This is a genomic window from Cyanobium sp. PCC 7001 (assembly GCF_000155635.1).
In the GTDB taxonomy this organism is placed as follows: domain Bacteria; phylum Cyanobacteriota; class Cyanobacteriia; order PCC-6307; family Cyanobiaceae; genus NIES-981.
In genome coordinates this window covers 1,984,865-2,040,205 of record NZ_DS990556.1, presented here as the reverse complement: position 1 = coordinate 2,040,205, position 55,341 = coordinate 1,984,865, and the positions used below count along the sequence as shown (strand labels likewise).

The window sequence follows — 55,341 nt, the reverse complement described above, 5'->3', positions numbered from 1 at the left end:
GCGCGTCGGTGGGCGCGGCGATGGTCACGGCAACGGCGGTGGCTGATGGGAGGCTAGATGGATTGTCATCCATGCGCCGGAATCCACCGTGGTGCCGCAGCCAGCCCCGCTCCTGCAGGAGCCGCAACACCTCGACCCCCCGGACGAGCCGCTCACCATCGGCGGCCGTCGCTTCCACAGCCGCCTGATGACCGGCACGGGCAAGTACCCAAGCCTGGCCAGCATGCAGGCCAGCCTCCGCGCCAGCGCCTGCGAGATCGTCACCGTGGCCGTGCGGCGCGTGCAGAGCCTGGCGGCGGGGCATGAGGGTCTGATGGAGGCCATCGACTGGCAGCGGGTCTGGATGCTGCCCAACACCGCCGGCTGCGCCACGGCGGAGGAGGCGGTGCGGGTGGCCCGGCTCGGACGCGAACTGGCCAAGCTGGCCGGGCAGGAGGACAACACCTTCGTGAAGCTGGAGGTGATCCCCGACACGCGACACCTGCTGCCGGATCCCATCGGCACGCTGGAGGCTGCGGAGCAGCTGGTGAATGAGGGCTTCACCGTGCTGCCCTACATCAACGCCGACCCGCTGCTGGCCCGTCGGCTCGAGGAGGCCGGCTGCGCCACCGTGATGCCGCTCGGCTCGCCCATCGGTTCGGGCCAGGGGATCCGCAATGCCGCCAACATCGCCCTGATCATCGAGAACGCCACCGTTCCCGTGGTGGTGGACGCGGGCATCGGCGTGCCCAGCGAAGCGGCCCAGGCCATGGAGATGGGCGCCGATGCGCTGCTGATCAACAGCGCCATCGCCCTGGCGGGGAACCCCGCGGCCATGGCGGGTGCCATGGCACAGGCCTGTCAGGCGGGCCGCACCGCGTTCCTGGCCGGCCGGCTGCCGCGTCGCGCCCAGGCCAGCCCCAGTTCCCCGCTCCAGGGACGGGTGGGCGGCTGAACGCCTCCTGAAGGACCTCGGCCGGCACGTGAACTTCCGTTGACGTTCCCCCCGCCTGTCGAAGACTGCGCCGATTTCACTCCATAGGGTGTGGCCCTTGTGCTTTCCCTTTTCATGCAGGTCACCGAAGAAGACGGCGGCAAGCTCAATGCCTTCGCCCGGGAGCCCCGCATGGTGGTGATGGAGGAGGGGGAGCGCAGCACCAGCCAGACCAAACTGCTGCTGATCGGCGGGGCCGTGCTGGTGCTGGCCCTGGTGGGCCTGGCTGCCGGAATCAGCGGCTGAGACGGCCGGAACGCCTGTAGTAGCTTGCCTGGATGAGCAGCCGCTCATCCTGCGGGGTCTGGGGTTTTCGGCATGAGGGTTTCGCCATGAGGGTTTCGGCATGAAGGTGTTCGTTCTCGGCGGCGATGGCTTCTGCGGCTGGCCCTGTGCGGTCAACCTCGCCGACGCCGGCCACGACGTGGTGATCGTCGACAACCTCAGCCGGCGCAAGATCGACGTGGACCTGGAGGTGGAGTCACTCACCCCGATCGCCACCATCAGCGAGCGCCTGCGGGCCTGGGAGCAGGTGGGCGGCAAGCCCATGCGCTTCGTCCACCTCGACATCGCCAAGGAGTACACCCGCCTGCTCGACCTGCTGCGGGATGAGCGCCCGACGGCGGTGGTGCACTTCGCCGAGCAGCGGGCGGCGCCCTACTCGATGAAGAGCAGTGCCACCAAGCGCTACACGGTGGACAACAACGTCAACGGCACCCACAACCTGCTGGCCGCGATCGTGGAAAGCGGGCTGGACGTGCACATCGTGCACCTCGGCACCATGGGGGTGTACGGCTACGGCTCCCACCGCGGCGCCACGATCCCCGAGGGCTATCTCACCGTGGAGGTGCCCCAGCCCGATGGCAGCCGCTTCACCGAGAAGATCCTGCACCCGGCGGATCCCGGCAGCGTCTACCACATGACGAAGACGCTCGATCAACTGCTTTTCTACTACTACAACAAGAACGACGGCATCCGCGTCACCGATCTGCACCAGGGGATCGTCTGGGGCACCAACACCGCCCTCACCGAGAAGGATCCCCGTCTCACCAACCGCTTCGACTACGACGGTGACTACGGCACGGTGCTGAACCGCTTCCTGATGCAGGCGGCGATCGGCTATCCCCTCACCGTGCACGGCACCGGCGGCCAGACCCGCGCCTTCATCCACATCCGCGATTCGGTGCGCTGCGTGCAGCTGGCCCTCGAGCACCCGCCCCAGTCGGGCGAGAAGGTGAAGATCTTCAACCAGATGACCGAGAGCCACCAGGTGGGCCAACTGGCTGAGAAGGTGGCGGCCCTCACCGGCGCCTCGATCAACCACCTCCCCAACCCCCGCAAGGAGGCGATCGAGAACGATCTGATCGTGGACAACCGCTGCTTCATCGAACTGGGCCTCAAGCCCACCACCCTCGACGAGGGGCTGATGGCGGAAGTGGTGGATGTGGCCCGCCGCTGGGCCGACCGCTGCGACCGCAGCCGCATTCCCTGTGTGTCGGCCTGGACCAGCCGGCAGGCCGCAGCCATCCAGACCGCCTGAGCCGGCCCCTTCCTTGAAGATCGCCTTCTTCACCGAGACCTTCCTGCCCAAGGTCGACGGCATCGTCACCCGCCTCACCAAGACGGTGCAGCACCTGGTGGCCCTCGGGGATGAGGTGCTGATCTTCTGTCCCGAGGGGGCACCCGAGGCCTACATGGGCGCCCGGGTGGTGGGCGTGCCGGCGATGCCGCTGCCCCTTTACCCCGAACTGAAGCTGGCGCTGCCGCGCCCCGCCGTGGCGGAGGCCCTGGAGGAGTTCCAGCCCGATCTGGTCCATGTGGTGAACCCCGCCGTGCTGGGCCTGGGGGGGATCTGGCTGGCCCGCACGCGCAGCTACCCGCTGGTGGCCAGCTACCACACCCACCTGCCGAAGTATCTCGAGCACTACGGCATGGGCATGCTCGAACCCCTGCTGTGGGAACTGCTCAAGGCGGCCCACAACCAGGCCCGCCTCAACCTCTGCACCTCCACGGCCATGGTGCAGGAGCTGAGCGAGAAGGGGATCCAGCACACCGACCTGTGGCAGCGGGGCGTGGACACCGAGCTGTTCCGCCCGGCCCTGCGCAACGCCGGCATGCGCCAGCGGCTGCTGGGGGGCCACAGCGACACCGGCAAGCTGCTGCTCTACATCGGCCGTCTCTCGGCCGAAAAACAGATCGAGCGCATCCTCCCCGTGCTCGATGCCCTGCCGGATGCCCGCCTGGCCCTGGTGGGTGACGGTCCCCACCGCCAGACCCTGGAAAAGGTCTTCACCGGCACCCCCACCACCTTCGTGGGGTATCTGGCGGGAGAGGAGCTGGCCAGCGCCTACGCCAGCGGCGATGCCTTCGTGTTCCCCAGCAGCACCGAAACCCTCGGCCTGGTGCTGCTGGAAGCGATGGCCGCCGGCTGTCCGGTGGTGGGGGCCAACCGCGGCGGCATCCCCGACATCGTCACCGACGGCATCAACGGCTGTCTCTACGACCCGGACGGCATCGATGGAGGATCCGCCAGCCTGACGGCGGCGGTGCAGCGCCTGCTGGGCGACGACGCCGAGCGCCAGCAGCTGCGCCAGGCGGCCCGCCAGGAAGCGGAGCGCTGGGGATGGGCCTCGGCCACCCGGCAGCTGCGCGGGTTCTACAGCCGGCTGCTGGACCAGCCCCAGCTGCAACTGGCGGCCTGAGCGGCAGCGGCGAAACACATCCGCCAGGCGTCAGCCCGCAGCGGCGGCCGCCGTGGTGCCCCGGAACCAGGTGGTCATCAGCGCCTTCACCATCGGAGCCGCCACCGTGCCTCCGTAGCCCCCGGAGTTCTCGCCGAAGGCCACGATCACCAGGGTGGGATCGTCGGCAGGGGCATAGCCACCGAACCAGGCATGGTCCGGGCGGGGCGGATCCTCGCCGGTGCCGGTCTTGCCGGACACCGGCGGCAGCTTGGGATCGTTGAGCAGGCGGGCCGTGCCCTCGGTCACCACCATGCGCAGACCCTTCTGCAGCACCGCCAGGGTGGAGGGCTTGAGGTTGATGCGGCTGCGGGGAACAGGCCGCTCCACCAGGTGCGGCGTGACCAGCCAGCCACCGTTCGCCACCGCCGCGTACAGGCGCGCCATCTGCAGCGGCGTCACCAGCAGGGCCCCCTGGCCGATGGAGGAGGTGATCGTGTCCACCGGTGTCCAGGGCTCGCCGAGCACCTCCTTCTTCCAGGCCTGATCCCCCAGCAGACCGGGGGTCTCCTCCTCGGTGAGCTCGATGCCGGTGACGCTGCCGTAGCCGAGGCGCCGGGCCGTCTTGAACAGGGCATCCGGGCCGATCTTCAGGCCCACCCGGTAATAGAAGGTGTTGCTGCTGACTGCCAGCGCGAAGGGGAAGCCCACCATGCCGTGGGCACCGTGGTCGCCGTAACAGAGGCCGGCGTAGCAGAAGGAGTTGGTGGTCAGCACCTTGTCATCGGGGCTGTAGATGCCCGATTCGAGGGCGGCGGCGGAGGTGACGATCTTGAAGGTGCTGGCCGGGGGGAAGCCCTGGAAGGCCCGGTTCAGCAGCGGAGCGTTGGGTCCGTTGAGCGCCGCCCACTCCTTGCTGGAGGGCGCAGGTGAGAAGACATTGGGATCGAACGTGGGTCGGCTGGCCAGGGCCCGGATGGCCCCGGTCTGGGGATCCATCGCCACGATCGCCCCCTTGCGCACCCCATCGAGGGCTTTCTCGGCCGCCTGTTGCAGGGGAAGATCGAGGGTGAGCCGCAGGTCCTTGCCCGCCTTGGCCGGCTTGTCCCCCAGCACCCGCTGCACCTGTCCGGCGGCGTTCACCTCCACCTGCTGGCCGCCCCACTCGCCGCGCAGGTGGGTCTCGTACACCTTCTCCAGACCGCTGCGGCCCACCCGGTCGCGGATGCGGTACCCCTTGTCGCGCAGCCGGGCGTACTCCTCCTCGGTGATGCCGCTGGTGTAGCCGAGCACATGGGCACCGAGGCGGCCGTGGGGGTAGCTGCGCAGCACGTCCACATCCACCTCGGCGCCCCGCAGGCCGCTGGCCTGCTCGCGGAAGCGCAGCACCTGCTCGGGCCGCAGGCCCTCCGCCAGCTGGATCCGGAATCCCTCGGCGTTGTTGCCGCTGGTGCGCCTCTCATCGAGGGCGCTGGCAGGGAGCCCCAGCAGGCCCGCCAGGCGGTCCCGCAAGTCCGGCCAGGCGGCATCGGACACCTCCCGGGGCTGGATGTAGAGGTTGTAGGTGAGCCGGCTGGTGGCCAGCACCTGGCCGTTGCGATCGAGCAGACGCCCCCGGATCGGGTTGCGCGGCATCAGCCGGATGCGGTTGTCATCCGCCCGCTCGCGGTTCTCGGCGCCATGCACCAGCTGCAGCCAGGCCAGCCGGGCCACCATCGCGCCACTGAACAGCAGCACCACCACCAGCAGCAGCGCAGGCTGCTGGCCCATGCCGCTGTGGCGTCCGGCCTGGCCGTAGGCCATCCCTAGTCCGCCTCCCTGCCTGCGGCCAGCCGCTGCTCCAACAAGGTGAGGCGATCGGCCACGGCCGCCAGGCGCCGCTGCAGCTCGGCCGGATCGGCGTCGTGGGCCGGAGCTGCCGCCGGCTCGGGATTCACATCCCGCACCTCCACCTTCATCACCGGATTGCCGAGGCCGGGGCTGACCCGATCGAGCTGCTCCCGCACCTGGGTGGCCGCCGTCTCACCCTCCTCGCGCAGCTGGGCCAGGGGATCGGGAGTTGAGCCGTCGAAGGCGGCGATCAGTTCCTGCGGCCCCCCTTTGCGCACCCGCTCCACGGCGGCAAGGCCCAGCGGCAACACATCCTGCATCAGGGTGAGCCGCAGGCTGTCGAGCGGATCGGCGGCCATGGTTCGAGGCTTGGGCCTCTCCAGTCTGCCGCGCCCCGGGCTGGGGGCGGGCTCAGGGGCTGGGGCTGCCCGACATCGGCAGGCCGGGATCAACGATCACCTGCCGGCAGCTCTGCTGGCTGCCCCACCACCAGCCGCCGCCCACGGCCAGCACCACCAGCATCGCCACGGGCACCAGGGCCTGGCGGGTCACCTCCAGTCCCAGCCACTCGCGCCAGGCCCGCAGGCTGCGGTCCCGCTCGAAGCGGTTCCGCTCCCGGGCCTCCTCCTGCTGCCGGCGACGCAGGGCCTTCATCACCCAGCGCTCGAAGGCCTTCTTCTTGGTGACGGCCATCTTGCGCTCCACCTCCAGCAGGTGGCCGGCCGTGAGGTCGGGATTGAAGGTGCTGATCAGCTCCAGGCTCTTGAGGAACATCTCCACCGCCCCGTCCTTGGCCAGGCGCTCCTGGGGATCGAGCTGCTCCCAGTCGAGTTCGGGGTAGAAGCGGCGGCGGTTCGCGGCGATCTGCTCCTCCGGCAGCTGGCCGGGTTCCCGCAGCCAGCGGTCGGTGTTGGCATCGAAACGCCGCCAGTAGAGGAAGGGATTGAGGTAGACGGTCTTGCCGCCCAGCTGGATGCTGTCCTGCTGCAGACGGCGCTGCAGGTCGGGATCGCTGGATGTCGCAGGAGCGGCCGTCACGGCGGAGCTGGATGGGGCCCCGAGGGTAACGGAGGCCCATGGCGCCGGCTACCGGGGTCTCACTCCCACTCGATCGTGCCCGGGGGCTTGCTGGTGATGTCCAGCACCACCCGGTTCACCCCCTTCACCTCGTTGACGATGCGGTTGGAGATCGTTTCCAGCAGGTCATAGGGCAGGCGCGACCAGTCGGCGGTCATGCCGTCTTCGGAGGACACGCAGCGCAGCACCACCGGGAAGGCATAGGTGCGCTTGTCGCCCATCACCCCCACACTGCGCACCGGCAGCAGCACCGCGAAGGCCTGCCAGATGCTGTTGTAGAGCCCGGCATCACGGATTTCCTCGCGCACGATCAGATCGGCATCGCGCAGGATGTTGAGCTTCTCGTTGGTCACCTCGCCGAGGATGCGGATGGCCAGCCCGGGCCCCGGGAACGGATGGCGACCCACGATCTCCTCGGGCAGGCCAAGCGAACGCCCCACCTTGCGCACTTCGTCCTTGAACAGCTTGCGCAGCGGCTCCACCAGCTTGAACTGCAGATCCTTGGGCAGCCCGCCCACGTTGTGGTGGCTCTTGATCTTCACCGCCACGCGCTCACCGGTCTTGGGATCCACGTTGGTGCCCGCGCTCTCGATCACATCGGGATACAGCGTTCCCTGGGCGAGGTAATCGAACGGCCCGAGGCGCTTGCTCTCCTCCTCGAACACCCGGATGAACTCGGTGCCGATCAGCTTGCGCTTCTCCTCCGGATCGGTGACGCCCTCCAGTCGGGCGAGGAAGCGCTCGCGGGCATTGATGTATTCCACATTGATGTGGAACCGCTTGTCGAAGAACTCCACCAGGAACTCGGGCTCCCCTTTGCGCATGAAGCCCTGGTCGATGAACATGCAGGTGAGCTGGTCACCGATCGCCTTGTGCAGCAGGAAGGCGAGGGTGGAGGAATCCACGCCGCCGGAGAGGGCCAGCAGCACCCGCTTCTCGCCCACCTGACGTCGCACGTCGCTCACCGCCTCCTCGATGAAGGCGGCCGTGGTCCAGTCGGCTTCGCAACCACAGATGTGGTAAACGAAATTGCGGATCAGGGCCATGCCGCAGGTGGAGTGCACCACCTCTGGATGGAACTGCACGCCGTAGAGCTGGCGACCGTGGTGCGCCACCGCCGCTTCGGGGGTGTTGTCGGTGTGGGCCAGCCGCACGAAGCCATCCGGCAGCTGTTCCACCGAATCGCCATGGCTCATCCACATCGTGGAGCCGGGTTCCACGTTGGTGAGCAGGTCGACCGGGTCATCCACGTGCAGGGGGGCCTTGCCGTACTCGGCCCTGCCGGCTGCCACCACTGAGCCGCCGAGCTGCTGCACCATCAGCTGCATGCCGTAGCAGACCCCCAGCACGGGAATGCCGAGATCCCAGAGCCCGGGATCGCACACGGGAGCCCCGGGCTCGTACACCGAGCCGGGCCCGCCGCTGAGGATGATGCCCTTGGGGCCGATCGCCCGCAGCTCCTCGGCGCTGGTGGTGTAGCTCATCACCAGGGAGAACACCTCGGTTTCGCGCACCCGCCGGGCGATCAGCTCCGAATACTGGGAGCCGAAATCGAGGATCACGATGGCCGGCGGGCGGCTGGACTGGGACGCCGCATCGACGGGACGGGTGGCTTCCAGCACCGCATCCGCAGGCGGGGTCGGGGGAGCGGCGGTCATCGGCAGCACGGGGCCCGGGTCATTCGAGCCAGCCTAGGGGCCTCCCTGAGAGCCATCAGGCCGGCGGCATCAGCGCGAGGGCGCCGCCAGACGGTGCAGCAGCGCTCCACCCTTTGGGCCCTGGGCGCAGATCCGGCGGCTGCGGTCGAACAGCACGGCTCCCACCGCCATGCCCTCCTGGCCATAGCGGGCCAGGTAGGCACCGCTGCGCTCCTCGATCGCTGCGGCGATGCGGCAACGCAGCCGCCCGGCCAGGGCGGCATCGCGCCGCTGCAGGCCGGCGAGGGCCGCCTCCACCGTGGCCGCCTGATGGAGCGCCTCGAGGGCGGGGCCGCTCAGCCCTTCCAGTGCCGCCAGGGCGGTGAGCACTTCGGCCCGCCCGTCGGCCAGGTGGTGATGGGTGTGAAAGATGCCGCCGGCCAGTTTCAGCAGCTTGCCCTGGTAGCCGAAGAGAAGCAGGTCGGCCACGCCGCCCTCGGCGGCTGCCACCAGCAGCGGCCCGAGCCAGTTGCCGGCCTTCACCAGCCGGTCTGGGCTCACCCCCAGCCGCGGCGCCAGATCCAGGCCGTTCTCCCCGATCACCAGCACCAGGGCGCCATCGAAGTCCGGGGATCGCACACGATCGCGCAGGGTGTCGAGGGCCGCCTGCAGCTGGTCGGGAGCGGCACTCCTCTGCACCACAGCCTGGGTGCCGATCAGGGCCAGGCCATCCACCACCCCGAAGGCCGCATTGCTGGTGCGCTCCGCCAGGCGGCGACCCGCCGGAATCAGCAGATGGAGCTCCAAACGCCGATCGGCCGGCAGCAGGGGTTCGAGTGTGCGCTGCAGCAGTTCCCTGGCATAGGTGGACAGGCACGGGGCGCCGGAGGCCACCACACCCACCCCCTCGCCGGCCACCAGCTCCAGCCGCTCCCCGGGATCCTGCCGCCAGCGGGCCTGCACCCACACGGGCTGATCGCGGGTGAGGTCGAGCACCTCTGGACCGGGATCCGCGCGGGCGGCCGCCAGCACCCAGCCACCGGCCAAGGGGGCCACGGCCTCCACCGGCACCGGCGTGGGCGAGGCTCCCGGCTCCAGCTCCAGCGGCTGGTGGGCTGCGAACGGCTCGCCAAGCAGAGCCTGCACCGCGGCCCGTGCCGCCGCCGCCAGCCACACCGGCAGGATGAAACCGGATGGGGGCGGAGGCGAGGAACCGTCGACCATCAGTGGAGCCGGTTGGCCAGGAGACCGTTTTTTACATTGGTCGATCGCGCCGCTCTGCCGCCGCGCCCTCCCTCGACACCGCAGCACCCATGCAGGACAAGCTCACCCTGATGATTCCCGGCCCCACCCCGGTGCCGGAGAGCGTGCTGCTGGCCATGAGCCGCCATCCGATCGGCCATCGCAGCGCCGATTTCCAGACGATCGTCAAGCGCACCACCGAGCAGCTGCAGTGGCTGCACCAGACCAGCGGCAACGTGCTGGTGCTGGCGGGCAGCGGCACGGCCGCCATGGAGGCCGGCATCGTGAACGTGCTCAGCCGGGGCGACACGGTGCTGTGCGGCGACAACGGCAAGTTCGGTGAGCGCTGGGTGAAGGTGGCGAAGGCCTACGGGCTCGACGTGCAGGTGATCAAGGCGGAGTGGGGGCAGCCCCTCGATCCGGAGGCCTTCCGCAGCGCCCTCGAGGCCGACACCGGCAAGCGGATCCGGGCCGTGATCCTCACCCACTCGGAAACCTCCACCGGCGTGATCAACGACCTGGAGACCATTGCCGGCCACGTGCGCGCCCATGGCACCGCGCTCACCATCGCCGATTGCGTCACCAGCCTGGGCGCGTGCGATGTGCCCATGGAGCGCTGGGGTCTGGATGTGGTGGGCTCCGGCTCCCAGAAGGGCTACATGATGCCGCCGGGCCTCGGCTTCGTGGCCATGAGCGAGCGGGCCTGGGCGGCCTACGACCGCTCCGACCTGCCCAAGTTCTATCTGGACCTGGGCAAGTACCGGAAATCGGCCGCAGGCGACAGCAATCCCTTCACGCCGCCGGTGAACCTCTACTTCGCCATGGAGGCCGCCCTCGACATGATGCAGCAGGAGGGGCTGGAGGCGATCTTCGCCCGCCATGCCCGTCACCGGGCCGCTGCCCAGGCCGGCATGAAGGCCATGGGCCTGCCGCTCTACGCCGCCGAGGGCCATGGCAGCCCCGCCATCACCGCCGTGGCGCCCGAGGGCCTCGACGCCGAGGTGTTGCGCAAGGCCGTGAAGGAGCGCTTCGACATCCTGCTGGCCGGCGGCCAGGACCACCTCAAGGGCAAGGTGTTCCGCATCGGCCACCTGGGCTTCGTGTGCGACCGGGATGTGCTCACCGCCGTGGCAGCCATCGAGGCCACCCTGCAGGGCTTGGGCCAGCACAAAGGAACGGTGGGGGCCGGCGTGGCCGCCTGTGCGGCCGTGCTGGCAGGCTGAGCCGGCAGGGCACAACCACCATTGGGGGCTGGCCTGACCGGCGCAGCCCCTTGCTAGCCTCACGCCGCTGGCCTCAGCGGGGGAATCAACCCCACCTCAGGAGCCCGTTTTCTACACCTTGCGGGTGTAATTCAGTGGTAGAATGTCAGCTTCCCAAGCTGAACGTCGCCGGTTCGAGTCCGGTCACCCGCTTCCGTTCAGCCCTCACAACAACCTCAGAACATCGAGTTCGCGAGATTAGAGCTCGCCGTACGGAGAGCATGCGTCCGGTATCCCGGGGGATACCGCCGGTGCTTCCAGCATCCTGCTTCAGGTGCTTCAGGCGTTCCGGCTCACGCGCGGGGCTTGATCAGCTGCAGCACCTGGGGGCCTGTGTTGGCGAGACGACGTTCACATCGGAGCGCCTGGAGGATCGCGCGGGCGGCTTCGTCGAGCTGACCAAGGGCGGCAGCTTGCCTGGCCTGACTGTCGTGATGGGAGATCTGCTGCTGCAGGGACAGCCGAGGTTCGGGGTTGGTGGGCAGCCGCAGGGATCGGGACACGGGTGGGGCGCCGGCAGTGGTGGCGTGACTCGATCGCGGAGGGGAAGCGAGGCTCGGGGTCATCGAAGGGACGCGAACGTCAATGGGATCCGATGGGATCGGAGTGAAGCTGGGATCTGAACAGAGCGCTGAACGGTGCCTGAATCTTCAACAAGCTGCAGGGTGGGGAGAGCCAATCGCCAGGGCGTGATTGCCGACCCAGTGCTGTGAATCACAGGGATGGCGGAAGGATCGTGGAGTATCCCGCTCGACCGCCGGGCGTGGGAGCCGTGATCAGCGACGTGGTCGTGATCGAAGCTGGCTCGGATTGGAGGCACAGGGCATTGGAGGCCATGTGATTCAACCCGAAGGCCATTGGTCTTTGAGTTGAAGTGTACCCTTTTCAAGCATCTCTTGCCTATGGCTGTGTCGGCATGTCACAGGCCTTTGCTTCATCCAGACAGTCGTTTAGGCACTCGTTCCAGGCCTTGGTTCTCTGGAGCCACGGCGGCATCAGAACCAACGTCTCGCCTGCGGTGAACTCACCACCCATGAGTGAGCGACACCGTCCATCACCGCTTGAAGCCATGCCTCTCAGCCACGGCCCCGACGCTGGCCTGCCGGCGGGCACCGTCACCAGAGATCCAGGGGCCCCGGGACACACGGCAACGGCGTGGCTCCAGGCAGGTCAGCCAGAGCACGGGGCCAACAGGGCGCTCAGGTGCCCGGCTCGACCCCGCCTTCTCCGAGCATGGCGATCTGGGCTCTGAGCGCCGTGCAACGCTCACGATCACCCTGGCTCAGGGCGACGGCGAGGGCGAATTCGAGCTTTTCACGCTGATGGTCACCCTCGACGCTGGCAGCTCGCGGGCGGCCTCCGGCGCGGTGCGCGGCGGACGGCACCGCATGGGTGGAGTCTGAGTGAGAAGGAGCGGGGAAAGCCATGTTTCACTTTCTTTCCATTCTGCCACCACCCACCAGTGCATGCTGAGGGTGGTTCCTAAGCCGCCCGCTGGAACGGCTCCGATGGCGTGAACAGTTCACTGTCCGGAGCGGCATCGGTTTCCGCCTGCATGAAGGGGGCCTCCTCCGAGGGGCCCTCCAGGAGGGGTTCACTCGGGGATTCGCTCGGGGGTTCGCTGCCCAGGGCAGCGGTGTCCTGCTCCGGCTCCTCCACTCCGGTCTCATCCAAGCCAAGCAGGGCGCGGCAGTCGAAGAGCAGGCGCTCCACGTTGTCGAGACTGCTCACCTCGCGCAGATCGGGCTCGGCGTCCTGCTTCAGACGGCTGCTGAGCTGCAGCTCCATGGCCTGAAGCCGCTGTTCCATCACCACCAACCTTTGGGAGAGGGCGTGAATGGTCTGGGCCAGATCTTCCGTGTTGCGGGTGATCCGGAAGGAGACCGAGTCGGGTGCCATGACGAGAGACACGGGCCCCGATGAGAGCACACATTCCAGGCCCAGCCAAGGTCAGACTGGGCCGATGAGCCATCCCTGGAACCTGATTCTCTACGCCTGTGTCGGGATGGCCGGGGGTCTGCTGGCCCTCCGCACCGGCATCCCTGCCGCCCCACTGGCCGGCGCCCTGCTGGCGGTGGGTCTGGTGAGCATGAGTGGCCGGCTCGAGCCCGCCGCATGGCCGGTGGGCACCCGCACCGTGCTGGAGATCGGCATCGGCACCGTGATCGGGGCGGGCCTCAGCAGCGCCGTTCTGGAGCAGCTGCAGCAGCTCTGGCGGCCGGCGCTGGTCATCACCCTCACCCTGGTGCTCGCGGGTCTGGCGATCGGGCTGCTGTGCAGCCGCCTGCTCGGAGTGGATCCCACCGTGGCCCTGCTGGGAGCGGCTCCGGGGGGGATCAGCGGCATGAGCCTGGTGGGGGCCGAGTTCGGGGTGGGGGCGGCGGTGGCGGCCCTGCACGCGATCCGCCTGATCACGGTGCTGCTGGTGCTGCCGCTGGTGGTGCGGCTGATGCTGCCGGACAGCCCGGGCGCCCCCTGACGCCCGGCTCTCGACGCACCCCGCCCCGATCGATACGTTGGGCCCTGCTGACCAGACCTGAAGCCATGGCCCTGCGCCTTCGGTTCGTCCTTCCCCTCCGCCCGCGGCCCTGGTGGCTGCCGCTCGGCCTGGTCCTGGCGGTGGTCCCGGCAGGCGGAGCGTTGGCACAGATGGGGGATGGCGGCGGCGGCCTGGAGGGGGCCGGGCCCAAGGGGGCCCAGATCTATTGCTTCATGCGCGGCAACGGCAACAACCACCAGGTGAGCTGGGATGCGTCCTACGCGGTGATCAAGCGCCAGAGCGACCAGCTGTTCAAGACCTCCCCGGAGCATGCTGCAGTGATGATCACGGAAGCCGTGGTGCAGAACCCCGGCTCCTTCCCCGACTGCGGCCGCTACCTCGGTGACCTGTTCACAAAACCCGACCCCGTCGAGGTGGCCCCGGCTCCGGTCCAGGGCAGCACCCGCAGCGAGCGGCTGGGCACCTACTGACGGCCTTCCCCGCTCCGGAACGCTCCTGGCCTGGGGGTTGGCCTGCCTCGTTGCCGGTTGCGCCGAACAGCCACTGCCCGTGGAGGCCATCCGCCGTGATGCCTGCCTGCGCAATGTGCGGCTGGAGCAGCTGCAGGAGCAGATCAAGCGCTGCGACGCCGTGGTGGAGGCTTTCCCCGACGACCCTGCACCCCGCAACGACCGCTACCTGCTCCACAGCCTGGCCGGCAACGACAAGGCCGCCTGCCAGGACCTGCGCCAGGCGGCGAAGCTAGCGAAGGCGATACCGGCCGAGCGGCTCGATCCCCAGCTGCGCAGTGATCTGGAGGTGCGGCAGCAGCTCTGCGATCCGGCCGGGCCCGCTGGTGCGCCTGCGCCCTGAGCCTGCCCCGCATCGGGAGCGGAGCTCACCACTCCCGCATCAGCTGCCGCACCATCGCCGCCAGACTCCGGCGGCGCAGCTGCTGCTCACCCCGCTGCAGCAGCAGGGCGATCCGTTCGGCCTTGCTGGCGATCAGACCATCCACCAGCTGATCGGCCACACCCAGCTGCAACCAGTGGCAGCACAGGGGCGCCCCCATGCCGATCCGGTGGCAGCGGTCTTCGGCCTGTTCCGCATCGCCCGGGGTCCAGGGACGCTCGATCAGCACCACATGACGGGCCCGGTGCAGGGTGAATCCGAGGCCGCCGGTGCCGAAGGTGGCCACCAGCAGCGGCTGCCGGCCAGCCTGAAATCCATCGACCAGGCCCTGCCGCTGGGCCGGGGGCAGGGCACCGGTGAGCAGAACCCCGCCCAGTTGGGCGTGCAGCAGGCTGGCGGTGCTGCGGAACGCGGTGAACACCACCACCGGTTCCCCCCGGGCCAACAGGGTGCTGATCAGGGTCCGGGCCGCCGGCAGCTTGTAGTCCGATGCAATCTGGCGCAGGGCCGTCAGCACGGCCAGCACTTCGGCGTCACGGCGCACCTCCCCCCGGGCGGCCCGGCGGCGGTAGTCCTCCACCTTGCGCTGGAGGCGATGCTGGAACCCCCTGGCGGCGGCGGTGTCCAGCTCAACGGGGATGCAGCGGCGCTGCTTGGGAGGCAGATCCAGACAGTCCTGCTTGAGGCGATGCAGCAGCAGCGGCCGGGTGAGGCGATGCAGCTCGGCGAGGTTGCTGGCGCCCGTGGCCTGCCACACCCGGCGGCCACCCTGGTCGCGCCAGTGCCCTTGGCAGAACAGCTCCTCGTAGGCGCGCTGCTGCCGTGCCAGGGGATGGTCGATGGCCGCCAGCAGGGGGAAGAGCTGGGCCGGCCGGCCATTCTTCATCGGGGTGCCGGTGAGCAGCCAGATGGCCCGCAGCCGCGGGTGGCGCGCCAGCCGCAGCAGGCCCTGGCTGCGGGCCGTGCGGGCGTTCTGGGCGTAGTGAGCCTCATCCACGATCAGCACGGTGCCGGCGGGGGGCAGCTCCGGCGGCAGCCGCGCCCAGCTGTGCAGTTCCAGCTGGAGCCCCAGCGCCAGGCCCTCGGCGCGCCAGTGGTCATGGAGACCGGCCGGAGCCACCACCAGGATGCGGCAATCGGCGCAGCGCACCATCGCCCGGGCGGCCACCAGGGAGGAGAGCGTCTTGCCCAGGCCCATGGCATCGGCCAGTACGGCGCCGCGCCGGGCCAGCAGCCAGCGCACGGCGGCCCGCTGGTGGGCGAAGAGGGTGCGGCCGTCGGCCAGGGGCTGATCCGCGGCTGCCGCCCGCACGAGCTCCCGATGGGGGGGCAGCGGCGGCAGCGGCTGGGCCAGCCAGGACAACCAGCGCTCCAGCTCGGGCTCCAGGGGAAAGCGGCCGGCCAGCTGGGCCTGCAGGGCCGCCGCAGCCTCGAGGGGAAACTCCCAGCAGCGGCGCTGCGGCAACCAGGTGCCCCGCGGACGAATCGCCCGCAGCTGGGCACTCGTGACCGCATCGAAGGGGCTGATCACCTCGATCCGTCCGGAGGCCCCCAACCGCAACAGGCAACGCATGCGCGGAATGGCAGTCCACGACACATTGCCACCCTGGACACTGCCGGCAAACTCCCGTCAACCGAGCCACGCGAATGCAGGCCAGGGATTGGGCGTCACGTCACGCACCAACCAGAGACGCGGTGTTTCTGGATGAACTCTGTCCCAAATTGCGAGCGCGCCGCTGGCGCCAATCCCTCCACCAGCTCACCCAGCAACGCTGCATCTACTGCGGCTGCCGCTCCGAATCCATCGACCACGTGCTGCCCAAGAGCCGGGGTGGTCCGAGCGTGAACGAGAACTGCGTGCCCGCCTGCCTGGCCTGCAACGGCCGCAAGGGAGACAGCGAGGCGTTCAGCTGGTACCGCCAGCAGTCCTTCTACGACCCCAGGCGTGCCGTGGCCATCCGGGCCTGGACCCAGGGCGACATGAAGCTGGCTGCGCGGCTGCTGGAGTGGACGGCCCCAGACCCCGCCGATGGCCAGAACGGGTCCTGCGCGGAGTCGCCCGCCGACGGGCAGGAGCCTCACCAGACCCGGCAGGCCACAGGGCCGTTGTGGCGCTGGCAGATGGCGGCCTGATCCTGAGCAGCCTCCGGGGCGGCCAGCAGCGCCGCCGTGAGCATGCACCCGGCGAGCAGGCCAGGCAGGGCCCGCTCCCACCGGCCCACCACGGGAAGCATGGCGGCCGAGGCCTTCATCCCCTGGCCGGGGAGCCGGATCGGGGCAGAGAGGCTGGACTGGCAGGTGCGGCAGGCCCGCGCAGATGGAAGGCCAGCATGGGGCGGAGCCACCAGGGGGGAACGGAGTGCCATGGAGACGATGGAGAGTGATACAGATGTACTGACGGCAGGCTCGCCTGTCAACCCCGTGGGCCGGCTGCTGGTGGTCGGGGCCGGCTACACCGGCCGGCGGCTGGCCGCGGCCGCTGCCCGGCAGGGGTTCGAGGTGGTGCAGACCAGCCGCCGGCCTCCTTCGGGCGCAACGCCGGGCCCCTGGCTCCGGTTCGACACCCAGGGAGGAGTGATTCCTGAACCGGCCGACCTGCAGAGAATCACCCACCTGTTCGTGTCGGTGCCACCGGATGGGCAGGGGGGTGATCCGGTGCTGCGGCTGCTGGAGTCAAGGCTGGGCGCTCTGCCCCTGGTCTGGGCCGGCTATCTCTCCACCACCGGGGTCTACGGCGACACGGCCGGCGCCTGGGTCGACGAGAGCGCTCCCACCCCGGCGCGGCCCGGGCGCAGCCAGGCCAGGCTGGAGGCGGAACAGGCCTGGCTGGCCAGCGGGCTGCCCCTGCAGATCTTCCGACTGCCGGCGATCTATGGGCCGGGCCGGACCCCGTTCGAGGCCCTGCGCTCCGGCACCAGCCGGCTGATCCACAAGCCTGGCCAGGTGTTCTCCCGCGTCCACGTGGACGACATCGTGGGGGCCGTGCTGCACTGCCTGGCCCTGCCGGCGGAGCGCCGCCCCACCCTGCTCAACGTGGCGGATGACGAGCCCAGCTCCTCCAGCGAAACGCTGGCCTACGCGGCCCATCTCCTGGGCTGCCCCTTGCCGCCCCTGGAGCGCTTCAGCAGCATCGAAGCCAGCCTGAGCCCGATGGCCCGCAGCTTCTGGCAGGAGAATCGACGCGTCAGCAACCGGCGGCTGTGCCGGGAGCTGGGCTACCGGCTGCGCTACCCCAGCTACCGCGAGGGTTACCGGGACTGCTTGTCCTCCAGCAAGGGTGAACCCTTGGGATAACACTTGGTGGGCTCCTCGGGGTCGCAGTCGAAGGGCATGCCCAGATCCCGCATCATCAGGCCCCAGCGCAGCTGCAACCACCCCCGGTTGAACCCCGTGCCGAGGCCGAACAACAGCAACCCGAGCATGAACCAGCGCAGCATGGGCGTGCAGACCCTCTTTCCCGTCCCATCCAACTCCCATTCCGGCCGTCTCGCCATCGCCCTGGGAGATCCGGCGGGGATCGGGGCCGAGGTAACCCTCAAGGCCCTGGCCCATCCGGCGGCCCGCGGCCTCGAGCCGGTGCTGGTGGGGTGCCGGCGCTGGCTCGAACAGGACTACGCCACCCTGCGCCAGCGCAGCACCGTTCCCCTGCGCGACCCGGCCGAGCTGGAAGTCCTCGACCTGCCGCTGACGGAGCCGGCCCGGGCGGGACAGAGCACCCCAGCCTGCGGCGACGCCGCCTTCCACTGGCTCACGGCCGCGGCTGAGCTGGTGCAGCAGGGCTCCTGCCGGGCTCTGGTGACCGCACCGATCTCCAAAGCCAGCTGGCACGCGGCCGGGCACGTCTACCCCGGCCAGACCGAACGCCTGGCGGAGCTGGCCGGGGTCGATGAGGCCTCGATGCTGTTCACGGCCCGGGCTCCCCACGGCCACTGGCGCTTCAACACGCTGCTGGCCACCACCCATATCCCGCTGGCGTCAGTGGCCGATGCGCTCACGCCCCAGCGCCTGCAGCAGCAGCTGGACCGGCTGCTGGCCTTCTGCCGGCGCTTTCGGCCACGCCCCAGGCTGGTGGTGGCGGGGCTCAACCCCCACGCCGGAGAAGGGGGCCAACTGGGGCAAGAGGAGATCGGCTGGATCATCCCGGCACTGGCCGAATGGCAGGAACGGCATCCGGAGGCCGAGCTGGTCGGCCCTCTGCCACCGGACACCTGCTGGCTCAGCGCGGCAGCCGCCTGGCAGGGACAGGGCACTGGACCGGATGGGTACCTGGCTCTCTACCACGACCAGGGCCTGATTCCAGTGAAGCTCCTGGCCTTCGACGCCGCCGTGAACACCAGCCTGGGGCTGCCGTTCCTGCGCACCTCACCGGATCACGGCACCGGCTTCGACATCGCCGGAGCCGGCGTGGCCAGAGCCGAAAGCATGCGCGCAGCCCTCAGCACCGCCTTCGAGCTGGGATGAGCCAGCTCAGGCGGGTTTGACGCGCATGAGCACCTGGCCGAACTCCACCGGGGTGCCGTTCTCCACCAGGATCTCCACCACCTCCCCACTCACCTCGGCCTCCAGCTCGTTCATCAGCTTCATGGCCTCGAGGATGCAGATGGTCTGGCCCACCTTGATGCGGGCGCCCAGCTCAACGAAGTTGGGTTCGCCGGGAGCAGGGGCGCGGTAGAAGGTGGCCACCATCGGCGCCGTGATCTCCACCAGGTCGCTGCGGCTGGCGGCGGCCGCCGGTGGGGGAGCCGACGGCGACGGCGGGGCGGCGGCGGGCGCCGGGGCGGGGGGCTGGGTCTGCACGGCCGGAGCCGGGGCCATCACCGCCACCGGAGCCGATCCGGGCAGGTTGCGGCGCACCTCCAGACGGAAGTCGTCGCCTTCGAGCCTGAGTTCCTGAATGTCGCTGTCGCCGAGCAGGGCGAGGAGCTTGTGGAGCTGATCGTGGTCAAGCTGCATGGCGATCAGTTCTCCCGCCCGAGATAGCTGTCGGTCCGGGTGTCGATCTTGATCTTCTCGCCGATGGAGAGGAACAGGGGCACCATCACCTGGGCTCCGGTCTCCACGATGGCGGGCTTGGTGCCGCCGGTGGCGGTGTCGCCCTTCACGCCGGGATCGGTCTGGGTGATCTCCAGAACCACCGAGTTGGGCAGCTCCACCTCCAGGGGTTTGCCGTTCCAGGACACCACGTTCACTTCCATGCCCTCCTTGAGGTACTTGCGGCTGTCACCGATCTGTTTGGCGGTGAGCCGGGTTTCCTCGAAGCTGGCCATGTCCATGAACACGTAGTCGTCACCCTCCATGTAGGTGTGCTGCAGGGTGCTCTTCTCAAGCACGGCCTGGGGCACCATCTCGCCGGCCCGGAAGGTCTTCTCCACCACGTTGCCGCTCTGCACAGCCTTGAGCTTGGTGCGCACGAAGGCCGAGCCCTTGCCGGGCTTCACGTGCAGGAATTCAACGACCCGCCAGACCTGGCCATCCAGCTCAATCGAGGTACCGGTACGAAAGTCGTTGCTGGAGATCATTCCGGCGGTTCGGATCTGGCGGATTGTACGGCTGGCTACCGGCCACGACCCTGAAACCTTCCTGTCCAGCGGCCCGTGGCGCCGGGGAGCTGTGCCAAAGTCCGGCAAGCGTGATGGGGCTGCGATGGTGGCGCGCATGGCATCAGCTCGGGTCATTGGCTGGGTGGCCTGGGTGCTGGCTCTCTGCCTGAGTCTTCCACTGGCCCCCACGCCCGCCGGGGCCGCCCTGCCCCAGGGCAATGCGGTGAAGGATCCGGCCGCGATCCTGCGCAATGCACTGCCGGTGGAGGCGCCGCAGTTGCAGGAGCTGCAACACCGGCTGGAAGACACCAGCACCGATCTGCGGGCGAAGCGGTGGTCAGCCCTGAACTCCACCGTGCAACGCAGCCAGTCGCTGCTGACCAGCCGCCGCAGCGACATCCTGGCGCGCTTCGCGCCGGAGGATGCCGACCGGGCGGAGGCCCTGCTCGACCAGCTCGAGGTGGAGCTGCAGAGCCTGGCCGCCGGCGCCCAGGCCCAGGACCGGGAGGCCTTCCTGAGCTCGCGGCGCGAGGCACTCGCCACGATCGGGACTGCCGAAGCCCTGCTGGTGGGACCCTTCCCGTTCGCCATCCCCAGCGAATTCGACGCCCTGCCACGGCTGCTGGGACGCGCCACCGTGGAGCTGGAAACCACCAGGGGATCCCTCACGGCGGTGGTGGATGGCTACAACGCTCCCCTCACCGCGGGCGCGTTCGTGGATCTCGTGCAGAAGCGCTTCTACGACGGGCTGCCCTTCATCCGCGCCGAGGACTTCTACGTGCTCCAGACCGGCGATCCCGACGGTCCGGCCGACGGCTACACCGACCCCGCCACCCAGCAGGTGCGGAGGGTGCCGCTCGAGATCATGATTCCCGGCGAGTCGGCCCCCTTCTACAACCAGACCTTCGAGGATCTGGGCCGCTACAAGGCCACCCCGGTGCTCCCCTTCGCCACCCTCGGGACCCTCGGCTGGGCTCACTCGGACCAGCATCTCGATGACGGTTCCTCCCAGTTCTTCTTCTTCCTCTACGAGGCGGAACTCACCCCGGCGGGCCTGAATCTGGTGGATGGCCGCTATGCCGCGTTCGGCTACGTGGTGGAGGGCGGCGAGGTGCTGGAGGAACTGGGCGTCGATGACAGGATCCTGCACGCCCGGGTGGTGGAGGGTGCCGAGAACCTGCAACCCCACGCCTGATCCTCGGCCTGATCCTCCGTCCGATCCGTCAGGGGACCCGACCCTGGCAGAGCTGGGCGAGGCAGGGCTGATCGAACGGCTGGCGGCCTTCGCGCCCCCCGGCCAGTTTCAGGATGATGCGGCCGTGCTGGATCTCGGCGACAGCCGGGGCCATGGCCTGGTGGTGAACACCGATGTGCTGGTGGAGGACGTGCATTTCAGTGCCGCCACCACCGAACCCTTCCACGTGGGCTGGCGCGCGGCCGCGGCCAACCTCTCGGATCTGGCGGCAATGGGCTGCACCGGCGCCAGTGGACTCACGGTGGGGCTGATTGCCCCCGCCAGCACCCGTTGGAGCTGGGTCGAGGCGGTCTACGGGGGACTGGGTCGCTGTCTGAGCGCCCATGGGGGCGGGAACCTGCTGGGGGGAGACTGCAGTTCAGGCCGGCAGCGCATCCTGGCGGTCACGGCCCTCGGCACCCTGGCAGCCGCAGGACCCATTCGCCGGACCGATGGCCGCCCGGGCGATGCCCTGGTGTGCACAGGGCCCCACGGGCTCAGCCGCCTCGGGCTGGCCGTGCTGCGGCAGGAGCTGACGCCGTCCGAGCTGGGCATGCTGCCGGCGCAGCTGCTGGATCGGGCCGTGCGCGCCCACCGGATGCCCGAGCCCCGCTTCGATGCCGTGCAGGCCCTGGCGGCCAGCCAGCCTGCCTGGCTGCCCTGGCGCGTGGGAGGCACCGACAGCAGTGATGGGCTGGCGGCCGCCGCCCGGGCCGTGGCGACGGCCAGCGGCTGCCAGGCCGTGCTGCAACGGGGAAACCTGCCGATCGAGCCGGCGATGGCGCCCCTCGGCAAGGCAGAGACCTGGTGCCTGAACGGGGGGGAGGACTTCGAGCTGGTGCTGGCCCTCGATCCCCACTGGGCGGACGGCCTGCTGCAGCTGGTGGCCGGATCGCGTCGCATCGGGCACCTGGCCCCGGCCGCCGCTGCGGAACCGGGCCTGAGCTGGGACGGCGGGGATGCTGCCCCGCTTCAGGAGCGGGGGTTCAGGCACTACGCCGAAGAAGGCTGACGGCACGTCTGAGCCAGGCGGACAGCGCCGCCAGGGCTCACTTCCAGTTGCGGGCCACCACTTCAGCCAGGTCCACCACCCGCTGGCTGTAGCCCCACTCGTTGTCGTACCAGCAGATCACCTTCACCATGTTGTCGCCCATCACCAGGGTGAGGTCGGAGTCCACGATCGTCGACTCGTCGGTGCCGGCGTGGTCGCTGGACACCAGCGGCAGATCGGAGTACTTGATGATGCCCTTCATGCCGTTCTCGGAGGCGGCCTTGAGGGTGGCGTTCACCTCCTCCCGGGTGGTGGAGCGGCTCACTTCCAGCACCAGGTCGACCACCGAGACGTTGGGGGTGGGCACCCGCAGGGCGATGCCGTTGAGCTTGCCCTTCATCGGCGGATAGACCAGGGCCACGGCCTTGGCGGCACCGGTGCTGGTGGGCACGATGTTGATGGCGGCGGCGCGGGCACGACGCAGATCGCGGTGGGACGCGTCGAGGATGCGCTGATCACCCGTGTAGCTGTGGGTGGTGGTCATCGTGCCCTTGACGATGCCGAAGGCCTGATCGAGGGTCTTCACGATCGGCGCCATGCAGTTGGTGGTGCAGCTGGCGTTGGAGACGATGTCCCAGTCGTCGTGGCGGTATTCGTGGTCGTTCACACCCACCACGAAGGTGCCCACGCCCTCGCCCTTGCCGGGAGCGGTGATCAGCACCTTCTTGGCCCCGGCCTCGATGTGCTTGCCGGCCCCGGCCTTGTCGATGAACACGCCGGTCGATTCGATCACCAGGTCCACACCCCACTCCTTCCAGGGGAGGTTGAGGGGGTTCCGGTCCGAGAAGCACTTGATCGTGCGGCCGTTGACGACGATGGCGTCATCGGTGTAGCTCACCTCGGCGTCCCGGATGCGCCCCAGCATCGAGTCGTACTGGAGCAGGTGGGAATTGGTGCGGGGATCGGAGGTGTCGTTCAGGCCCACCACCTCGATGCCGGTGTTGGCCCCACGGCTCAGCCAGCAGCGCATGAAGTTGCGACCGATCCGGCCGAATCCATTGATCGCAACCTTCAATGTCATGGCAAATGAGCGGAAAAACCGCTAGTCAGGGGAGATTTGGCTGCCGATCATACAGAAATCACCTGCTCACCCCCCCTTGCGGCGCCTGGACACCGGATCGACGATGGCCGCAGACGCAGCATCTCGTAATGGTGCGACGGGCCCCGGGCGACCTAATTTCGCCTGGAGCAGCTTCCCGGTTCGGAGACGACCTTGATCCCCCAGCTTGATCGCCACCAACCGCTGCACTTCATCGGGGTCGGGGGCATCGGCATGTCGGCCCTGGCGGGGATCCTGGCCGAGCGGGGCTTCGCGGTGAGCGGCTCCGATCCCCGTGACAACGCGGTGCTCTCCAACCTGCGCCGGCTCGGTGTGCGCGTGTTCCGGGAGCAGAGCGGCAGCACGGTGGCGGCCATCTGCAGCGGCACCTCCATGGCGCCCCTGGTGGTGATCAGTTCCGCCGTGCCGGAAACCAATCCCGAACTGAAGGAAGCGCGCCGGGTGGGGCTGAAGATCTGCCACCGCTCCGACGTGCTGGCAGCCCTGATCCAGAACCAGGCCTCGATCGCCGTGGCCGGCAGCCACGGCAAGACCACCACCAGCAGCCTGATCGCCACCCTGCTGGCAGCCACGGGGCACGATCCCACCGCCGTGATCGGGGGCATCGTGCCCGCCTTCGGCAGCAACGGCCGCAGCGGCAAGGGGCGGCTGCTGGTGGCCGAGGCCGATGAGTCGGACGGCTCGCTGGTGAAGTTCAAGCCCGGGCTGGGTGTGCTCACCAACGTGGAACTGGACCACACGGACCACTACCCCGACCTGGAGGCCCTGATCGGCACGCTGCGCCGTTTCGCCGGCCGTTCCGGCCGGCTGCTGGCCAACCACGACTGCGCGATCCTGCGGGAGCATTTCGACGCCCAGCACTGGTGGTCGATCACCACCACCGAGGGGATCGACTTCGCGGCCGTCGCCCTGGAGGAACGGGGCGACGGCACCACCGCCGAGTTCTACGAGCAGGGTCAGCCGGTCGGGAGGATCTGCCTGCCCCTGCCGGGCCGCCACAACCTGAGCAACGCCGTGGCCGCCCTGGCGGCCTGCCGCCTCGAGGGCGTGGCCTTCGCGGAGCTGCAGCGGGCCGTGGCCGGGCTCAAGCCACCGGGGCGCCGCTTCGATTTCCGCGGCATCTGGAACGGCCGCCTCGTGGTGGACGACTACGCCCATCATCCCAGCGAGGTGGCGGCCACCCTCGGCATGGCCCAGCTGATGGTGGGCAGCGGCCGCAGTCCCTTGCCCCAGGTGCCGCGCCGCCTGGTAGCCGTGTTCCAGCCCCATCGCTACAGCCGCACGGCCCAGTTCCTGCCGGGCTTCGCCGAAGCGTTGCGCAACGCCCATACGGTGCTGATCGCTCCGCTCTACGCCGCCGGCGAGGCCCCGATCGACGGAGTGAGCAGCCAGGCCCTGGCCGAGGCGATTCGAGCTCTCGACCCCACCTTGCCCGTGATGGTGGCGAGCAGCCTCGACGAACTCGCCGTGCAGGTGGCCGGCTGCAGCGTGGAGGGGGATCTGGTGCTGGCCATGGGGGCCGGCGATGTGAACAGCCTCTGGGACAGGCTCGGCCAGCTGCCGGATCCAAGCCTCGAGCTGGTCGCTTAGCGCGATGATCGCCCCCTGCGCCCCTCCCTCGGGTCTGCGCCAGGCCATTCCGTTGCAGCCCTACACCACCTGGAAGGTGGGGGGGGCGGCTGAATGGTTCGGCGAGCCTGCCTCGGATGAGGAGCTGGTGGCCATGGCCGCCTGGGCCTGGCGGGAAGGGCTGGTGCTGCGCTGCATCGGCGCCGGCTCCAACCTTCTGATCGCCGATTCCGGCCTGGAGGGTCTCACCCTCTGCAACCGCCGCCTGCAGGGCAGCTGGATCGAGGCCGGCAGTGGCTGGGTGGAGGCGGCGGCGGGGGAACCGATTCCCACCCTGGCCCGCAAGGCGGCCCGGGGGGGCCTGAGCGGCCTGGAGTGGGCGGTGGGCATTCCAGGCACCGTGGGTGGTGCCGCCGTGATGAATGCGGGCGCCCAGGGAGGCTGCACGGCGGAGTGGCTGCACTCGGTGCGGGTGCTGGATCCAGCCCGGCCGGAGCAGCCCTTCGAGCTGGAGGCGCGGGAGCTGGAATTCGCCTACCGCCACAGCCGGCTGCAGCAGGAACCGTTGATCGTGCTCTCGGCCCGCTTCCGGCTCGAACCGGGCCACGACCCGGCCGCCATCAGCCAGCGCACCAGCAGCAACCTCCACAGCCGCACCAGCACCCAGCCCTACCAGCAGCCGAGCTGCGGCAGCGTGTTCCGCAATCCCGAACCGCAGAAGGCCGGACGGCTGATCGAGGAGCTGGGTCTCAAGGGCCTGCGCATCGGCGCCGCGGAGGTGTCCACCCTCCACGCCAACTTCATCGTGAACACCGGCGACGCCAGCGCCGCTGACATCGACACCCTGATCCGCGAGGTTCAGCGGCGCGTGTTGGCCCACCACGGCATCGCCCTGCATCCGGAAGTGAAACGGCTCGGCTTCTAGCCCGACGCCAGGCGCAGGCTGCTATGAGGTGCCGCTTAGCCTGGGGACTGCTTTCGTGACGGCATGGCCGGCTTCGGACTCCCCAATTTCGGTCAGCTCACCGAGGCCTTCAAGAAGGCCCAGGAACTGCAGCAGAACGCCCAGAAGCTCCAGGAGGAGCTCGATGCGATGGAGCTCGAGGGGAGCAGCGCCGATGGTCGGGCCAGCGTGTGGCTGTCGGGCAACCAGCAGCCCCTGCGGGTACGGCTGGCACCGGAGCTGATGGCCGACGGTGCCGAGGCCTGCGAAGCGGCCGTGCTGGAAGCGCTTCAGGCGGCCTATGCCAACTCCACCGGCACGATGAAGGGCCGCATGGAGGAACTCACCGGTGGACTGAACCTCAACCTGCCCGGGCTGGGCGGCTGAGCCAGAGCTCAGCCTGATGCGGGGGGACCGCCCTCCGCCTCCTCGGGTGCAAGGACTTCCGCCTCGGCCGCGGCCCGCTGGCGCTGGGAGCGGCGGGAGAGCCGGCGCAGCCGCGGGGCCAGCCTCGGTTCCAGGCCATCCCCGCGCCGCCGCACAGCGGACTGGGGAGCAGCGGCCGAACCGCGCGGGTCCCGATGCTGCTCCTGCTCGATGGCCTCGAGGCACTGGCTGTAGTGCGGCCACCGCTCCCAGTCCATCCCGACGGAGCAGCCGGGCTCGCCCCGGTGCAGGCAATCGCTGAAGCGGCAGGAGCCCGCCCGGGCCAGCTGGCGGCGCACTTCCGGGAAGAGGGGTCCGAGCAGCTCGGGTTGCCGGGGCAGCGCAGGCCGGTTGAAGCCGGGTGTGTCCGCCACCAGAGCCTGGGGACCGATGCCGAACAGCTCCACATGGCGGGTGGTGTGGCGCCCCCGTTGCAGCCGGCCGGACACGGCGGCCACCCGCAGCGCCAGTTCAGGCACCAGGGCATTGAGGAGGCTGCTCTTGCCCACCCCGGAGGGCCCGCAGAGCACGGCGATGCCGGGCTGGCTCAGCTCCCGACGCAGCGCCTCGAGCCCTTCGCCGCTGGGGACCGCCAGGGCCACGGGTGGATAGCCCCAGCCACGCACCCTGCGACACCAGGCGTCCCTCTCGGCCGGTGGCACCAGGTCGGCCTTGGAGAGCACCAGAAGCACCGGAGACCCGCAGGCCTCGGCGGTGATCAGGAAGCGGGTGAGCTGCAGGGGATCTAGGGCCGGTTCCGCCAGGGAGGCCACCACCACGATGCGGGAGACATTGGCCACCGCGGGGCGCTCCAGCCTGCCGTGGCGGGGGTGGACCGCCGCCACGGCACCGCGGCCGGCCCGCCAGTCGATGCCATCGACCCTGACCCGATCACCCACGCAGATGGCCAGCCCGCTCTTGGCGAGCCGGGTGCGGCGGGTGCAGAGCAGGCGGGTGCGGGCTTCAGGCCCCGGCTGGTCGAGGCCCACCATGGCGTAGTTGGCCTGCATGGCCACCACCAGACCGGTGGCGCTGGTGCTCCATGCCAGCGGCGCGTCGGCGTCCTGCTCAGCCGCCATCACGGCAGACCAGAAGGCGGACCGCCGCATCGGCGGCTTCGGGGTGGGGCCCGCTCACCACGGGGTGACCCGCCTGCCTCAGGCCTGCGATCACCATGTCCTCCGGCTCGCCCCGATCGAGATCCAGCTGCAGCCAGGCCCCGGGGTCCAGGGTCTCCAGGGCCAGGGTCGCCCGGATGTAGTTCAGCGGGCAGGGTGTGCCGCGCAGATCGAGGCAGGCGCTGGGCTCGGCGGGAGAGGGCACGGGGCTAGTCGCGATGGCCGAACAGGCCGCCGAACAGACCGCTCTTGTGGTGGTGCTTGTGCCCCCTGCTGGTGTGATGGCCGGCCAGCTGCTCCAGCAGGTCCTTCTCCTCGCTGTTGAGCCGCGTGGGCAGCTGCACCTTCACGCTGAACTGGTGGTTGCCGCGAGCCACGGGATTGCCCAGCTTGGGCACCCCCTTGCCCTGGAGGGTCAGCACGGCACCCGGCTGGGTGCCCGGAGGGATCTCGAGCGGCTCGGGGCCATCCACCGTCTCCACCTCGATGGTGTCCCCGAGGATCGCCTGGAGGTAGTTCAGCACCACGTCCGACTGCACATGGATACCGTCCCGACGCAGGTGGGGGTGGGGCTGCACGGAGAGGAACACGTAGAGATCCCCAGGCGGCCCGCCCCGCTGGCCGGCGTTGCCCTCCTGGCCCACCCGCAGGCGCGTGCCGGAATCGACTCCGGCGGGAATGTTGATGCGCAGCTTCTTGCGCACCTGCTGCAGCCCCTGCCCGCCGCAGGCGCTGCAGGGGTCGGCGATCACCTGGCCCGTGCCCTCGCAGGTGGGGCAGGGGGCCACCTGGGTGAAGCTGCCGAAGGGTGTGCGGGTGGCGCGGCGCACCTGGCCCACGCCGGAGCAGGTGCCGCAGGTGGTGGGGCCGGCCCCCTCCCGCGCTCCCGAGCCCTTGCAGGTGCTGCAGGTTTCAAGATGGCGGATCTGCACCTCCTTCTCGATGCCGAACACGGCCTCCTTGAAGCTGATGGTGAGATCGAGCCGCAGGTCGTCGCCTTGGCGGGGCCCGCGGCGCCGCGGGCCTCCGGCACCGGCCGCTCCTCCGAAGCCGCTGAAGAAGGTCTCGAACAGGTCGGCGAAGCCACCCATGTCGGCCATGTCCGGCATGCCGCCGCCCCCCAGCCCGGCTTCGCCGAACTGGTCGTAGCGGGCCCGCGTCTGGGGATCGCTGAGCACCTCGTAGGCCCGGCCGATCTCCTTGAACCGGTCCTCAGCACCGGGTTCCTTGTTGATGTCGGGGTGGTACTGGCGGGCGAGCCGGCGGTAGGCCCGCTTGAGGCTGTCGGCATCGGCGTCACGACTGACGCCGAGGAGGTCGTAGTAATCCGCCATGGTCAGGCCCCGGGGGGTGGGGCGGGCTGGTCCTCAGGTCCTGGGGCCTGACCGGCCGGAGGCTGGGACGGCGCACCGGTGGGACCGGGCCCCATCGACACCTTGACCAGGGCATGGCGCAGAACCCGGCCGTTGAGGTGATAGCCCCGCTGCAGCTCCTCGATCACGACGTCTTCGGCGTGGACGTCGCTGGGTTCCCGCAGCACCGCCTCGTGCAGGGTCGGGTCGAAGGGCTCACCCTCCACCCGCATCGGCGACACCCCCAGCTGCTTGAACACATCCACCAGCTGGCGGTAGAGGCCCTGGTAGCTGCGGTGCAGGCTCTGGGCCTCCTCGTGCTGGGGATTGAGCTGCTGGCGGGCCCGATCGAAGTTGTCCAGCACCGGCAGGATTTCGCCGAGGGTGGAGCAGGTGATCTGCAGACGCTGGTCCTCGCTGTCGCGGCTCTGGCGCTTGCGGAAGTTGTCGAAGTCGGCGGCCAGGCGCATGTACTGGCCGTTGAGGGCCTCGTGCTGGGCCCGCAGGGTGGCCAGTTCCTGCTCCATCTCGGCGACCCTGGCGTCGTAGCCCTGCTGTTGGGGATCGGCCGGCGACGGGCTGTCTCCCTCGGGGGTCACCTCCGGAGCGGTCCCACCGGCATCGAGATCCGCTCCGTCGGTTCCGGAGACGGAACCCTCGGAGCCCATGGGGCCACCGGTCCCGTCCCCGGGTTGCACCTCAGGCTGAAGATCCTGTCCGGGGTTGGTCTCAGGACCGACCACAGGTTCACCGCTCATGAGTGACAACCAGCAACTTTGGATCTAAACATGTTGGAGCTCCAACGGAGCGCTCACAACGGCGGAAGCCCGCACCTCGGGACCATGACTCTGAGCCCCTCCAGACCCGTGCCCGACGCGCTGAGCACCGAGCAGCAGCGTCTCGAGGTGGAATTGCTGCTGGGCCAGCCCGTGCTGAGCCAGGAGGATCTCCTGCAGCAGCGGCCGGAGGACCCGGTGCTCAGCGTCGAGGAATGGCGGGAGCTGGGGGCCTGTCCGGTGGCCCGGGACGGCGACACGCTCGTGGTGGCGGTGCCGAGTCACTGGGGATCGGAACCCCGCCAGGCCGTGGCCACCAAGCTGGCCTCCCGGGGCACCGGCAGCCGGCTGGTGCTGGCTCTGGCGGCCGACATCGCCGCAGCGCAGGAGCACATCGGCACGCCCCCCCCCACGGCCCCTGGCCCAACCGATGCCTTGGGCTCGGACACCATCGCCAGCTGGGACGCGGAGCCTGAGGCGAGCCAGGAGCCCGAGGACGCCACCCCTCCCAGGCCCCGCTCCCTCACCCGTGACCTCGCCATCCCCACGGCCATCGGGGAGCTGCAGGAGGTCAACGACCTGGAGGATCTGGAGGTCAGCGAGGCCGAGGCCAGCTCCACGGCCAACGCCTCACCGATCGTGAGTCTGGTGGACCGGATTCTGATCGAGGCCCTCACCAGCGGCGCCAGCGACATCCACATCGAGCCGCAGGACACCACCATGGAGATCCGCTTCCGGATCGACGGGGTTCTGCAGAAACATTTCGAGGATCTGCCGAGGAGCCTGGTGCCGGCAGTCACCTCACGGGTGAAGATCATGGCCGACCTGGACATCGCCGAGCGGCGCATGCCCCAGGACGGACGCATCCGCCGCATGTTCCGGGGACGGAAGATGGATTTCCGCGTCAGCACCCTGCCGACGCGCAACGGTGAAAAGGTCGTGCTGCGTCTGCTCGACAGCGGCGCCACCCAGCTCGGGCTGGACACCCTCATCACCGATGCGAACGCCCGGCAGAGCCTGCGGGAACTGGGAGCACGGCCCTACGGAATGATTCTGGTGACCGGACCGACCGGTTCCGGTAAGTCCACCACCCTGTACGCCCTGCTGTCGGAGCGCAACGACCAGCACATCAACATTTCCACGGTGGAGGATCCGATCGAATACACCCTCCACGGCATCACCCAGACCCAGGTGAACCGGGACAAGGGCCTCGATTTCTCCACCGCCCTGCGCGCCTTCATGCGGCAGGATCCCGACGTGCTGCTGGTGGGTGAGACCCGCGACCTCGAGACCGCCAAGACGGCCATCGAAGCCGCACTCACCGGCCACCTGGTGCTCACCACCCTGCACTGCAACGACGCGGCCAGTGCCATCGCCCGTCTCGACGAGATGGGGGTGGAGCCCTTCATGGTCAGCGCCTCCTTGCTCGGGATCGTGTCGCAGCGGCTGCTACGACGCGTCTGCAGCCGCTGCCGGATCAGTTACCGCCCGGAACCCGAGGAACTGAGCCGTTTCGGATTGCTGAGCAGCAAGGAAAGCGACGTCACCTTCTACCGCGCCAAGTCAAACACGCCCGGCAGCGAAGACTGCTGTCCCGCCTGCAACGGCAGCGGCTACAAGGGCAGGGTCGGGGTCTACGAAGTGCTGCGCATGAACGACACCATCGCGGCGGCGATCGCCAAACGCCAGACCACCGATGTGATCCGCCGGCTGGCACTGGAGAGCGGCATGAAGACCCTGCTCGGCTACGGCCTTCAACTGGTGCGCGAAGGCCACACCACCCTCACCGAGGTGGAACGGATGCTTCTCACCGACTCCGGCCTGGAGAGTGAGCGGCGCTCCAAGGCCCTCAGCTCACTCACCTGCAGCGGATGCGGAGCGGGGCTCCATGACGACTGGCTGCAATGCCCCTATTGCCTCACCGAGCGCTGAGACGGACAATCCCGGTACCGCTGAACCAGCTCGCGCTCTCGAGACACCATGGCCGTGATTATCGAAGATCTGATGAGCCAGCTGGTGGCCGATGGAGGAAGTGATCTCCATCTCAGCGCCGGACTGCCCCCCTATGGACGCTTCAACGGTCAGCTGCGCCCGATCCTCGACGACCGGCTGGAGGAGGAGGCCTGCAACAAGCTGATCTTCTCCTTGCTGAACAACGCCCAGCGCAAGCAGCTCGAACAGAACTGGGAGCTGGACTGCTCCTATGGCCTGAAGGGCGTGGCGCGATTCAGGGTCAATGTCTACCGCCAGCGCGGCACCTATGCCGCCTGCCTGCGGGCGCTTGGCAATTCCATTCCCACCCTGGAAGCCCTGCACCTCCCCCCCATCGTGGAGGAAATCAGCCGTTCCCCCAAAGGTCTGGTGCTGGTCACCGGTCCTACGGGATCGGGGAAAACCACCACTCTGGCGGCGGTTCTGGATCACATCAATCACACCCGCTCCGAACACATCCTCACGATCGAAGATCCAATTGAATTCACCTACCGCTCCGACAAGAGCGTGATCCATCAACGTCAGCTCAACGACGACACCCGCAGCTTCGCCAATGCCCTGCGCGCCGCCCTTCGGGAGGATCCGGATGTGATTCTGGTGGGGGAACTGCGGGATCTGGAAACCATCCAGTTGGCGATCACGGCGGCGGAAACCGGCCACCTCGTGTTCGCCACCCTGCACACGAGCTCGGCTGCCCAGACAGTGGACCGCATGGTGGATGTGTTCCCCGCAGGCCAGCAGACCCAGATCCGGGTGCAGCTGAGCACCAGCCTGGTGGCGGTGTTCGCCCAGACCCTGTGCAAGCGTCACAACCCCGTGCCGGGCGAGTACGGCCGAGTGATGGCCCAGGAGATCATGATCAACACCCCCGCCATCGCCAACCTGATCCGCGAAGGCAAAACGGCCCAGCTCTATTCCCAAATGCAGATGGGCGGGCAGATGGCCATGCAGACCCTGGAGAAGTCCCTCGCCGATCTGGTGATGAGCAACCAGATCCTGATGGATGAGGCCGTTGCCAAGACGGGCAAACCCGAGGAACTCAAGCGCCTGCTGAGCCAGCTCAACTGAAGCCTCCCGCCACCGCCATGCCCACCTTCACCGCCAACTACCTCAACAACGGCAAGGAAGCCTCGGTCAACGTCGATGCCCCTGATCTGATTCAGGCCAAGCGCACCCTGCGGTTGCGGGGGATCCGGGTCACCGACATCAAGGTCTCGAGCATCGGCTCAGCCAGCAGTCGCAAAGCCCAGAGCGAACTGGCTCAGAAGCTCAGAACTTCCAGCATCCTCAGCCGATTCGAGGCACGCCCCGGGGTGAAGGCCAAGGCGGTGTTCGCCAGCAAGCTCGCGGCCCTGGTGAATGCGGGCGTGCCGATCGTGCGCAGCATCGATCTGATGGCAAGCCAACAGAAGATGCCGCTGTTCAAACGGGCGCTCGAATCGGTGAGCCTGGAGTTGAACCAAGGGGTGAGCTTCGGGGATTCGATGCGGCGCTGGCCCAAGGTGTTCGACAGGCTCACCATCGCCATGGTGGAGGCCGGCGAGGCGGGTGGCGTTCTCGACGAATCGCTGCGGCGGCTGGCAAAACTGCTAGAAGCGAACGCCAAGCTGCAGAACCAGATTAAGGGGGCCATGGCCTACCCCTTGGCGGTGTTCACGATCGCCATCCTGGTATTTCTGGGCATGACAATCTTCATCATCCCCACATTCGCCAAGATCTTCGAGGATCTTGGGGCTGAGCTGCCCTGGTTCACCCAGTTTATGGTGGATCTGAGCAAACTGCTGCGATCCCCCTTTGCGTTGATTCTCCTGGCGGCGCTGGTGATCCTGGCCATCGTGGCCATCAAGTTTTACCAGACCCCCATCGGCAGGCGCCGCGTCGACGCCCTGGCGCTGAAGCTGCCACTGTTCGGTGAGCTGATCCAGAAAACAGCTACGGCCCAGTTCAGTCGCACCTTCAGTTCCCTCACCAGAGCTGGTGTACCGATTCTCCAGGCTCTGGATGTGGTGAGGGACATCACATCCAATTCCATCATCTCTGATGCCATCCAAAGCAGCCGGGATGATCTCATCCAGGGCATCCCTTTGAGTATTGCTATTGGACGCAAAAATGTATTACCCGAAATGGCCATCAGCATGCTCTCCATCGGCGAGGAAACCGGTGAAATGGATGCCATGCTCTCCAAGGTGGCGGACTTCTATGAAGACGAAGTAGAAACGGCTGTGAAAGCCCTCACGTCACTATTGGAGCCCATGATGATCGTTCTGGTGGGCGGCATCGTGGGTGCGATCCTCATCGCCATGTACCTGCCGATGTTCTCGATCTTCGACCAGATCAAGTAAGCAGCACCTGAAGGAAGCGATCTGCACTAACCTGCTGCACCCTTTGCTCTGGCGATGGCCTCCCCGGCCAGCCAACCAGAGCTCCAGCAGTGCTGGAAGTTGAATCCTCCTGTCACACCGTCCACATCCAGCAGTTCTCCCACGAGGTAGAGACCTGGCTGCCGGCGGCTCTCCATCGACGCCATGTTCACCTCCCCCAGGGCAACCCCCCCGGCCGTGACGAACTCCTCCCCGAACGGTCCACGCCCCCGCACCCGGTAGCGGGAGCGCCGCAGTGCCTCCACCAACGCTTGCTGATGGTGCTTGGAGAGGTCGGCCCAGCGCAGAGCCGGGTCCACTCCCCCGGCCTGGAGCAGATGCAGCCAGAGGCGACGGCCCAGGGCCGGCCAGGGGCGCGCGTTCGCCAGCTGGCGGCGGGCCTGAACCCGGCGGGCCTCCTGAAACCGCGCGGCCAGCTCTGACTCGGAGCCACCATCGGTCCAATCCACGATCAGCTCGGCCTGGTAGCGGGCCGCATGCAGCGAGCGCGCCGCGAAGGCCGTGAGCCGCAGGGTGACCGGACCGCTCACCCCCCAGTGGGTGATCAGCAGCGGGCCACGTTGGCGCTCGCGGTGGCCATCGGGAAGCTCCAGGGTGAGCTGCACCGGATCCATCGTCACGCCGGCCAGGGCCACCAGGGGGTCATCCGCCAGGGCCAGGGTGAACAGGGACGGCACGGGCGGCACCGTGGTGTGGCCCAGGCTGCTGGCGAGACGTCGGCCACTGGGATGTCCGCCGGTGGCCAGAACCACCTGCCCGGCCACAAGGCGCCGGGTGTTCCCCTGGGCTCCGCTGCAGCGCACCTGCAGCAGGAAGTCGCCGCCCTCCGCCTGCACGGCCTGCACGCCCATGCCGCGGTGCACCGTCACCCCGGCCGCCGCCGCGGCCGAGCGCAGGGTGGCCACCACGGAGCTGGAGCGGTTGGAGCGGGGGAAGAGGCGCCCATCGGCCTCCTCCACCAGCTCGAGGCCATGGGCGTCGAACCAGGCCACCGCGTCGCCACAGGCGAAGCGGGAGAAGGGACCCCGCAGGGCCCGCTGTCCGCGGGGGTAGTGGCCCACCAGCTCGCGCGGATCCCAGCAGGCATGGGTCACGTTGCAGCGGCCGCCACCGCTGATCCGCACCTTCTGCAGCGGCTCCTGGGTGGCCTCGAGCACGTGGATGTCCCGCACTCCGGCCTCGGCGGCGGTGATGGCGGCCATGAAGCCCGCCGGACCACCGCCCACCACCGCCACGGCCACCCGATCAGGAAGCAAGCGGTTCACCCGGCGCGGCCATGCTCATCGATGCGGCTGCTGGAAAGTCTGGCGTTGCGGCGGACTGGACCCGGCCGTTGCGAAGCTGGACGCCATGGATGGAGCGATGCGGCAGGTCGAGAGGTGCAGCTACCGCTTCAGCGTGGCGCCGATGATGGACTGCACCGATCGGCACTTCCGGGTGCTGATGCGGCAGATCACCCGGCACAGCCTCCTCTACACGGAGATGGTGGTGGCTTTGGCCCTGCACCACGCCCGGCAGGCGCCGGGGGCCGAGGCCCCGGGCGGCCGGCTGGAGCGGCTGCTGGGCTTCGATCGGATCGAGAAGCCCATCGCCCTGCAACTGGGCGGTGACGATCCCGCCCTGCTGGCGGAGGCCTGCCGCCTGGCGGAGGCCTGGGGCTATGACGAGGTCAACCTCAACGTGGGCTGCCCCAGCGACAGGGTGCGCAAGGGGCGCTTCGGAGCCTGCCTGATGGCCCACCCCGAGCAGGTGGCCGCCTGCGTGGCCGCCATGGCCGCGGCCTGCTCGCTGCCGGTGACGGTGAAGCATCGGATCGGGATCGACCACCACGACTCCTACCCCGAGCTGCTGGGCTTCGTGGACACGGTGGCGGCCGCCGGTGCCTGCCGCTTCAGCGTGCACGCCCGCAAGGCCTGGCTCGAGGGCCTCGATCCCAAGCAGAACCGCACGATCCCGCCCCTGCGCTACGACTGGGTTCACCGCCTCAAGCGGGACAGACCCCAGCTGATCGTGGAGCTCAACGGCGGGCTGGAGACGCCGGAAGCCTGCCGCCAGCAGCTCGATCACGTGGATGGCGCCATGGTGGGCCGGGCCGCCTACGCCCACCCCCTGCGCTGGGCGGGGGTGGATCGCAGCCTCCATGGCGACCCCAGCCGCGGGGAACCCCAAGCCTCCGACGTGGTGCGGGGCCTGGTGCCCCACGCCGAGCGCTGGTGCGGCCGCGGCGGTCGCCTCTGGCCCATCGCCCGCCACCTCGTGCATGTGGTGGAAGGCGTGCCCGGGGCTCGCCGCTGGCGTCAAGCGCTCACCGAGGCCGCCAGCCGGCCGGGCGCAGGGCCCGAGGTGCTGGAGCTGGCGGCCCGGCAGCTGGAGGACGCCGGCCACTGACCGGGGCCTGCGGCGCCGATCAGGAGTGGACGTCGCCGCTGCCCTCGCCGGCGCCGTAACCGCTGCTGCGCCGCCGCCGGGTGCGGCCGGCCTCAAAGCCGTCGGCGTTGCCGCCATAGCTGCGGTCTTCCCAGCCCCGTGCCCCGGAGCCTCGATCCTGGCCGGCCGCACCACCCCCCGGACGGCTGTATCCACCGCCGCCGCCGGCTCCGCCCGGCGCATAGCCGCCGCCGTAGCCACCACCGGAACCACCTCCACCGCCGTAGCCGCCGCGGCGCGGCGCGGCGCCCCGGGGCTCGGCCTTGTTGATCCGCAGGGGGCGTCCCATCAGTTCGCTGCCCTGCAGGGCCTCGATGGCACGGCTTTCGGCCTCGGGATCGGCCATCTCCACAAAGGCGAAGCCCCGCTTGCGGCCGGTGTCGCGCTCCAGGGGCAGCGCACAGCTCACCACCTCACCAAACGGTGCAAACAGCTCCGCCACATCCTCCTGCTCCGCGCGGAAGGGCAGATTGCCGACAAAGATGCTCACGAACCAGGGGTAGGCACTCGGGCCTCGAACGGCCCAAGCCTAGGCCCGGCTGACGCCGGCGCCCGCTGGGCAGCAGGCCCCGTTCAGGGCAGCAACCGGCGGCGCGCCGCCGCGAGCTGCGCCGCCACCTGATCGAAGGCCGTTCCCCCTTCGCTGCGGCGGGCCGCCACCACCTGGCGCGGATCGATCGCCGCGTAGATGTCCTCGGCAAAGGCGGGGTGCAGGGCCTGCCAGCGCTCCAGCGGCAGCTCCCTCAGCAGCACTCCCTCCTGCAGGCAGGCCTTCACCAGGCCTCCCACCAGCTGGTAGGCCTCCCGGAAGGGCACCCCCCGAGCCACCAGGTAATCGGCCACGTCGGTGGCGTTGGAGAAATCGGCCGCCACGGCGGACTCCAGCCGCTGGGGACGGAACTCCAACCCCTCCTCGAACAGGATCGCCATCGCTTCGAGGCAGCCCAGCACGGTGGCCACCCCATCGAAGAGAGCCTCCTTGTCTTCCTGGAAGTCCTTGTTGTAGGCCAGGGGCAGACCCTTGATCATGGTGAGCAGGCCCACCAGATGGCCGAACACCCGGCCACTCTTGCCGCGCACCAGCTCGGGCACGTCGGGATTCTTCTTCTGCGGCATCAGGCTGCTGCCGGTGGCGCAGCGGTCGGTGAGGCCGATGAAGCCGAATTCCTCGCTGGCCCAGAGAATCACCTCCTCGCTGAGGCGGCTCAGGTGCGCCAGCACGAGGGAGGCTGCCGCCATGAACTCCACCGTGAAGTCACGGTCGCTCACCGCATCGAGGCTGTTGCCGTAGATCGCGCCGAAGCCGAGTTCCTCGGCGGTCTGACGCCGGTCGATGGGCACGGGGGTGCCGGCCAGGGCCGCGGCACCGAGCGGGCAGATGTTCACCCGGCGGCGCACGTCCTGCAGCCGCTCCCGGTCGCGCTCCGCCATGGCGATGTAAGCGAGCAGATGGTGGGCCAGACAGAGTGGCTGGGCCCGTTGCAGATGGGTGTAACCGGGGATCAGGGTGTCGGCGTGGCGCTCGGCCTGGGCCAGCAGGGCCCGCTCGTAGCGCACCAGGGCGGCATCGATGGCGTCGATGTGGCGGCGGAGCCACAGCCGCAGGTCGGTACCCACCTGGTCGTTGCGGGAGCGGCCGGTGTGGAGCTTCTTGCCCAGGGGCCCGAGCAGCTCGATCAGGCGGCGTTCCACCGCGAAGTGGACGTCCTCGGCTTCCACCCCGGGGCTGAAGCTGCCGGCAGCCGCCTCGGCGCGCACCCGCTCCAGGCCTGCGATCAGCTGCTCCGCCTCACCGGGGCTGACCACGCCGCAGCGGCCGAGCATGCGGGCATGGGCGATCGAGCCATCCAGGTCTTCCTGCAGCAGGGCGATGTCGAACCCGATCGAGGCGTTGAAGCGCTCGATCGCCGGATGCAGACCCTGCTCGAAGCGGTTGCTCCAGCCGGCGGCCTCCCCACCCGTGACACCCGACCCGGCGACACCAGCCCCCCTGACACCAGCTGTGCCGCCGTTGTCAGGGGAGGGGGAGGGTGCGGCGGCCATCGCGGCGGGAGCAGGCAAGCAGTCAGCTTGCCACTCGGCTCCCGGGCGGCGGCAGGGTGGGCAGCACCAGCTCCTCGCGCACCTTCAGCACCACGATCGAGGCGTCGTCCTCGAGGTGGCGCTGGGCCCCCACGAAGCGATCGAGGCGCTCGAACAGCCGCTCGAGGATCTGCTGGGCACCGAGGCCGGCCCTGCAGGCACTGCGGAAACTCTCCACCAGCCGCGCTTCTTCGTAGCGCTCCCCATTCAGACCCGTGGCTTCCGTGAGGCCATCGGTGTAATACAGCACCACATCCCCCGGATCCAGCACGGTGGCATCGACCCCGTACTCCGCCTCGCTCTGCAGACCGATCAGCAGGCCGGGCGCATCGAGCCGCTGGATGCGATCTCCGTGCCGGCGCCACAGCAGCGGTGGATTGTGGGCGGCATTGCCGTAGCGCAGCAGGCGCGTGCGGGGGTCGTAGTCGGAATAGAAGAGCGTGACGAAGCGGTGGGAGTGGGCCAGATCCTCCTGGGCGAGCTGGTTGAGGTCATGCAGGATGCGATCGGGCGGATGGCCGCTCAGCACCTCGGCCCGCAGCATGCCGCGCAGCAGGGACATCAGCAGACCGGCGGGCACCCCCTTGCCCATCACATCCCCCATCACCAGCGCCCAGCGCTCCTTCTCCCGGGGCCGGCCCTGGCGCATCGGGCGGGTGGGGATGAAGTCGTAATAATCGCCCCCCACCTGGAAGGCCGGCCGGCAGCGGGCGGCGAGCTCGATCCCCTCGATCACCGGACAGTGATCCGGCAGCAGCTGGCCCTGCACCTCCGCGCCGATGCTCAGCTGACGGTCCACCCGCTCATGCCGGCGCATGTCCTGGAGCAGGGTGTCGTTCTCCAGGGCCACCCCCACCAGATCCGCCACCAGCTGCACATGGCGGCGGTGGGCCTCGCTCCAGCTGAACCCCGGCCGCTGGCTGAACACGTAGAGGCGTCCGCGCTGATGGCTGCGGCACACCACCGAGGTGGCGAACACCTGGGCTCCGTCGAGGAGGCGCGCCACCCGTTGATCCAGCAGGGCCGCCGCCGCGGGATCGCTGCCGATGGCCGCGGTCTCATCCTCCGGCTGGGACGCCAGCTGACGCAGGAGTGCGCGGCAGCGGTCGTAGGGGGTGGCCTGGAGCTGCTCCCGCCACAGGCGGCCGTCCTCGCGAAACACCAGCAGCACGGCACCCTCCGCCTCCACCAGGCGTGAGGCCACCAGGGGCACCAGCTCCAGCAGCCGGCCCAGGTTGGTGACGCTGCGCAGGGCAAAGCCCAGGGAGGCCAGCAGTTCCTGGTTCCTGCGCTGCTCCCGGTTGAGACTGTCGAGCAGTTGACGCACCGAGGCGGCGGCGGAAGCCGAGGCTGAGGCCGGAGCGGAGGCAGGACGGGCAGGCGGCGTCTGGCTCAACGCGCAGCCGCAGGGGATCCGCAGGGTAGCCGCGATCAGCCGGCGAGCAGGGCCTCCACGAACTCGAAGCTGTTGAAGGGGCGCAGATCCCGGATCCCCTCGCCGGCGCCGATGAAGCGAATGGGCAGGTTGGCCTCCGAGGCCACCGCCAGAGCCACGCCCCCCCGGGCGCTGCCATCCAGCTTGGTGATCACCACGCCGGTGAGGCCGGCAGCGGAGGCGAAGGCCATGGCCTGACGCAGGCCGTTCTGGCCCTGGCTCGAATCGAGCACCAGCAGCGACTCCACGGCGGCATCGGGGGCCAGCTTGTCGACGATGCGGCGCACCTTGGCCAGTTCCTCCATGAGGTTGTGCTTGGTCTGCAGCCGACCGGCCGTATCCACCAGCACCAGCTCGGTGCCCTGGGCCTTGGCCGCCCCCAGGGCGTCGTAGACCACGGCGGCGGGATCGGCGTTGGCACTGGGATTGGCGATCACGGGCACCCCGCTGCGCTCGCCCCACACCTGCACCTGCTGCACCGCCGCGGCCCGGAAGGTGTCGGCGGCGGCGATCAGACAGCTGTAGCCGCTGCGCACCGCCAGGTTGGCCAGCTTGCCGAGGGTGGTGGTCTTGCCCACCCCATTCACCCCCACCAGCAGCCACACGTTGAGGCGGCCGCGCTCAGGAGCCAGCAGCGGCGAGGCACTGGTCTGGATCGGCTGCTCGAGGATGTCCCGCAGCTGTTCCTTGAGGAAGCGGATCCCCTCGGCGGGATCCACCACCTCGCGGTTGAGACGCTCGCGCAGGGCATCGAGCACCTGATCCGTGGCGGTGACCCCCACATCGGCCCGCAGCAGGGTGGTCTCCAGATCGTCGAGCTGTTCGGGGCTGAGGGGGTCGTCGCCGAGCTTCTCCAGCAGCTGGGTGACGAAGCCCTGGCGGGTCTTCTCGAGGCCCTGGCGCAGGCGGCCCAGCCAGTCGATCTCCTCCAGCGACACCTCGTCCACCCGTTTGCCCTGGGCAGCGAGCACCTCGGCCGACCAGGTGAAGGTGTCGTCGAAGGCACCGAGCTGGGGCTCGGCCATGTCTGCCGGGGCCGCTGGCTGAGCCGGGAGTTCCGGAGCTGGGGGGGCCGACGGAGCCGGGGTCGCGGCGGCCGTGATCGCCTGCTGCCGCTCGGCCCGCTGGGCAGCGGCCTGCTCGAGGAGCGACGGACCGGGGGAGGGCGTGGTGGCTGGCTGGGGGGGCGCTTCCGGCACCGCCTCGGCTTCCGGCACCGCCTCGGCTTCCGGCACCGCCTCGGCTTCCGGCACCGCCTCGGATTGGGGGGCGGCTTGCTGCTGGGAATCTGAGGCGGGCGCTTCGGGCTGAGCTGGAGTGGCCGCGGCCTTGGCCGCCTCCTGCTGGGCCTTGAGCCTGGCGTAGGCCTCGCGGGCCCAGGCCAGGGCGTCCTGGTCGCCACCACTGGCAGGCGGGCGGGCATCCTCTGCAGCCGCCTGCGGGGCTGTCTCTGCGGATGGCGATGCCGCCACATCCTCCTTAAGCGCCGCGGGCGGAGCCGCAGTCGGCGGGGCAGTCGGGGCGGCACTGTCGGCTGCGGGGGTTTCCGCAGCGGCGATCTTTCGCCGGAACCAGTCGAACACCATCAGGAAGCCGTGACCGCGTCGGTGTAGCGCCGCAACACGCCATTGATCATGCGCCGGCCCCGCTCGTCGCTGTAGCGGTTGGCCAGGTCAACGGCCTCGTTGCAGGCCACCGGCGCTGGAGTGTGGAAATCAGCCAGATCAACGGCGGCCAGGCGCAGGATGTCCCGATCGATGCGCGGCAGACGGGTCAGGCGCCAGCCCTCCATCACCGCATCGAGGCGGCGGTCGATCGCTTCACGCTGGCGCACCACGGCAGCGGCGCGGGCCAGGGCATCGCGGCGCACCTCCTCCTGATCGGCGAGCAGCAGCAACCTGGGCAACTCCAGACCGGCCGAGAGGCGGTTGAGGGCCTGTTCCGCCGCCGCCAGGCCCTCCTGCAGATGCTGCCGCACCCGCGGCAGCTGCGCGGCCCCCTGCTCCTGCAGCTCGCTGTCGAGCAGGTGCTGCTGGGCTGTCTGGAGATCCTCAGCGGAACGGTCGAGGGCTTCACGAACGTGCTGACCGAGGCTCGCCAGGGCCTGGTTGAGGAGCTGATCGAGGGGGAGGTCCGCTCCGGCGGCGCCACCGTCGCCGCGGTCACTGATCTGGCCAAGCATCAGCAGGGCCAGTTCGCGGGAAAGGGTGCGGCTCTGCATCAGGACATCTGGGGGGCACGCAGCTGGGCCAGAAGGCTGGAGAAGCTGCGGTTGGGAGTTTCGCGCTCGTCCGGGTTGACGATGCCGGCGGAAATGATGGTGCGGAAGGCATCCTCCACCGAGAGGTTGAGGTCGCGGACCGACCGCTCGGGCACCACCGCATACCAGCCGGTGGTGGGGTTGGGTGCGGTGGGGATGAACACGCTGAGCATGGGCTCGTTGAAGCCGGCCTGCAGGGCGGTGCCGAGCACACCGGTGACGAAGCCGAGGGCGAACAGGCCTTCGCGGGGGTATTCCACCAGCACCACCCGACGAAAGCGGGAGGAATTGCCCTGCAGGAACGTTTCCAGCAGCTGCTTGAGGGTCTTGTACACCGATCCCGCCAGGGGAATCCGCAGCAGGGTGCCCTCACCGAATTCCAGCAGCCAGCGGCCCACGATGTTGCGGGCCATCAGGCCGATCAGCAGGATGGCCAGCAGGGGAACCAGCAGACCCACCCCGAGGTTGATCAGCTCCTGCAACACCGGGTTGAGGGTGTTGAACGGGTTGAACTGCTTGGGGATGGAGGTGAGGAACGCCAGCACGAAGCGGCTCACCGTGGTGGCCAGCCAGATCGTGGTGGCCAGGGGAATGACCACAAGAAGCCCGGCGATCAGGTCGTTCTTGAGGTCCTGCTGCAGGCGGTTGCCCAGGGGCAGGTCAGGTCTGGGACTGGATTGAACCAAGGCGAAACCCGGCGATCCGGCCGACAGCTACCACCGGGCAACTTAGCCAGCCGCGTCCCAGGCCGGTCTGTCAGACCAGTGCCGCCAGGGCGAGCAGAGCAAAGCCGATGGCCAGCACGGCCGCCCGGGCGGTGACCCCGAAACGGCGCTGCTGCAGGGAGAGATCCCGACCGAGACGGGCCTGGTCGAGCTGGGCCTGGGCCTGGGCCAGCTGGGGCTTGAGCTGGGCATCGATGAACTCCTGGGCCTTCTGGCGCTTCAGTTCATCGGTGGCGCCGGCGGGGATCCGCCCCTCCTTCTCAGCCTCGGCGATCAACTGGTCCACGAAGGCGGGATCCTGAAGTTGCTGCTGCTGCATCTGCAGCTGGGCCGTCTGCTGGGCGATGGACGACTCGGATTGCTGCATCTGGGCGGCCAGGGCCGCCTCAGCATCGATGGCCAGGGGCACCACCACCACCATCGTGATCGCCAGCACGACGCCGAGAAGACCCGTGACCCAGCGCAGCGGCGTGCGGCCCGCCGGAGCTTCGAGGCGGCTGCCGATCAGCATCAGCAGCAGACCCACCAGGGCCAGCGGCGCATCGGCCACCAGCCGGTCCACGAACACCTGGCGGAATGGCTCCAGCGACCAGTTCCAGGCGGCCACCAGCGCCATGACCTGCAGGGCCATCAGCACCACCAGGGTGAGCCCGATCCAGCGGGAGAGGAAGGCCAGACGGCCGGAGGTGGCTGTACTCACAGGCTGTGCGCCGCAAACTGAGGTTGTGCGGCAACTGTACGGGCCATGAGCGACGCCGCCGCCGAGCTGGCGGCCAGCCTGAAACGGAGGGCGAGGGCGCTGGGGTTCGATCCGGTGGGCCTGGCCGCCGTGCCGGGCGGAGCCCGGCTGCGGCTGCGCAGCGCAGCGCTCGAGCGCTGGCTGGCCCGCGGCTACCAGGCGGAGATGGCCTGGATGGCCGACCCCCGGCGGCGGCAGGTGGAGGCGCTGCTGCCCGGGGTGCGGAGCGTGCTCGCGGTGGGACTCAACTACTTCGTGGCGGTGGAGCGGCGTGCCGGTGCTCCGAAAGTGGCCCGTTACGGCTGGGGGCGGGATTACCACCGGGTGATCGATGGCCGGCTGCGCCAACTCGGTCGCTGGCTGGAGAACCAGATGCCCGGAAGCCGCTGGCGGGCCTGCGTGGACAGCGCCCCCCTGATGGACAAGGCCTGGGCCGAGGAGGCCGGACTGGGGTGGATCGGCAAGCACGGCAACCTGATTCACCGGCGGCGTGGCTCGTGGCTGCTGCTGGGACACCTGCTCACCACCGTGCCGCTGCCGGCGGATGCACCCGCACCAGCCCTCTGCGGCCGTTGCAGCCTCTGCATGGCCGCCTGTCCCACCCAGGCGATCCGCGAACCCTTCGTTGTGGACAGCCGCCGCTGCATCGCCTTTCACACGATCGAGAGCCGGGAGCCTGTCCTGCCCTCCGCGATCAGCCGGCACCTGCAGGGGTGGGTGGCGGGCTGCGACATCTGCCAGGACGTCTGCCCCTGGAACCGGCAACCCCTGGAGAGTTCCACCGATCCGGACATGACCCCGCGGAGCTGGATGCTGGATCTGCCCGCCGCCGAAGCCCTCCACTGGGATGACGCCACCTGGGATGAGCGGCTGCGGGCCTCGGCCCTGCGGCGCATCAAACCCTGGATGTGGCGGCGCAATCTCCAGGCTCTCCACCGTCACGCGGGCGGTACCGGAGGGGGAGCCACTCCCTAGGGTGGAAGGGAACCGATCCGTTTCAATGGCTTCGCGCTGGCTGCGCGCCTTTCCACTCGTCGCCCTGGGACTGAGCCTCAGCCAGACCTTACCGGCCAACGCCCTGGTGCCCTACGTCTATGTGCCCCCGAGCGAGGAGCTGCAGGGTGCGGGCCTGGGCATCGCCCAGGCGGCCGCCCGGCTGCTGCGGCTGGGGCAGCCTGACGATGCCGCCCGGCTGGCGGCCCTGACGGTGCAACTCCTGCCGGCGGACCCCAGGGGCTGGATGCTGCTGGCCGAGGCCCAGCTGCGCAGCAGCCAGCTCAAGGCCGCGGCCGAGTCCCTGGCCAGGGCCAAGGAGCTGGATCCGCGCAATGCCGGCATCTGGTTCGCCGAGGGGTCTCTGGCGCTGCGGGACGGACGGCCCGAACAGGCCGTTGGCCTGCTGCAGGAGGGGCTGCGGCTGGACAGCCGCAACGCCAGCGCCCATTTCGACCTGGGCAACGCCCACATCCTGCTGAGCCAGCCGTCCCTGGCCCTCAAGGCCTTCGAGCGGGCCAGCGATCTGCGGCGGGACTTCTGGGAGGCGATCAACAACCAGGCCCTGGTGCTCTACGAGCAGGGCAAGACCAACGAAGCGATCGCCCGCTGGCGACGGGTGCTCAAGATCCAGCCCGATGCCGCCGAACCCAACCTCGCCCTGGCGGCCAGCCTGTTCGACCGCGGCGGTGAAGCCAGGGCCGAGGCGCTCGAACGGGCCAGCAGGGCCCTGGATACCGAACCCAACTACGTGCTGGACAGCTACCAGAAGGAACAGCTCTGGGGCCCGAAGCTGCGCACCACCACCCAGGAGCTGCTGCAGCAGGCAGAACTGAAGACCTACGTGGACCGCGCCCTGGCCAACGCCAGCCCGGATGGGGACACCGGCCTCTAGGGGGCAGCGGGACGGCCGGCGGCGAAAGGCCGCCTCGAAAAGCCCATCGGTAGGCTGAGCCGCACCTCTCGCCCCCAGACCCCAGCACCGGATGGCCGAGGAGCGCGGCAACGAACGCAACGGCGGTGATCCGGGCGGCGACGGCCGGATCCAGCCGATCGCCCTGCATCAGGAGATGCAGCGTTCCTACCTCGAGTACGCGATGAGCGTGATCGTGGGCCGGGCCCTTCCCGATGCCCGCGATGGTCTCAAGCCAGTGCAGCGCCGCATCCTTTTCGCGATGCACGAGCTGGGTCTCACCCCCGACCGGCCCTATCGCAAGTGCGCCCGCGTGGTGGGGGATGTGCTCGGCAAGTACCACCCCCATGGCGATCAGGCCGTGTATGACGCGCTGGTGCGGCTGGTGCAGACCTTCGCCAGCCGCCATCCGCTGCTGGACGGCCACGGCAATTTCGGCTCGGTGGACGACGATCCACCGGCCGCGATGCGGTACACCGAGACGCGCCTGGCCCCGATCGCCCACGAGGGCCTGCTCGACGAGATCGGCAACGACACCGTCGACTTCGCCCCCAACTTCGACGGCTCCCAGCAGGAGCCGACCGTGCTTCCGGCCCAGCTGCCGTTCCTGCTGCTGAACGGCTGCACCGGCATCGCCGTGGGGATGGCCACCAACATCCCCCCCCACAACCTGGGCGAAGTGGTGGACGCCATGATCGCTCTGATCCGCAAGCCCGACCTCAGCGACGAGAAGCTGTTCGCCCTCGTGCCTGGGCCCGACTTCCCCACCGGCGGTGAGGTGCTGCTCAGCAGCGGCGTGCGCGACACCTACCGGCTGGGACGGGGCAGCATCCCGATGCGGGGGGTGGCCCACATCGAGGAGGTGCAGCCCGGCAAGGGCCGCCACCGGCGCAGCGCCGTTGTGATCACCGAGCTGCCCTACCAGCTCAGCAAGGCGGGCTGGATCGAGAAGCTGGCCGAGCAGGTGAACGACGGCAAGATCGGCGGTATCGCCGACATCCGCGACGAATCCGACCGGGAGGGCATGCGGGTGGTGGTGGAGCTGCGCCGGGACGCCAACGCGGACACGGTGCTGGCCGAGCTGCAGCGCCGCACCGCCCTGCAGAGCAATTTCGGCGCCATCCTGCTGGCCCTGGTGAACGGTCAGCCGGTGCAGCTGAGCCTGCGGCGCCTGCTGCAGGAGTTCCTTGACTACCGGGAGCTCACCCTGATCCGGCGCACCCGTCACGCCCTGCGGCGCTGCGAGGACCGCCTGGAGGTGGTGGAGGGGCTGATCAAGGCCCTCGATGCCCTGCAGGAGGTGATCGCCATGATCACGGCGGCGGCCGATGCGGCCAGCGCCAGGGCGAGCCTGCAGGTGCGCCTCGACCTGAGCGAACGCCAGGCCGACGCGGTGCTGGCCATGCCGCTGCGCCGCCTCACCGGCCTGGAGCAGGAGAGCCTGCGCCAGGAGTCGGAGGAGCTGCGCACGGAACGCACCCGGCTGCGCCACCTGCTCGACGACCGCGACAGCCTTCTCGAGGCGATGGTGGCCGAGTTCAGGGCCCTGAAGAAGCGCTACGGCACCCCCCGCCGCACCCGCCTGGTGGAGGGCGGTGACGACCTGGTGGCCCAGCGCGCCGCCGCCGCCCGTCCGAATGCGGAGCTGCAGCGCCAGCAGGCGCTGGAGGCCCTGGCCAGCGACAGCCGTGTGCTGATCCAGGCCGACCGGGCGGTGAAGATCGTCACGCCCCAGGTGCTGGGCCGGCTCCATCTGGAGGAACCGGCACCGCTGGGGGAGCATCCCGCTCCGGCCCAGCTGCTGCTGACGGTGGCCAGCCAGCCCCAGGTGCTGGCCTTCACCACTGACGGGCGTGTGGCGGTGCTGCGCTGGGAGTTCGCGGGTCAGCAGCCCGGTCCCCTGGAGCGGTTCCTGCCGGACAGCCTCGAAGGGGCTTCGGTGATGCAGGTGCTGCCGCTGCAGGAGGGCAGCGACCCGCACCTCAGCATCGGCCTGTTGAGCAGTGATGGGCGCTTCAAGCGGCTGCCCCTGGACGATCTGCAGGACCTCTCCGGCCGGGCCGCCACCGTGCTCAAGCTCAAGGAGGGGGTGACCCTGCAGCGGGTGGTGCCCTGCCGCAGCGGCGCTGAGCTGGTGGTGGCGAGCAGCACGGGCCGCATGCTGCGGCTGGAGGCGAATGAAGAGCAGGTTCCGCTGATGGGACGCACCGCCCAGGGTCCGGTGCTGATGCGCCTGCTGCCCGATGAACAGATCGTCGGGGCGGCCTGCGTGCCGGCCAGTGGCAGCGTGCTGCTGGCCAGCCGCCAGGGGCAGGTGAAGAAACTGGCGGTGGAGAGCCTGCGGCGCTGTGAGCGGGGCGATCTGGGCCTGATCGGCATCCGCTTCAGCCAGCGGGGTGACGCCCTGGTGGCCCTCAGCAGCGGCGAGCATCCACTGGTGGCGGTGCTGGCGGGGGAGAACCGAAGTGCCCGCCTCAGCAGCGGCAGCCTGGCGCTGGAAGATGCCAACGGCAGCGGCCTCACCCTCGAGCTGCGCCCAGGCGAGAGCCTGCGGGATCTGGTGCCGCTGCTGACCTGAGCGCGGAGCCGAGCGCCGAACCAAGCGGCGAGATCGGGGGGCAGCCTCAGCGCACGCTGGCGGCGATGCCGGCGGGCTCCAGCATGAGCTTGCTGGAGCGCACGGCCTCATCCATCTCGATCGGGTACTGGCCGTCGAAGCAGGCCGTGCAGAAATGGGAGGAGTTGGCCTGGGCCGCCTCCACCATGCCCTCCTTGCTGAGGTAGGCGAGGGAATCCACACCCAGGTGGGCCGAGATCTCCTCCAGGGTGAGCCGGGCGGCGATCAGATGGTCCTGGCTGTCGGTGTCGATACCGTAGAAGCAGGGATGGGTGACAGCGGGGGAACTGATCCGCATGTGCACCTCCCGGGCACCCGCCTCCCGCAGGGCCGCCACCAGCTTGCGGCTGGTGGTGCCGCGCACGATCGAGTCGTCGATCACCACCACCCGCTGACCGGCCAGCACATCCGGCAGGGGGTTGAGCTTCACGCGGATGCCCGCCTCCCGCATCGCCTGGGTGGGCTGAATGAAGGTGCGGCCCACGTAGCGGTTCTTGATCAGGCCATCGGCGTAATGGATGCCGCTCACCTGGGAAAAGCCGATCGCAGCCGGGATGCCGGAGTCGGGAACGCCGATCACGATGTCGGCCTCCACCGGAGTTTCGCGAGCCAGCACCTCACCGATCCGCACCCGGTAGCTGTAGAGCGACTCGCCGAAGAAACGGCTGTCGGGCCGGGCGAAGTAGATCATCTCGAACACGCACAGCTTGGCCGGCTCGTCGCACCAGCGGCTGCGCTGGGGTGTGGGTTCTCCCTGCACGAACCGGATGATCTCCCCGGGCTGCACGTCGTCTTCGTAGGTGGCGCCGATGATGTCGAGGCCACACGTCTCGCTGCTCACCACCCACTGGGCCTGGCCCGGTTCCCCCAGATGGCCGAACACCAGTGGACGGATGCCGTGACCATCGCGCAGGGCGAACAGGGCACCCGGGGTGCCGATCACCAGGCTGAAGGCGCCGCGGCACAGCCCGGCAGCCTCCCGGATGGCGGCCTCCCAGTCGCCGCCGGCATTCACGGCACGCTGCAGGGCGAAGGCGATCAGCTCCGAATCGGTCGTGGAGGTGAGCTCGCTGGCGATGGCACCGAGGTCTTCCCGCAGCTGGGACGCATTCACCAGGTTGCCGTTGTGGGCCAGGGCGAAGGGACCGAGCCGGGTGTTGAGCACCACGGGCTGGGCATTGCACACCTTGCTGCTGCCGGTGGTGGAGTAGCGGTTGTGGCCGATGGCCAGATCGCCCGGCATCCGCTCCAGCACCTCCTGGTCGAACACCTGGCTCACCAGGCCCATGTCCTTGTGGAGCCGCACATGCTGCTCGGCGTCGAAGACGGCGATGCCGGCCGACTCCTGGCCCCGGTGCTGCAGGGCGTAGAGGCCGAAATAGGTGAGGTTGGCCACCTGCTGACCAGGCGCGAGCACCGCGTAGACGCCGCAGGCTTCCTCGGGCTTGTCAGGCCGGTCCGGCAGGGTTGATGGGGTGGTCGAGGGCTCGTGGGCGGGCTCCGGATGCTCTACCACCACAAGCCCATCACCACAGACGTCGGGTCATCATTCTGCACGAGGGCTGTGGTCAGGCCGTGGGAGGGAGATCCACCCCCATGCGGCGCGGGATGGCCTGCTCGAACCGCTCCCGCAGCTCTGCCACCGGCAAGCGGATCAGATCCTCACCGCCCTGGGCGATGCAGAGGAGGGGCTCGGCGCTCACCGCACCCAGACGCTGGGCGGGCACGGCCGTACCGGCACCGGCCAGGGCCTCTTCCCAGGCCGAGGCCTGCGATGCCGGCACGCTCACCAGCAGGCGGGCGCCGCCCTCGGCGAACAGCAGCCGGTCGATCCGGTCTGCGCAGGGCGCCAGATCGACAGCGGCCCCCAGGCCGGCGGCGATGCAGCACTCGGCCAGGGCCACCGCCAGGCCGCCATCGCTGAGGTCGTGGGCGCTGCTCACCAGGCCGGCCGTGATCCCCTGGCGCAGAAAGGCCTGCACCTGCCGTTCCAGCGGCAGGTCAGTGCGGGGCGGACGACCGGTGCTGAGGCCGTGCAGGCAGGCCAGGTAACTGCTGCCGGCGAGACCGACGCGATCGTCAAGGCCCGGGCTGTGGGCGGAGGGATCTGAAGCGCTGCCCTGCTCCACCAGCGGCAGGCCCAGCAGCCAGATGGCATCACCGCTCTGCCGCCAGGCCAGACCGCGCACCTGGCGGATGTCCTGCACCAGACCCACCATGCCCACCACCGGCGTGGGGTGAATCGGCTGCATGGAGCCGTCCGGCAGCCGGGTCTCGTTGTAGAGGGAGACGTTGCCGCCCGTCACCGGGGTGCCGAGCGCCCGGCAGGCTTCTGAGAGGCCGCGGCAGGCCATGGCCAGCTGCCAGTAGCCGGTGGCGGTGTCGGGGGAGGGGAAGTTGAGGTTGTCGGTGATCGCCAGGGGCTCGGCACCGACGCAGCTGAGGTTGCGGGCCGCCTCGGCCACCGCCGCCAGGCCCCCGCGCTCCGGATCCAGGGCCACCCAGCGGTTGGGACAGTCCACCACCGCCGCCACGCCGCGGTGCACCGCCGTGAGGGATCCCTGCCCCTGCTGGGGCCGCAAGCGCACCACCGCCGCATCCGCGCCCCCCGGCGGCACCACCGTGTTGGCCTGCACCTGGTGGTCGTACTGGCGGTACACCCAGCGCTTGGAGGCGATGGTGGGGTCATCCAGCAGGGCCAGCAGAGCCTCGTTCCAGCTGGTGGGCCGGCCGGCCCGCTCACCCGTGGCCGGCGTGATGCCCGCAGGCCCGGCGGTGGGCAGATCCGCCTCGCTCCAGCGCCAATGGGCCTGGATCGCGGCCGGAGGCTCGGCCAGCAGCTCGTGGTGGTTGATCGGCGTGTCATCGGCCAGGGCACTGGCGGGCACCTCGGCCGCCACCGCGCCGTTCTGCAGCACCCGCACCACGTTCTGCTCGAGCACACGGCCCACCACGGCGGCCTGCAGGCCCCAGCGGCTGAAGCGCGCCATCAGAGCCTCCTCGCGGCTGGGCTTCACCACGAACAGCATCCGCTCCTGGGATTCACTCAGCAGGAACTCGTAGGGGGTCATGCCGCTCTCACGGGCGGGCACGCGATCGAGGTCGAGCTCGATGCCCAGCCCCCCCTTGGCGGCCATCTCGGAGCAGCTGCAGGTGAGGCCGGCGGCGCCCATGTCCTGGGCGGCCACCACATCCCCGCTCTGGAAGGCCTCCAGGCAGGCCTCGATCAGCCCCTTCTCCAGGAAGGGGTCGCCCACCTGCACGGCAGGACGGTCATCGAGGGAGGCCTCGGTGAGTTCGGCGCTGGCGAAGCTGGCACCACCCATGCCGTCCCGGCCGGTGGTGCTGCCCACGTACACCACCGGATAGCCCACACCGCGGGCACCGGAGCAGACGATCTCCTCGGTCTCCATCAACCCGAGGGCCATGGCGTTCACCAGCGGGTTGCCGGAGTAGCTGGGGTCGAAGGCCACCTCGCCACCCACGGTGGGCACGCCCACGCAGTTGCCGTAGTGGGCGATGCCGGCCACCACCCCCTCCATCAGGCCCACGTTGCGCTCATCCTCCAGGGGGCCGAAGCGCAGGGCGTTGAGCAGGGCGATCGGCCGGGCCCCCATGGTGAAGATATCGCGCAGGATGCCGCCCACGCCGGTGGCCGCTCCCTGGAACGGCTCCACAGCGGAGGGGTGGTTGTGGCTCTCGATCTTGAAGGCGAGGCGCTGGCCTTCGCCGAGATCCACCACGCCGGCGTTCTCGCCGGGGCCCACCAGGATGCGCGGGCCACTGGTGGGGAACTGGCTGAGCAGGGGACGCGAATTGCGGTAGCAGCAGTGCTCCGACCACATCACCCCGAACATGCCCAGCTCGGCCCTGTTGGGGGCGCGGCCCAGGCGGCGGCAGATCTCGTCGTAGTCGGCCTGGCTCAGGCCTTCCTTGCGCAGGGCTCCGCTCACGTCGTAGCCGGGAGCCGCGTCGTCGGGAGCCGCGTCGTCGGGAGCCGCGTCGTTGAGGCCAGCCACCACAGCCAGGAGGGTTCAGCAGCGTCCAGTGTGGCTGAGCCCCTGCCGGCAACCGGAGCCTGGCGCTCAGATCCAGGGATCGTCGGCCCTGGCCGGGGCCGGCCGCCGCCGGCGAGGCTCCCGTTCGCCAGGCTCCGGTGGTGCCTCGGCTGGCTCCGGGTCCCACCAGTCGTCCTCCGGATCCTGGTGGTCTGCGGAATCCTGAACGTCCTCCCAGGGCTCCTCCCAGGGTTCGGGGTCGAGGCCGGTCGGCGCGGGTGGCCGGGGATCGAAGTCCTCGTCGCCGTCATCCCAGCGCTGCCGTGGCGCCGGGTCCTGGTCGGGGGCTTCCCAGGGAGGCTCCTCCAGCCAGCCCTCCACCCGCTCCTCGAAGCGGTCGCCGGCCTGCTGGAACTGCTCCCGCAGGCGGCTGGTCTCCTCCTGCATCTGCTCGCGCCAGCGGCGGGAGCGCCGCAGGAATTCCTGACGCACACTGGCCCGGGCCAGCGGCAGGTCATCGAGACCCTCCAGGGCGGTGAACACCTGGCCGGGCTGCTGATCCACGATCCGCTCGGGGCTGAGACGCCAGCGGCTGCTGCCGGGCAGGCGTGGATCGCTGCGGCTCACCAGGTAGTGGCGGATCCGGCCGGTGGCCAGCTCGATGGCGGCATCGGCGAGCGTGCCGATCGGCTGGCGCCGGGCGTCCAGCAGGGACGCCTCCATCAGGGTGGGAAGCCGTTCGATGGTCTCCTGGTCGGTCTCGGCGGGGTCCCCCTTCACCAGGGCCTCCAGCTCCAGGAGGCCCCGCAGCTGGTTCAGACGCCACACCAGCCGGCGGTTGCCGAAGGCCGAGGGCTTGGTGACCCAGCCGAGCACGCGATGGACGGGGGGATGCATCCACACCACCAGGCCCGCACCCCGTTCCAGACCCTCCTGGCAGCGCACCCGGCGCCGCAGCAGATCGCTGAGCAGCAGTTGCTCGGGGAGGGCCACCGCGTCAGCCGCGGATCTGCACCGGCATCACCAGGTAGGTGAAGCCGGAGGCATCGCCGGGACGCAGCACGGCCGGCGTGGTGGGGGCATTGCAGTGCAGCACCACCTGCTCGGAAGCCATGGCCTTGAGGCCATCAAGCAGATAACGCACGTTGAAGGCGATCTGCAGGGACTCCCCCTCGATCACGGCGGGCACCGACTCCGAACCCCGCCCCACATCCTGGGCATCGGCCTGCACCTGGAGGGTGCCGCTGGCCGGATCCGCCGTGAGCTTCACCACGTTGTTGTGCTGGTCCGCCAGCACCGCCACCCGCTCCAGGGCGGCGATCAGGGCGCGGCGGTCGGAGGAGATGCTGCGGACGAAGCTGTCGGGGATGAGCTGGGGATAGTTGGGGTAGGTGCCATCGAGGCTGCGGCTGGTGAGCACCTGGTCCGACCAGAGGAACACCACCTGGCCCCGCTCGCAGAACAGGCTGAGCGGCTCCTCGGACTGTCTGCTGGAGAGGAGGCGTTCGAGTTCCCGCAGCGAGCGGGCGGGCACCGTCACGGCGAAGGGGTCACCGTCGGCCTGATCGGCCGCGTCGTCGCTGGTTTCGGCAGGAGCCTCGCCGTGGGCGAGCTTGAGCACGGCGAGCCGATGGCCATCGGTGGCCGCGCACTCCAGGGCCCCGGCATCCAGCCGCAGGTGCACACCGGTGAGCAGCTGCTTGGCCTCGTCGCCGCTGCTGGCGAACAGGGTGGCCCGCAACCCCTTCACCAGCGCGTCGGCATCCAGCCGGATCGGCTGGCCGCTCTGCACCAGAGGGAGGTCGGGGAAATCCTCGGCCGGCATGCCCCGCATCTGGTAGTTGCCGGAGAGGCTGATGAGATCCACCTGCTCACCGCCGTCGGGGCTCTGGATCGTGATCGGTCCTTCGGCCGAGAGGCGCGACACGATCTCACCGAACAACCGGGCCGGCAGGGTGATGGCCCCGCTGGCCTCCACGCTGGCGGGCAGACTCGTCTGAATCCCGAGGCTGAGGTCGAATCCGGTGAGGCTGAGCCGGCCGGTGCCGGCGTCGGCCGTGAGCAGCACGTTGGCCAGCACCGGGTGGGTGGGGCGTGACGCCACCGCGCGGCTGACCAGTTGGAGGCTGGCGCTGAGTTCTGTCTGAGAGCAGACCAGCTTCATGGGGAGCGGTGCCGTCGGAACGAACGGATTTTCAGGGCCTCCACGCTTCCACAGCCCGGCGCAATCCGCAACGGCGGTCATCCGCCTGTGAGAGCCCGTCTTCTGCCAGAGATCTAGATGATCAGAAGAAGAAAGAATCCGGTAGTCGTAGAGCCTGAGGAAAGTGCGGAAAGCGTCTGAAGAGCCCCGTTTCTCGGGGTATCGGGCCTGCGGCAGCCTGGGGAGGTGCGGCACACCGATGGGGAGAGCATGCCGTTTTCCTCCGTTTCCCGAGCCTGGGGAAACGGATCGGTGCGATGCCAGGCAGGTTGTGCCCATGCTTCCCACCGCCCCAGCCGGGGTTTTGCGGAGCTTTCCGGCAGACGGTTGGGCGATTGGCACCGGCCTCCCGGCATGCTCCCTGGCGGTCGCCGCTGCGGCCTCTCGCTCAGAAGCCCATCACGGCCGCCACCTTGGCCGTGTCTGCCTCCAGGCCGGTGTGGAAGCGGGCGTCATTGTGTTCGATGGCCGTGGCCGGGTCCTTGAGCCCGTTGCCGGTCAGCACGCACACCACCGTGGACCCTGCCGGCACCTCGGCCCGGCGCTTGAGCAGTCCGGCCACCGAGGCGGCACTGGCCGGTTCGCAGAACACGCCTTCCTCACTGCCCAGAAGCTTGTAGGCCTCGATGATCTCCGCGTCGGTGACGGCCATGAACCCGCCCGCGCTCTCCGCCTCCACCTTCAGGGCGTTGTCGCGGTTCACGGGGTTGCCGATGCGGATCGCGGTGGCGATGGTGTCGGGTTGCTCCACCGTGTGGCCGAGCACCAGGGGGGCCGAGCCGGCGGCCTGGAAGCCCAGCATGCGCGGCAGCCGGGAGCTGCGGCCGGCATTGCGGTATTCCTTGAAGCCCATCCAGTACGCCGTGATGTTGCCGGCGTTGCCGACCGGGATGCAGAGCCAGTCGGGGGCCTCTCCGAGGGCATCCACCACCTCGAAGGCCGCGGTCTTCTGGCCCTGCAGGCGGTACGGGTTGACCGAGTTCACCAGGGTGACGGGGTACTGGTTCGCCACCTCCTGCACGATCGCCAGCGCCCGATCGAAATTGCCCTGGATGGCGATCACCTCGGCGCCGTAGAGCAGGGCCTGGGCCAGCTTGCCCTGGGCCACATAGCCATCGGGAATCAGCACGAAGGCCCGCATGCCGCCCCGCCGGGCGTAGGCCGCGGCCGCGGCCGAGGTGTTGCCGGTGCTGGCGCAGATCACGGCCTCCGAGCCCGCTTCCCGGGCTTTGGAGATGGCCATGGTCATGCCACGGTCCTTGAAGGAGCCGGTGGGGTTGAGGCCGTCGTACTTGAGGAACACCTTCACGCCGTTGCCGATCCGCTCGGCGATGGCGGGGCTCGGAATCAGGGGCGTCGCTCCCTCCCGCAGGGTGATCACCGGGGTGCGGCCGGTCACCGGCAGCCAGGCGCG

Annotated in this window: 54 protein-coding genes and 1 tRNA gene (2 of these 55 only partly in view); 24 read left to right on the top strand and 31 right to left on the bottom strand. The window is 69.5% G+C overall.

Translation table 11 applies throughout. From position 1 onward, the window contains the following. Positions 1 to 28, bottom strand: partial view of a hypothetical protein gene (locus CPCC7001_RS10070; protein ID WP_225867228.1) — the start only. The gene continues 617 nt to the left of window position 1, outside the view; the window shows 28 of its 645 coding nt (coding positions 1-28); it begins with the start codon at positions 26 to 28; the stop codon falls past the left edge of the window. Positions 29 to 88: 60 nt separating this feature from the next. Here CPCC7001_RS10070 and CPCC7001_RS10065 point away from each other — a divergent pair, with 60 nt between their 5' ends. The 4 genes from CPCC7001_RS10065 to CPCC7001_RS10050 all read left to right on the top strand — a co-directional run bounded on the left by CPCC7001_RS10065 (position 89) and on the right by CPCC7001_RS10050 (position 3,675). Continuing rightward, positions 89 to 934 carry a thiazole synthase gene (locus tag CPCC7001_RS10065; RefSeq protein ID WP_006909945.1) on the top strand — a complete coding sequence of 282 codons (846 nt, stop codon included), beginning with the start codon at positions 89 to 91 and terminating at the stop codon, positions 932 to 934. Positions 935 to 1,048: 114 nt separating this feature from the next. Beyond that, entirely contained in the window at positions 1,049 to 1,219 is a 171-nt protein-coding gene (psb34, locus tag CPCC7001_RS10060; protein ID WP_006910003.1) for a photosystem II assembly protein Psb34, read from the top strand. Between the two features lie 100 nt (positions 1,220 to 1,319). Then, a complete protein-coding gene (locus CPCC7001_RS10055) occupies positions 1,320 to 2,513 on the top strand; it encodes an NAD-dependent epimerase/dehydratase family protein (protein WP_006911608.1) in 1,194 nt (397 codons plus the stop codon). Positions 2,514 to 2,526: 13 nt separating this feature from the next. Next, the gene (locus tag CPCC7001_RS10050; RefSeq protein ID WP_006910279.1) at positions 2,527 to 3,675 is read left to right on the top strand and encodes a glycosyltransferase family 1 protein; all 1,149 of its coding nucleotides are present in this window, start codon (positions 2,527 to 2,529) and stop codon (positions 3,673 to 3,675) included. Positions 3,676 to 3,705: 30 nt separating this feature from the next. Here CPCC7001_RS10050 and mrdA read toward each other — a convergent pair whose 3' ends face one another. From mrdA to cbiD, 5 genes are all read right to left on the bottom strand, one after another. Next, positions 3,706 to 5,457: a penicillin-binding protein 2 gene (mrdA, locus tag CPCC7001_RS10045; protein ID WP_006909644.1), complete on the bottom strand. Its 1,752-nt coding sequence runs from the start codon at positions 5,455 to 5,457 to the stop codon at positions 3,706 to 3,708. A 2-nt stretch (positions 5,458 to 5,459) separates the two neighbouring features. Beyond that, positions 5,460 to 5,843 carry a hypothetical protein gene (locus CPCC7001_RS10040; RefSeq protein ID WP_006911227.1) on the bottom strand — a complete coding sequence of 128 codons (384 nt, stop codon included), beginning with the start codon at positions 5,841 to 5,843 and terminating at the stop codon, positions 5,460 to 5,462. A gap of 52 nt (positions 5,844 to 5,895) precedes the next feature. Next, positions 5,896 to 6,522 (bottom strand): hypothetical protein, encoded by a 627-nt coding sequence (locus tag CPCC7001_RS10035; protein WP_006910982.1) that lies wholly within the window; start codon positions 6,520 to 6,522, stop codon positions 5,896 to 5,898. 59 nt (positions 6,523 to 6,581) lie between these two features. Beyond that, on the bottom strand, positions 6,582 to 8,219 hold the full coding sequence (guaA, locus tag CPCC7001_RS10030) for a glutamine-hydrolyzing GMP synthase (RefSeq protein WP_225867226.1): 1,638 nt from the start codon (positions 8,217 to 8,219) through the stop codon (positions 6,582 to 6,584). A gap of 69 nt (positions 8,220 to 8,288) precedes the next feature. Further along, a complete protein-coding gene (gene cbiD, locus CPCC7001_RS10025; protein ID WP_006910266.1) occupies positions 8,289 to 9,422 on the bottom strand; it encodes a cobalt-precorrin-5B (C(1))-methyltransferase CbiD in 1,134 nt (377 codons plus the stop codon). Between the two features lie 89 nt (positions 9,423 to 9,511). On the opposite strand from cbiD, the gene CPCC7001_RS10020 reads away from it, so the two are divergent. Together CPCC7001_RS10020 and CPCC7001_RS10015 are read left to right on the top strand one after the other, a co-directional pair. Then, positions 9,512 to 10,663 (top strand): alanine--glyoxylate aminotransferase family protein, encoded by a 1,152-nt coding sequence (locus CPCC7001_RS10020; RefSeq protein WP_006910037.1) that lies wholly within the window; start codon positions 9,512 to 9,514, stop codon positions 10,661 to 10,663. Between the two features lie 120 nt (positions 10,664 to 10,783). Further along, a tRNA-Gly gene (locus CPCC7001_RS10015) sits at positions 10,784 to 10,855 on the top strand. Between the two features lie 140 nt (positions 10,856 to 10,995). Here the strand turns inward: CPCC7001_RS10015 and CPCC7001_RS10010 are convergent. Next, positions 10,996 to 11,205 carry a hypothetical protein gene (locus tag CPCC7001_RS10010; RefSeq protein WP_006909925.1) on the bottom strand — a complete coding sequence of 70 codons (210 nt, stop codon included), beginning with the start codon at positions 11,203 to 11,205 and terminating at the stop codon, positions 10,996 to 10,998. A gap of 979 nt (positions 11,206 to 12,184) precedes the next feature. Next, a complete protein-coding gene (locus tag CPCC7001_RS15570; RefSeq protein ID WP_006911664.1) occupies positions 12,185 to 12,601 on the bottom strand; it encodes a hypothetical protein in 417 nt (138 codons plus the stop codon). On the opposite strand from CPCC7001_RS15570, the gene CPCC7001_RS10000 reads away from it, so the two are divergent. From CPCC7001_RS10000 to CPCC7001_RS09990, 3 genes are all read left to right on the top strand, one after another. Beyond that, the gene (locus CPCC7001_RS10000; protein WP_369699348.1) at positions 12,540 to 13,181 is read left to right on the top strand and encodes an AbrB family transcriptional regulator; all 642 of its coding nucleotides are present in this window, start codon (positions 12,540 to 12,542) and stop codon (positions 13,179 to 13,181) included. The two genes, CPCC7001_RS15570 and CPCC7001_RS10000, sit on opposite strands and share 62 nt — an antisense overlap. A 170-nt stretch (positions 13,182 to 13,351) precedes the next feature. After that, positions 13,352 to 13,672: a DUF6554 family protein gene (locus CPCC7001_RS09995; protein WP_006910130.1), complete on the top strand. Its 321-nt coding sequence runs from the start codon at positions 13,352 to 13,354 to the stop codon at positions 13,670 to 13,672. A gap of 37 nt (positions 13,673 to 13,709) precedes the next feature. After that, a complete protein-coding gene (locus CPCC7001_RS09990) occupies positions 13,710 to 14,054 on the top strand; it encodes a hypothetical protein (protein ID WP_050757110.1) in 345 nt (114 codons plus the stop codon). Positions 14,055 to 14,079: 25 nt separating this feature from the next. Here the strand turns inward: CPCC7001_RS09990 and CPCC7001_RS09985 are convergent, their stop codons facing one another. Continuing rightward, positions 14,080 to 15,666, bottom strand: a complete 1,587-nt coding sequence (locus CPCC7001_RS09985; RefSeq protein ID WP_006909714.1) for a DEAD/DEAH box helicase — start codon at positions 15,664 to 15,666, stop codon at positions 14,080 to 14,082. A gap of 74 nt (positions 15,667 to 15,740) precedes the next feature. Between CPCC7001_RS09985 and CPCC7001_RS09980 the strand changes: the two genes are divergently transcribed. Beyond that, positions 15,741 to 16,226: an HNH endonuclease gene (locus tag CPCC7001_RS09980; protein WP_050757109.1), complete on the top strand. Its 486-nt coding sequence runs from the start codon at positions 15,741 to 15,743 to the stop codon at positions 16,224 to 16,226. Here CPCC7001_RS09980 and CPCC7001_RS15205 read toward each other — a convergent pair. Further along, positions 16,172 to 16,459 carry a hypothetical protein gene (locus CPCC7001_RS15205; RefSeq protein WP_156796747.1) on the bottom strand — a complete coding sequence of 96 codons (288 nt, stop codon included), beginning with the start codon at positions 16,457 to 16,459 and terminating at the stop codon, positions 16,172 to 16,174. The two genes, CPCC7001_RS09980 and CPCC7001_RS15205, sit on opposite strands and share 55 nt — an antisense overlap. 7 nt (positions 16,460 to 16,466) lie before the next feature. On the opposite strand from CPCC7001_RS15205, the gene CPCC7001_RS09975 reads away from it, so the two are divergent. After that, a complete protein-coding gene (locus tag CPCC7001_RS09975; RefSeq protein ID WP_043369918.1) occupies positions 16,467 to 17,387 on the top strand; it encodes an SDR family oxidoreductase in 921 nt (306 codons plus the stop codon). Here the strand turns inward: CPCC7001_RS09975 and CPCC7001_RS09970 are convergent. Then, complete coding sequence (locus tag CPCC7001_RS09970) at positions 17,342 to 17,515, bottom strand: phage terminase family protein (RefSeq protein ID WP_225867225.1); 174 nt, start codon at positions 17,513 to 17,515, stop codon at positions 17,342 to 17,344. The genes CPCC7001_RS09975 and CPCC7001_RS09970 overlap by 46 nt on opposite strands. A gap of 13 nt (positions 17,516 to 17,528) precedes the next feature. On the opposite strand from CPCC7001_RS09970, the gene pdxA reads away from it, so the two are divergent. Then, on the top strand, positions 17,529 to 18,554 hold the full coding sequence (pdxA, locus tag CPCC7001_RS09965; RefSeq protein WP_006910005.1) for a 4-hydroxythreonine-4-phosphate dehydrogenase PdxA: 1,026 nt from the start codon (positions 17,529 to 17,531) through the stop codon (positions 18,552 to 18,554). Between the two features lie 6 nt (positions 18,555 to 18,560). Here pdxA and accB read toward each other — a convergent pair whose 3' ends face one another. After that, positions 18,561 to 19,046 (bottom strand): acetyl-CoA carboxylase biotin carboxyl carrier protein, encoded by a 486-nt coding sequence (accB, locus tag CPCC7001_RS09960; protein WP_006911643.1) that lies wholly within the window; start codon positions 19,044 to 19,046, stop codon positions 18,561 to 18,563. Positions 19,047 to 19,051: 5 nt separating this feature from the next. Next, entirely contained in the window at positions 19,052 to 19,612 is a 561-nt protein-coding gene (efp, locus tag CPCC7001_RS09955) for an elongation factor P (RefSeq protein WP_006909327.1), read from the bottom strand. Positions 19,613 to 19,748: 136 nt separating this feature from the next. On the opposite strand from efp, the gene CPCC7001_RS09950 reads away from it, so the two are divergent. Beyond that, on the top strand, positions 19,749 to 20,828 hold the full coding sequence (locus tag CPCC7001_RS09950; protein ID WP_043369917.1) for a peptidylprolyl isomerase: 1,080 nt from the start codon (positions 19,749 to 19,751) through the stop codon (positions 20,826 to 20,828). Next, positions 20,800 to 21,879, top strand: a complete 1,080-nt coding sequence (thiL, locus tag CPCC7001_RS09945) for a thiamine-phosphate kinase (RefSeq protein ID WP_006910908.1) — start codon at positions 20,800 to 20,802, stop codon at positions 21,877 to 21,879. The genes CPCC7001_RS09950 and thiL overlap by 29 nt, the downstream gene beginning before the upstream one ends. A 37-nt stretch (positions 21,880 to 21,916) precedes the next feature. Here thiL and CPCC7001_RS09940 read toward each other — a convergent pair whose 3' ends face one another. Continuing rightward, positions 21,917 to 22,939, bottom strand: a complete 1,023-nt coding sequence (locus CPCC7001_RS09940; protein WP_006911098.1) for a type I glyceraldehyde-3-phosphate dehydrogenase — start codon at positions 22,937 to 22,939, stop codon at positions 21,917 to 21,919. Positions 22,940 to 23,191: 252 nt separating this feature from the next. Between CPCC7001_RS09940 and murC the strand changes: the two genes are divergently transcribed. The 3 genes from murC to CPCC7001_RS09925 all read left to right on the top strand — a co-directional run bounded on the left by murC (position 23,192) and on the right by CPCC7001_RS09925 (position 25,877). Further along, positions 23,192 to 24,568 carry a UDP-N-acetylmuramate--L-alanine ligase gene (gene murC, locus CPCC7001_RS09935; protein ID WP_369699362.1) on the top strand — a complete coding sequence of 459 codons (1,377 nt, stop codon included), beginning with the start codon at positions 23,192 to 23,194 and terminating at the stop codon, positions 24,566 to 24,568. A 4-nt stretch (positions 24,569 to 24,572) separates the two neighbouring features. After that, the gene (gene murB / locus CPCC7001_RS09930) at positions 24,573 to 25,472 is read left to right on the top strand and encodes a UDP-N-acetylmuramate dehydrogenase (protein ID WP_006911596.1); all 900 of its coding nucleotides are present in this window, start codon (positions 24,573 to 24,575) and stop codon (positions 25,470 to 25,472) included. Between the two features lie 63 nt (positions 25,473 to 25,535). Next, complete coding sequence (locus CPCC7001_RS09925; protein ID WP_006910791.1) at positions 25,536 to 25,877, top strand: YbaB/EbfC family nucleoid-associated protein; 342 nt, start codon at positions 25,536 to 25,538, stop codon at positions 25,875 to 25,877. Between the two features lie 8 nt (positions 25,878 to 25,885). Here the strand turns inward: CPCC7001_RS09925 and rsgA are convergent, their stop codons facing one another. The 4 genes from rsgA to grpE are packed head-to-tail and all read right to left on the bottom strand — an operon-like array spanning position 25,886 to position 29,144. After that, entirely contained in the window at positions 25,886 to 27,025 is a 1,140-nt protein-coding gene (gene rsgA, locus CPCC7001_RS09920; protein WP_006909420.1) for a ribosome small subunit-dependent GTPase A, read from the bottom strand. Then, positions 26,985 to 27,239, bottom strand: a complete 255-nt coding sequence (locus CPCC7001_RS09915; protein WP_006910611.1) for a sulfurtransferase TusA family protein — start codon at positions 27,237 to 27,239, stop codon at positions 26,985 to 26,987. Before CPCC7001_RS09915 ends, rsgA begins: the two co-directional genes overlap by 41 nt. A gap of 4 nt (positions 27,240 to 27,243) precedes the next feature. Beyond that, entirely contained in the window at positions 27,244 to 28,368 is a 1,125-nt protein-coding gene (gene dnaJ, locus CPCC7001_RS09910; RefSeq protein WP_006909613.1) for a molecular chaperone DnaJ, read from the bottom strand. A gap of 2 nt (positions 28,369 to 28,370) precedes the next feature. Further along, entirely contained in the window at positions 28,371 to 29,144 is a 774-nt protein-coding gene (gene grpE / locus CPCC7001_RS09905; RefSeq protein ID WP_369699347.1) for a nucleotide exchange factor GrpE, read from the bottom strand. Between the two features lie 84 nt (positions 29,145 to 29,228). On the opposite strand from grpE, the gene CPCC7001_RS09900 reads away from it, so the two are divergent. The 3 genes from CPCC7001_RS09900 to CPCC7001_RS09890 are packed head-to-tail and all read left to right on the top strand — an operon-like array spanning position 29,229 to position 33,496. Continuing rightward, the gene (locus CPCC7001_RS09900; protein ID WP_043368916.1) at positions 29,229 to 31,094 is read left to right on the top strand and encodes a GspE/PulE family protein; all 1,866 of its coding nucleotides are present in this window, start codon (positions 29,229 to 29,231) and stop codon (positions 31,092 to 31,094) included. 48 nt (positions 31,095 to 31,142) lie between these two features. After that, complete coding sequence (locus CPCC7001_RS09895) at positions 31,143 to 32,222, top strand: type IV pilus twitching motility protein PilT (protein ID WP_006911524.1); 1,080 nt, start codon at positions 31,143 to 31,145, stop codon at positions 32,220 to 32,222. A gap of 17 nt (positions 32,223 to 32,239) precedes the next feature. Then, positions 32,240 to 33,496 (top strand): type II secretion system F family protein, encoded by a 1,257-nt coding sequence (locus tag CPCC7001_RS09890; protein ID WP_006911646.1) that lies wholly within the window; start codon positions 32,240 to 32,242, stop codon positions 33,494 to 33,496. Between the two features lie 26 nt (positions 33,497 to 33,522). Here CPCC7001_RS09890 and CPCC7001_RS09885 read toward each other — a convergent pair whose 3' ends face one another. Then, complete coding sequence (locus tag CPCC7001_RS09885) at positions 33,523 to 34,800, bottom strand: NAD(P)/FAD-dependent oxidoreductase (protein ID WP_006909336.1); 1,278 nt, start codon at positions 34,798 to 34,800, stop codon at positions 33,523 to 33,525. Between the two features lie 85 nt (positions 34,801 to 34,885). Between CPCC7001_RS09885 and dusA the strand changes: the two genes are divergently transcribed. Beyond that, positions 34,886 to 35,923, top strand: a complete 1,038-nt coding sequence (gene dusA, locus CPCC7001_RS09880) for a tRNA dihydrouridine(20/20a) synthase DusA (RefSeq protein ID WP_006909735.1) — start codon at positions 34,886 to 34,888, stop codon at positions 35,921 to 35,923. 19 nt (positions 35,924 to 35,942) lie between these two features. Here the strand turns inward: dusA and CPCC7001_RS09875 are convergent, their stop codons facing one another. The 7 genes from CPCC7001_RS09875 to CPCC7001_RS09845 form a co-directional block, all read right to left on the bottom strand. Further along, a complete protein-coding gene (locus CPCC7001_RS09875) occupies positions 35,943 to 36,452 on the bottom strand; it encodes an RNA-binding protein (RefSeq protein WP_006910165.1) in 510 nt (169 codons plus the stop codon). A gap of 83 nt (positions 36,453 to 36,535) precedes the next feature. Then, entirely contained in the window at positions 36,536 to 38,005 is a 1,470-nt protein-coding gene (gene argH / locus CPCC7001_RS09870) for an argininosuccinate lyase (protein WP_006909949.1), read from the bottom strand. 22 nt (positions 38,006 to 38,027) lie between these two features. Further along, on the bottom strand, positions 38,028 to 39,440 hold the full coding sequence (locus CPCC7001_RS09865) for a PP2C family protein-serine/threonine phosphatase (RefSeq protein ID WP_043368913.1): 1,413 nt from the start codon (positions 39,438 to 39,440) through the stop codon (positions 38,028 to 38,030). 35 nt (positions 39,441 to 39,475) lie between these two features. Beyond that, the gene (ftsY, locus tag CPCC7001_RS09860; protein ID WP_006909980.1) at positions 39,476 to 41,065 is read right to left on the bottom strand and encodes a signal recognition particle-docking protein FtsY; all 1,590 of its coding nucleotides are present in this window, start codon (positions 41,063 to 41,065) and stop codon (positions 39,476 to 39,478) included. Next, positions 41,065 to 41,700, bottom strand: coding sequence for a transcription antitermination factor NusB (gene nusB, locus CPCC7001_RS09855; protein WP_006910045.1), 636 nt, complete (start codon positions 41,698 to 41,700; stop codon positions 41,065 to 41,067). Before nusB ends, ftsY begins: the two co-directional genes overlap by 1 nt. After that, entirely contained in the window at positions 41,700 to 42,425 is a 726-nt protein-coding gene (locus CPCC7001_RS09850; protein WP_006909761.1) for a DUF502 domain-containing protein, read from the bottom strand. The genes nusB and CPCC7001_RS09850 overlap by 1 nt, the downstream gene beginning before the upstream one ends. 70 nt (positions 42,426 to 42,495) lie before the next feature. Continuing rightward, positions 42,496 to 43,164: an HpsJ family protein gene (locus CPCC7001_RS09845; protein WP_006909848.1), complete on the bottom strand. Its 669-nt coding sequence runs from the start codon at positions 43,162 to 43,164 to the stop codon at positions 42,496 to 42,498. Between the two features lie 45 nt (positions 43,165 to 43,209). Here CPCC7001_RS09845 and queG point away from each other — a divergent pair, with 45 nt between their 5' ends. The 3 genes from queG (at position 43,210) to CPCC7001_RS09830 (ending at position 47,687) form a co-directional block, all read left to right on the top strand. After that, the gene (gene queG / locus CPCC7001_RS09840) at positions 43,210 to 44,178 is read left to right on the top strand and encodes a tRNA epoxyqueuosine(34) reductase QueG (protein ID WP_006910646.1); all 969 of its coding nucleotides are present in this window, start codon (positions 43,210 to 43,212) and stop codon (positions 44,176 to 44,178) included. A gap of 25 nt (positions 44,179 to 44,203) precedes the next feature. After that, positions 44,204 to 45,091 (top strand): tetratricopeptide repeat protein, encoded by an 888-nt coding sequence (locus tag CPCC7001_RS09835; RefSeq protein WP_043368912.1) that lies wholly within the window; start codon positions 44,204 to 44,206, stop codon positions 45,089 to 45,091. A 91-nt stretch (positions 45,092 to 45,182) separates the two neighbouring features. Beyond that, positions 45,183 to 47,687, top strand: a complete 2,505-nt coding sequence (locus tag CPCC7001_RS09830; protein WP_006911380.1) for a DNA topoisomerase (ATP-hydrolyzing) subunit A — start codon at positions 45,183 to 45,185, stop codon at positions 47,685 to 47,687. A gap of 46 nt (positions 47,688 to 47,733) precedes the next feature. Here CPCC7001_RS09830 and purF read toward each other — a convergent pair whose 3' ends face one another. From purF to thrC, 5 genes are all read right to left on the bottom strand, one after another. Next, the gene (purF, locus tag CPCC7001_RS09825) at positions 47,734 to 49,245 is read right to left on the bottom strand and encodes an amidophosphoribosyltransferase (protein ID WP_006911165.1); all 1,512 of its coding nucleotides are present in this window, start codon (positions 49,243 to 49,245) and stop codon (positions 47,734 to 47,736) included. A gap of 49 nt (positions 49,246 to 49,294) precedes the next feature. Then, positions 49,295 to 51,745, bottom strand: coding sequence for a phosphoribosylformylglycinamidine synthase subunit PurL (gene purL, locus CPCC7001_RS09820; protein ID WP_050757228.1), 2,451 nt, complete (start codon positions 51,743 to 51,745; stop codon positions 49,295 to 49,297). A gap of 66 nt (positions 51,746 to 51,811) precedes the next feature. After that, positions 51,812 to 52,717: a hypothetical protein gene (locus tag CPCC7001_RS09815; protein WP_006909225.1), complete on the bottom strand. Its 906-nt coding sequence runs from the start codon at positions 52,715 to 52,717 to the stop codon at positions 51,812 to 51,814. 4 nt (positions 52,718 to 52,721) lie between these two features. Beyond that, a complete protein-coding gene (gene dnaN, locus CPCC7001_RS09810; protein ID WP_043368910.1) occupies positions 52,722 to 53,888 on the bottom strand; it encodes a DNA polymerase III subunit beta in 1,167 nt (388 codons plus the stop codon). A gap of 427 nt (positions 53,889 to 54,315) precedes the next feature. Further along, positions 54,316 to 55,341 carry the 3' portion of a threonine synthase gene (gene thrC, locus CPCC7001_RS09805; RefSeq protein ID WP_006909109.1) on the bottom strand. 33 nt of this gene lie beyond the right edge of the window, so only the last 1,026 of its 1,059 coding nucleotides appear in the window; the start codon falls outside the window, past its right edge; the stop codon is at positions 54,316 to 54,318.

Coding starts and splice junctions, on each gene's coding strand:
- psb34 (WP_006910003.1), top strand. CDS start 1,049: ATGCAGGTCACCGAAGAAGACGGCGGCAAGCTCAATGCCTTCGCCCGG.
- CPCC7001_RS10055 (WP_006911608.1), top strand. CDS start 1,320: ATGAAGGTGTTCGTTCTCGGCGGCGATGGCTTCTGCGGCTGGCCCTGT.
- mrdA (WP_006909644.1), bottom strand. CDS start 5,457: ATGGCCTACGGCCAGGCCGGACGCCACAGCGGCATGGGCCAGCAGCCT.
- CPCC7001_RS10040 (WP_006911227.1), bottom strand. CDS start 5,843: ATGGCCGCCGATCCGCTCGACAGCCTGCGGCTCACCCTGATGCAGGAT.
- guaA (WP_225867226.1), bottom strand. CDS start 8,219: ATGACCGCCGCTCCCCCGACCCCGCCTGCGGATGCGGTGCTGGAAGCC.
- cbiD (WP_006910266.1), bottom strand. CDS start 9,422: ATGGTCGACGGTTCCTCGCCTCCGCCCCCATCCGGTTTCATCCTGCCG.
- CPCC7001_RS10020 (WP_006910037.1), top strand. CDS start 9,512: ATGCAGGACAAGCTCACCCTGATGATTCCCGGCCCCACCCCGGTGCCG.
- CPCC7001_RS10000 (WP_369699348.1), top strand. CDS start 12,540: ATGGTCTGGGCCAGATCTTCCGTGTTGCGGGTGATCCGGAAGGAGACC.
- CPCC7001_RS15570 (WP_006911664.1), bottom strand. CDS start 12,601: ATGGCACCCGACTCGGTCTCCTTCCGGATCACCCGCAACACGGAAGAT.
- CPCC7001_RS09995 (WP_006910130.1), top strand. CDS start 13,352: ATGGGGGATGGCGGCGGCGGCCTGGAGGGGGCCGGGCCCAAGGGGGCC.
- CPCC7001_RS09985 (WP_006909714.1), bottom strand. CDS start 15,666: ATGCGTTGCCTGTTGCGGTTGGGGGCCTCCGGACGGATCGAGGTGATC.
- CPCC7001_RS09980 (WP_050757109.1), top strand. CDS start 15,741: ATGCAGGCCAGGGATTGGGCGTCACGTCACGCACCAACCAGAGACGCG.
- CPCC7001_RS15205 (WP_156796747.1), bottom strand. CDS start 16,459: ATGGCACTCCGTTCCCCCCTGGTGGCTCCGCCCCATGCTGGCCTTCCA.
- CPCC7001_RS09975 (WP_043369918.1), top strand. CDS start 16,467: ATGGAGAGTGATACAGATGTACTGACGGCAGGCTCGCCTGTCAACCCC.
- CPCC7001_RS09970 (WP_225867225.1), bottom strand. CDS start 17,515: ATGCTCGGGTTGCTGTTGTTCGGCCTCGGCACGGGGTTCAACCGGGGG.
- pdxA (WP_006910005.1), top strand. CDS start 17,529: ATGGGCGTGCAGACCCTCTTTCCCGTCCCATCCAACTCCCATTCCGGC.
- accB (WP_006911643.1), bottom strand. CDS start 19,046: ATGCAGCTTGACCACGATCAGCTCCACAAGCTCCTCGCCCTGCTCGGC.
- efp (WP_006909327.1), bottom strand. CDS start 19,612: ATGATCTCCAGCAACGACTTTCGTACCGGTACCTCGATTGAGCTGGAT.
- CPCC7001_RS09950 (WP_043369917.1), top strand. CDS start 19,749: ATGGCATCAGCTCGGGTCATTGGCTGGGTGGCCTGGGTGCTGGCTCTC.
- CPCC7001_RS09940 (WP_006911098.1), bottom strand. CDS start 22,939: ATGACATTGAAGGTTGCGATCAATGGATTCGGCCGGATCGGTCGCAAC.
- murC (WP_369699362.1), top strand. CDS start 23,192: ATGTCGGCCCTGGCGGGGATCCTGGCCGAGCGGGGCTTCGCGGTGAGC.
- murB (WP_006911596.1), top strand. CDS start 24,573: ATGATCGCCCCCTGCGCCCCTCCCTCGGGTCTGCGCCAGGCCATTCCG.
- CPCC7001_RS09925 (WP_006910791.1), top strand. CDS start 25,536: ATGGCCGGCTTCGGACTCCCCAATTTCGGTCAGCTCACCGAGGCCTTC.
- rsgA (WP_006909420.1), bottom strand. CDS start 27,025: ATGCGGCGGTCCGCCTTCTGGTCTGCCGTGATGGCGGCTGAGCAGGAC.
- dnaJ (WP_006909613.1), bottom strand. CDS start 28,368: ATGGCGGATTACTACGACCTCCTCGGCGTCAGTCGTGACGCCGATGCC.
- grpE (WP_369699347.1), bottom strand. CDS start 29,144: ATGAGCGGTGAACCTGTGGTCGGTCCTGAGACCAACCCCGGACAGGAT.
- CPCC7001_RS09900 (WP_043368916.1), top strand. CDS start 29,229: ATGACTCTGAGCCCCTCCAGACCCGTGCCCGACGCGCTGAGCACCGAG.
- CPCC7001_RS09895 (WP_006911524.1), top strand. CDS start 31,143: ATGGCCGTGATTATCGAAGATCTGATGAGCCAGCTGGTGGCCGATGGA.
- CPCC7001_RS09890 (WP_006911646.1), top strand. CDS start 32,240: ATGCCCACCTTCACCGCCAACTACCTCAACAACGGCAAGGAAGCCTCG.
- dusA (WP_006909735.1), top strand. CDS start 34,886: ATGGATGGAGCGATGCGGCAGGTCGAGAGGTGCAGCTACCGCTTCAGC.
- argH (WP_006909949.1), bottom strand. CDS start 38,005: ATGGCCGCCGCACCCTCCCCCTCCCCTGACAACGGCGGCACAGCTGGT.
- ftsY (WP_006909980.1), bottom strand. CDS start 41,065: ATGGTGTTCGACTGGTTCCGGCGAAAGATCGCCGCTGCGGAAACCCCC.
- nusB (WP_006910045.1), bottom strand. CDS start 41,700: ATGCAGAGCCGCACCCTTTCCCGCGAACTGGCCCTGCTGATGCTTGGC.
- queG (WP_006910646.1), top strand. CDS start 43,210: ATGAGCGACGCCGCCGCCGAGCTGGCGGCCAGCCTGAAACGGAGGGCG.
- CPCC7001_RS09835 (WP_043368912.1), top strand. CDS start 44,204: ATGGCTTCGCGCTGGCTGCGCGCCTTTCCACTCGTCGCCCTGGGACTG.
- CPCC7001_RS09830 (WP_006911380.1), top strand. CDS start 45,183: ATGGCCGAGGAGCGCGGCAACGAACGCAACGGCGGTGATCCGGGCGGC.
- dnaN (WP_043368910.1), bottom strand. CDS start 53,888: ATGAAGCTGGTCTGCTCTCAGACAGAACTCAGCGCCAGCCTCCAACTG.